Origin of the sequence: Faecalibacillus sp. (genome assembly GCF_047023275.1) — a bacterium.
GTDB lineage: Bacteria > Bacillota_I > Bacilli_A > Erysipelotrichales > Coprobacillaceae > Faecalibacillus.
This window is the reverse complement of the sequence record NZ_JBKYAR010000007.1, coordinates 1-57671: the sequence shown is the minus strand read 5'-3', so window position 1 is coordinate 57671 and position 57671 is coordinate 1. Positions and strand designations below refer to the sequence as shown.

Below are 57671 nucleotides of genomic sequence, written 5' to 3'. Positions count from 1 at the left end.
CATGGAAAATTTATCAAGGAACAGTTGCTAATTTAACAGATGGTGATAGTTCAACAGCATTAGATTTTAATACACAACCAGATAATACAACAAGAAAAGATGATTATATTGGTTGGGATTTAGGTAAAGAAACAGCTATTGGTAAAATTTATGCAGTTATCGGTGGAGATCGTAGTGCTGGTGATAAATGGGAAAAATATAGCTTACAATATTCTAATGATAATCAAAACTGGACAACTTATAAAACTTATCAAGGTTTAGCTAGTGGTAAAGATACAGTTGAAGAAAACTTCTATGGTTTAAAAGCTCGTTATGTACGTTTGGTTAATGAAGAAGATAAAGCTGTATGGGTTATTTTCTCTGAATTTTCTGTAAAAGCTTATAATCCAGATGAAGATTTCAATAATACTAATGTTTATACAAATACAGATTATAGATTAGCTTCACAAAGTGAAGAAGCACTTACAGAATTAATTTATAATCAAGAAATCACTTTAGAAAAAGGTCAATACGTAGGTGTTGATTTATCAAGAATTAAAGATTTAAGGGCATTAAATATTGATTATGAAAATGGTCAAGGATTAACTTTACAAGTTTCAAAAAATGCAGTTGAATGGACAACTGTAACTGGTCAAGAAAAAGAATTACCAGATGGAAGATATGTAAGATTAATCAATAAAACAGATAAAGCTATCAAATTAACAATTAATCATTTTGAAGTACATTCAAATGAAATTACAGCTCCATATTTATATGAAACAACAATGACTATTAACCCTTCATGGGGTGTTGGTGAAGATACTAGAAATAATGGTGCAGCATTTGATGGTAATATCGATACAACAACAGAATTTGGTGACTTACCTCAAAAAGGACAATATATTATTTATGATTTAGGACAAGAAAGAACAATTTCTAAAATTCAAATGTATTGTCAAGATAGTGCCGTTAACTATATTAGAGATGCTGATATTTTAGTATCTGATGATTTAGAAAATTGGACAAAAGTTGTTACTATTGGAGATGGTGTTGAAAATACTGATGATGCAGGGGTTAAATGTATTGATTCAGATGCCGGATATACAGCATCTAGCACATATCCAAATAAAGTATATGTAGAAGGAACTGCTAATAATGTTAAAGCACGTTATTTAAAAATCTTAATGACTGCAACAAATAATAATAGAGCAGTTGTCTTTAATGAAATTGTATTAAATGATGGAGAATATGTACCAGTTTCAAATGATCCAACATATACTTCTTCAACTGTAGAAGCAAATGGATTTATTCCTCAATATATGTTTGATGGAGATTTATCTACAGCATATAAACCAGGTTCTACAAAAGCTGGAAGCATTACTTATACATTATCAAGTGATTTAGATGTTAAGAAAATGCATATTATTCAAAAAGGTGAAATTTCAAATGCACGAGTTTCAGTTCTTGTAGATGATGTTAATGGAAAGAAATGGGTTCAAGTTGGAACTCTTAGAAAATCATTAAATGAATTCTATATGCCAGAAGGAAATGTTTATGAATTAAAAATTTCATGGGATGAAAATCAAATTCCAACAATTTCAGAAGTTATTATGTTAAATGAAGATGAATATGCTTCAACAGCAGCAAATGATTTACAAAGTTATATTGATTCTTTAGATGTTAAAGAAAATAAATATACAGCAGATTCTTATAAAGAATTTGAAACAGCATTAAAAAAAGCTCAAAAGGTTTTAGATAAACAATATGGTGAATTAGATGCTGTTACAAATGCAAAATCTGAATTAGGGGTTGCTTATGCAAATCTTGTTAAACGTGGAGATATTCAAAACGTTAAAGATGAACTTGATGCAATCAGTCAATTAAAAGAAAATGATTATACAAGTGAAACATGGACAGTTTTACAAAATCAAGTGAAACTTGCTCAAGATTTAATTAAAAAAGATGAAGCAACAATTACAGAAAAAGAAGTTATTGATATGGTAGAAGCTTTACAAAAAGCAAAAGCTCAATTAGTAACAAAAGCATCAGTAAGTAAGAAAGCTTTAAAAGATTATATTGAATCAAACGAATTAGATAAGTTAGATACTAATAAATATTTAACAACTACAGCTGATCCATTTAAAGAAGCATTAAAGAACGCACAAACATTAATTGAACAAGAAAATGCAACAAAAGAACAATTAGATGAAGCTTTAAAACAATTACAAGATGCAAGAGCACAATTAGTTTTAAAAGCAACAGATGATGAAGTAAATGCATTAAAAGCTTTAATGAAACAATATCAAGAAAAAGATTATACTGTTTCATCATGGAAAGAATTTGAAAAAGTTTATAATGATGTAAAAGCTGCTTTAGAAAATGAAAACACAAGTGATGATATTCAAGCATTAACTGTAACATTAAAAGAAGCTGCTCAAAAACTTGTTAAACGTGGTGATTTAGATGGTATTCATGCTTTATTAGATCAAATTAAACGATTAGATAGTAAAAAGTATACGGAAGAATCATATTCTAAATTAATAGATGTTGTTACTGAAGTATCTAAAAAATTAGAAAATACAGCTGAAATGACACAAGAAGAAGTAGATGCTCTTGTAAATGAATTACAAAATGCTATTGATGCATTAGAAAAAGCACCTACAGTATCTACAGATACTGAACCTGTAAAAAAACCACAAGTTATTACAAATAATAAGGTAAAAACTGGAGATCAAACATCTGCATGGACATTTGCAGTACTTGCTTTAATGGCAGCAATCGTTTATGTATCTTTAAGAAAAAAAGCAAAAGAAAATTAAGATAAAAGGATTCTATTTTCTTGAAACAAGAAAATAGACCTTTTTCTTTTAAAAAGTTATCTTCCCAGTTTAAATGAGGATAAACATATCACTATTTTTATATTTATTTATTGTAGGATGATCAATAAAATAGTACAAAACATAAGCCATTTTATATCAAATTTGGCTTTTTTTTGAAATTATATAGTGTTCAAACATCTATTAAATCAGATAAAGTACAAAAATATAGATAAAAAGGATTGATAAATACACATTATTTCCACATATATATAATAAAATAAATTAAAGAGGTGATACATATGAAGCTTATTTATTTAATTGTATTAATGATCATTGTTATAATTGCTATTAACCTTTATCTATTTATTCAAAATAAAAAAAATAAAGGGAAAAACAATTACTTAGAAACTAAAGAACTTCATGATTTATCCCGAGATGTTCATAGTGTAGACTATGAAATTTCAAGAGCACAAGCACATATGACTTACCGTAATCCAGGTGGAATGTGAATTTGTCCTCTAACTATTGAAAGGATACAATTTGTATGTATCCTTTTCATATGCAAAAAAATATGAATATTTATCCCTTGTTTAGGCATGTAGGGTATAAAAAGTAAAAAAGATAGCGTTTTCATAAGCGAAAACACTTTTTTTATGATATATTTAAAGAAGAGGTGAAAATCATGAAATTAAAAACACTTGATCAAAGACAAGCAGGTATTTTATTACCGTTATTTAGTTTACCAGGAAAACATGGAATTGGAGATTTAGGAAAAGAAGCTTATGAATTTGTTGATTTATCTGCTCAAGCAGGTTTTTCTATTTGGCAAATTTTGCCGTTAAATCCATCAAGCTCTGGTAATTCACCCTATACTCCTTATTCATCTTTTGCTGGTGATGAAATATATATTTCTTTAGAACTTTTAAAAGATTGGCATTTGTTAGATGAAGTTCCTAACTATTTACAAGATTTAAAAAGAGTTGATTATAAACGCGTACGTTTATTTAAAGATCGTTATTTAAGAAAAGCTTATCAAGCTTTCTTAAAAGATAAAGAATTAAAGAAAGAATATCGTACTTTTGTTAAAGGAACATTTTGGCTTAAAAAATATGCACGTTTTATGGCTTTAAATAAAGCAAATGAAGGTTTACCTTGGGTAGATTGGAATGATGAAGATCAAAATATTAAAGGAAGTAATGAAGGATTAGAAGCAGAAATTGATTATATTCAATTTCTTCAATATATTTTTGTAAAACAATTTAATTTATTAAAAATACATGCTCATCAAAAAGGAATTTCTATTATGGGAGATTTGCCTTTATATGTAGGTGATGATTCTGCAGATGTTTATGAGTATCGTAAATGTTTCCAATTAGATGATAAATTTTATCCTAAATTTGTATCTGGAGCATCACCAGATTACTTTTCAAAAGATGGCCAATTATGGGGACATCCATTATATGATTGGAATTATTTAAAGAAAACAAGATATAATTTTTGGATTAAAAGATTAAAATGGAATAATGAAGTTTTTGATATTTTAAGAGTTGATCACTTTAGAGCTTTTGATACATATTGGTCAGTTCCTTATGGAAGTGCTACAGCTAGAGAAGGAAAGTGGATAGAAGGACCAAGTTATCATTTTCTAGATTCAGTTTATAAACAATTACCAGAACTTAATATGATTGTTGAAGACTTGGGAGAATTACGTCCACAAGTACATGAACTAAGAGATCATTATGATCTATTGGGAATGAAAGTTATGCAATTTTCTTTTGGAGAAGATGAAAGAAAAGTTAAATATAAAATTCCTAAGCATTGTGTTGTTTATACAGGAACACATGATAATGCTACTCTTAAACAATGGTATGAAGAATTAGATGATAAAGAAAGAATGAAAGAAATTATGAAAGGTCTTGGATATACAGGAGAAAATCTTGTGGAAGATATGCTTGCATATACACTTGAATGTGATGCAGTGATTTCTATTATTCCTTTACAAGATTTACTTGGTTATGGCAAAGAAGCACGTATTAATTTACCAGGCACAGTTGGTCCACATAATTGGTCTTATAAACTTACTTCATTTGATGATTATCAAAATCAAATAGCAGTAATTCAAAAAATGTTGAAAAAAGCTAAAAGATAAATACCATACTTATTATTTATATATCCTAAAAAGTAGCGATAAAAGCTACTTTTTTTAAATTTACAAGGATGTAATCGCTTTTATTAATTAAATTACGATAATAAAATTGATTTTTAAAAAGAAAAAAATATAATAGGTTTTGCAACAAGTCATGAACAGGTTTTTCTTCCTTAAATATTTTTTTGACAACAACATTCTAAATTTGTACATGGACTTGAAGTTAAGACCGAATGGTCTTTTTCTTTTTATATAAATGTACAAAAAATAAAACATTATTTAATAATGTTGACTTTATTTTTAAAACCGATTTATAATACATACAACAAGTGAAACCGATGAAGTGGAGATAAAAATAGAACGTGCACTTATAGAGAGTTTGGATGGTGGAAGCAAACAGAACGCAGTCTATTAAATGGACCACTGAGGGCAAAAGGAAAGGCATTAGCTGAGTATTCTTTGACGTCAGGCTTACGTAAGTAGTCATAGATGTGATAGCATCTAGTAAAGTGCATGAGTGTATCATGAATCAAGGTGGCACCGCGGATATAACCGTCCTTGAAAGTTTAACTTTCAAGACGGTTTTTTTAATTATTAGGGGGAATTATATGTATTATCCAAGTTTAGAAATGTTAGAAAAATTAGATCTAAAATCTTATGATTTAGTTCCAATAAAAAAAGAAATCTATAGTGATATGATTACACCTATAGAATTAATGAGAAAATTAAAACAATATTCTAAACATGTTTATATGTTAGAAAGTCATGAAGATAAAAATAAATGGGGAAGATATACTTTTATAGGTTTTGATCCTAAAAGCGAAATTACTTGTTATAACAATATGATGAAAGTGGATGATAAGATTTTTAAAGTGACACATCCCAAAGAATATATTAGAAAAGTTTTAAATGAACATCGTAGTTTAAAGCTAGAGGGTTTTCCTACTTTTACAGGAGGTTTGGTTGGTTATTTTAGCTTTGATTATTTTAAATATAGTGAACCTTCGATTATTAAAAGTCAAAAAGATAATGGCTTTAATGATGTGGATTTGATGCTTTTTGATAAAGTTATTTGTTTTGATCATTTTAAACAAAAAATGATTTTAATTGTTAATATAGAAACAAATAATTTACAAAAGAATTATAAACAAGGAATCAAAGAATTAAATGAATTAGATTATATAATTAGAAAACATGTTAAAACACTTGTTCAACCATTAAAAATATTAGAAGAATTTAAACCAGTTCTTTCTAAAGAAGAATATTGTCAAATGGTAGAAAAAGGAATTGATTATATTAAAGAAGGTGATATTTTCCAAGTTGTTTTATCAAATAGACTTTATGCAAGAGCGACGGGGTCATTATTTGATAGTTATCGTGTTTTAAGAACAACAAATCCATCACCTTATATGTTCTATTTTGCAAGTGATAATATTGAAGTAGCTGGAGCCTCTCCGGAAACTTTAATTAAACTAGAGGGAACAAAGTTAACAACTTTCCCAATTGCTGGAACTAGAAAAAGAGGAAAAGATGATCAAGAAGATCAACAATTAATAGATGATTTATTAAAAGATGAAAAAGAGTTAGCAGAGCATAATATGCTCGTTGATTTAGGAAGAAATGATTTAGGAAGAATTTCTAAATTCAATAGTGTACATGTGGTATCTTATATGGATATCTTAAAGTTTTCAAAAGTTATCCATATAGCAAGTGTTGTCAGCAGTGAAATTAAGGAAGAATATAATGCTTTAGATGCAGTTGATGCTTTACTTCCTGCAGGTACTTTATCAGGAGCACCAAAGATTAGGGCATGTCAAATCATTAATCAATTAGAACAAAATAAAAGAGGGATTTATGGAGGAGCTATTGGTTATTTAGATTTTACAGGAAATATGGATTTATGTATTGGCATTCGTTTAGCTTATAAAAGAAACAATGAAATTTCTATTTGTAGTGGTGCAGGAATTGTTTATGATAGTGTTCCTGAAAATGAATATCAAGAATGTTTAAATAAAGCTGGTGCAGTTGTTGAAGCAATTAAAATGGCAGATGGGGGTATTGATTATGATTCTACTTATTGATAATTACGATAGTTTTGCTTATAACCTTTATCAATTGATAGGTTCAATTAATGCAAATATCAAGGTCATTAGAAATGATGAAATGACAGTTGAAGAAATAGACCAACTTCATCCATCATGTATTATTATTTCACCAGGTCCAGGGAAACCAAGTGAAGCAGGTGTTATAGAAGAAGTTGTTCAAAAATGTTATACAAAATATCCTATTTTAGGAGTTTGTTTAGGGCATCAAGCAATTGTTGAAGCTTTTGGTGGAACTGTAAGTTATGCTCAAAGCGTCATGCATGGGAAGTCTTCGACAATTAAAGTAGATACTACAAATCCAATTTTTAAGGGAATCGAGGAAAAGACAGCAGTTGCTAGATATCATAGTTTAGCTGCTAAAAAAGATAATTTACCAGAATGCTTGAAGATTATAGGGGAAAGCGATGATGGTGAAATCATGGCGATTAGTCATAAAAACTATCCTATTTATGGGTTACAGTTTCATCCGGAGTCGATTTTAACAAAAGAAGGTAAAAAAATAGTTGAAAATTTTTTAAAGGAGATACAAAATGATTAGGGAAGCAATTATTAAATTATCAAAAAAAGAAGATTTAACATATCAAGAAGCTTATGAATGTATGAATGAAATCATGGATGATCAAGCTTCTGATATTCAAAAGGCTGCTTATTTAACAGCACTTTCATTAAAAGGTGAAACAATTGATGAAATAACAGCAAGTGCTAAAGGAATGAGAGAACATTGTGTGAAGTTATTAAATGATCAAGATGTTCTTGAAATTGTAGGAACTGGAGGAGATGGATCAAACTCTTTCAATATTTCTACAACTTCATCTATTGTGATTGCTAGTGGTGGTGTTAAAGTTGCTAAGCATGGAAATCGTGCAGCAAGTTCAAAAAGTGGCGCAGCAGATTGTTTAGAAGCTCTTGGAGTAGATATTACAATCAATGAAAAAAGAAGTAAGGAATTATTAAACGATATTAATATTTGTTTCTTATTTGCTCAAAACTATCATTTAGCGATGAAGTATGTTGCACCAGTAAGAAAAGAACTAGGTATTCGTACAGTCTTTAATATTTTAGGACCACTTACGAATCCAGCAGGAGCGACTTATCAAGTAATGGGAGTTTATGATGAATCATTAGTTGAACCACTTGCTCAAGTTTTAAGTAATTTAGGGGTTAAAAGAGCTATGGTGGTTTATGGAAGAGATGGTTTAGATGAAATCTCAGCATCTAATGAAACTTTTGTTTGTGAAATTAATGATGGTCAATTTGAAACTTATACAATTTCACCTGAACAATTTGGTTTACAAAGATGTTTAAAAGATGAACTTGTTGGAGGAACTCCAAAAGAAAACGCTCAAATTACACGAGATGTTTTAAACGGTAAACAAGGTGGACCTAGAACAGCTGTCTTAATGAATGCGGGGGCAGGTTTATATATTGGTGGTAAAGTTGATTCTTTAAAAGCAGGAATTGATTTAGCAGCAGAGTTGATTGATAGTGGAAAGGCAAATGAAAAACTAGAAGAGTTTATAAAAGAATCAAACAAATAGGAGCGTATATTATGATTTTAGAAGATATTGTCGAAAGTACAAAAGAACGTGTTGAAACAAATAAGAAACGTCATTCAATTTATGAATTAAAAGAAAAAGCCTTTGCAATGCCTATTGATCAAAGCTTTCCTTTTAAAAAAGCTTTAGAAAAAGATGGAATGTCTTATATTTTAGAAGTTAAAAGACATTCACCATCAAAAGGACAAATTGTTTCTACTTTTGATTTTAAAGCAATTGCGAAAGAATATGAAATGATTGGAGCAGATGCTATTTCAGTAGTAACTGAACCTGATTATTTTAAAGGGGATGATGATTTTTTAAGAGAAATCAAACGTATTGTAAAGATTCCTGTTTTAAGAAAAGATTTTGTTGTAGATGAATACATGGTATATGAAGCTAAAATACTAGGAGCAGATGCTATCTTATTGATTGCTGGTGTTTTAGATGAAATTATATTAATGCGTTGTGTAAATTTAGCACATAATTTAGGAATGTCAGCCATTGTTGAAACACATAGTTCAATGCAAGTTAAAAAAGCATTACGTGTAGGTGCTAAAATTATTGGTGTTAATAATAGAGATTTAAGAGATTTTAGTGTTGATTTAAATACAACATTAAAATTAAGAGATATGGTTGATGAAGATGTTATCTTTGTCTCTGAAAGTGGTATTAAAACAAGAGAAGATATTGAATTACTAGAAAAACATCATGTAAATGCTGTCTTAATTGGTGAAACAATGATGAAAAGCCATGATAAAAGACATACATTAGAAGTTTTAAAAGGTATTGATGAAGAAGATTAAAATTTGTGGTTTAAAAAGAAGATATTGATTATGTAAATACATATCAACCTGATTATATTGGCTTTGTTTTTGCGGGAAAGAAAAGAAAGATTACTTATGATCAGGCAAAAGAATTAAAAAAAGATCTTTTATCTTCGATTCAAGTTGTAGGTGTTTTTGTAAATGAGGATATTTCTTTTGTTGAAAAATTAGTTAAAAATCATGTTATTGATCTTGTACAATTGCATGGTCAAGAAACAAATGAATATATAAAGACTTTAAAACAAAAAATAGATGTTCCAATTATTAAAGCAATTCAAATTAAAAATGATGATTCTTTCAATGTAGACTATGATGTTGATTATTATCTTTTCGATCATGGTTCTGGAGGAACTGGGGAAAGTTTTGATTGGTCTATGTTGAAAGAAGTCAATAAGCCTGTATTTTTAGCAGGAGGAATTAATCTTTCTAATATTGATGAAGCTTTAAAAATGAATGTTTATGGATTAGATGTTTCAAGTGGTGTTGAAACAGATGGTTTTAAAGATAGGGAAAAAATTAAGGAAATCGTAAGGAGAGTTAGAAATGAAAGGTAGATATGGAATACATGGGGGACAGTACATACCTGAAACTTTAATGAGTGAAATTCATAAAATTGAAGAGGCTTATGAATTTTATAAAAATGATCAAGCATTTAATGATGAACTTAATACATTATTAAAAGAATATGCTGGTAGACCATCTTTATTATATTATGCAAAAAAGATGACAGAAGATTTAGGTGGCGCTAAAATCTATTTAAAAAGAGAAGATTTAAACCATACAGGTTCTCATAAAATCAACAATGTATTAGGACAAGCTTTAATGGCTAAAAAAATGGGAAAAACAAGAATTATTGCTGAAACTGGTGCTGGACAACATGGTGTAGCTACAGCCACAGCAGCAGCCTTACTTGGACTTGAATGTGAAATTTTTATGGGAAAAGAAGATACAGATCGTCAAGCTTTAAATGTTTATCGTATGGAACTTTTAGGAGCTAAAGTACATCCTGTAACAACAGGGACAATGACTTTAAAAGATGCGGTCAATGAAGCAATGAGAGAATGGACAAAACGTGTGGATGATACGATGTATGTTTTAGGTTCTGTGATGGGGCCTCATCCATTTCCAATGATGGTGAGAGATTTCCAAAGTGTGATTTCTAAAGAAGCAAGAGAACAAATTCTTGAATATGAAGGGAAACTTCCTACAGCAGTGATGGCCTGTGTTGGTGGTGGAAGTAATGCGATGGGAATGTTCTATAATTTTATCAATGATAAAGATGTAAAACTTATTGGTTGTGAAGCCGCTGGTAAAGGGGTCGATACAGCTTTAACAGCAGCGACAATTGCAACAGGATCATTAGGTGTTTTCCATGGAATGAAATCTTACTTTTGTCAAGATAAATACGGTCAAATTGCACCTGTTTATTCTATTTCAGCAGGTTTAGATTACCCAGGTATTGGACCAGAGCATGCTTATTTACATGATACAAAACGTGCTCAATATGTACCAGTTACAGATGATGAAGCAGTGGATGCTTTTGAATACATTGCAAAAACTGAAGGAATTATTTGTGCCATTGAAAGTGCGCATGCGATTGCACATGCAATCAAAATAGCACCAACTATGAAAAAAGATGATATTTTAATTGTTTGTCTTTCAGGTAGAGGAGATAAGGATGTTGCAGCAATTGCAAGATATAGGGGGAAAGAAATCTATGAATAGAATATATAAAGCTTTTGAAAATAAAAAAGCCTTCATTGGTTTTTTAACAGCAGGAGATCCTGTAATAGATAAAACAGTAGACTATATTTTAGATATGGAACAAGCAGGGGCTAGTTTGATTGAAATTGGTATTCCCTTTTCTGATCCAATTGCTGAAGGACCAACCATTCAAGAAGCCAATGTACGTGCTTTAAAAAATAAAGTTACAACAGATGATGTGTTTGAAATGGTTAAAAAAGTAAGAGAAAAAAGTGATATTCCTTTATGCTTTATGACTTATTTAAATGTTGTTTTCCATTACGGTTATGATGAATTCTTTAAAAAATGTCAAGAAGTTGGTATTGATGGTATTATTCTTCCAGATTTACCTTATGAAGAAAGCCAAGAAGTCAAAGATGTTTGTTATAATTATGATGTTACTTTAATTTCAATGATTGCCCCAACAAGTAAAGATCGTGTAGAAATGATTGCAAAAGAAGCAAAAGGATTTATCTATCTTGTATCGTCAATGGGTGTTACAGGAACAAGAGATAATACTTCATTTGCTAATAATCTTGAAGAAATTATTAGACATATTCGTCAAGTAACAGATACACCAGTAGCTATTGGTTTTGGTATTAATAAACCAGAACAAGTGAAAGAATTTAAACAATATGCAGATGGTGTTATTGTTGGTAGTGCAATTGTTAATATTATTAAAGAACATGGTGCAAATGCGGATGAACCTTTAAAAGAATATATTCAATCACTTACAAATGAACTATAAATAAAGTGCAAGCAAAGGCTTGCCTTTTTATTTTATTATATATATCGAATATCGATAATTAAATTAAAATGTTTATATTCATCATTTTTGTCTATCCTAAAAATGTGGAGGTAAATCTATGAATATAAAAAAATATAATGAAATTGCAGATAAAAATAAACCACAAAAACAAGTATTAAAACATACAATCAGTGCTTTTTTAGTAGGTGGTGTGATTGGTATGATAGGAGAATTCTTTTTGAATCTTTATAAAGAATTATTTTCTTTTAGTGAAAAGGAAGCAACACCTATTATGTTGATTACTCTTATTTTAATTGCAGCTCTTTTAACAGGTTTAGGAATCTATGACCGTTTAGGTGATTTTGCAGGAGCAGGTTCCTTTATTCCCATTACAGGTTTTTCAAATGCGATGACTTCAAGTGCCTTAGAAGCAAGAAGTGAAGGTTTAGTGACGGGAATAGGTGCTAATATTTTTAAACTTGGTGGAGCGGTGATTACTTTTGGAATCGTTGCTTCGTTTGTATTAGGAGGACTACGTTATGTCATCACCTATTTCTGGTAGTAGTTTTGTTTTTAAAGATGTCTATATTCAAAGTGTTGGGACAACAGCAGGAGTTATTGAACATCAAGGACCGTTAGGACATTATTTTGATAAACATTATCCTAATCATTATCATCATCATGCAAGTTATGAACAAGCAGAAATTGAAATGCTGAAAGATGCTATCCTTATTTGTTTAAAAAAAGGAAAAGTAAAAAAAGAAGAAATTGATTTATATTTTGGAGGAGACTTAAATAATCAAATTACAGCGTGTTATTATTATGCTAATCATTTACATCGACCTTTTATTGGCTTATATAGTGCATGTAGTACGATTGGACTAGCTCTAGCAAATGCTGCGATTATGATTGAAAATCATAATATTCATAATGCTATTGCCTGTACGGTTTCTCATAATGCAACAGCTGAAAGACAATTTAGATATCCTTTAGAATATGGTATTCAAAGAAAAGAAACGATGACTTTTACAGCAACAGGAAGCGTCGCTGTTTTTCTAACAAACAAACCAAGTCAAGTAAGGATTGAATCAATTACTTTAGGAAAAGTAATTGATTATGATCAATATGATGCTAATGATATGGGGCGTGCTATGGCCCCTGCAGCTTTAGATACTTATTTACAACATATGAAAGATTTAAACAGAGATGGTACTTATTATGATTTGATTTTAACAGGTGATCTTTCTCATTATGGAAAAACGATTATGAAAGAACTTTTAAAAGAAGAAAATCAAAAGTATAACGATTATGATGATTGTGGTTGTTTACTTTATGATGTTAGACAAAATGTCTATCAAGGAGGAAGTGGTCCTGTATGTAATGGACTTGTCAGCTTTGGTTATGTTTATCAAATGATGTTAAAAGGCAAATATAATCGTGTTTTAATTCTTGCTACGGGAGCTCTTTTAAATCCTGTCATGACAAATCAAAAATTATCGATTCCTTGTGTTTGTCATGGTTATGTATTGGAGGTTGTCAAATGAACTATGTATTATCTTTTTTATTCTGTGGCTTTGTCTGTGTTATTGCCCAGTTAATTTATGAGTATACTAAATTAACGCCAGGACATATTACGTGTAGCTTTGTTGTATTAGGAGCACTTTTAGATTTATTTCATATTTATGATCGTCTAATTAAAATCTTTCATGCAGGAGCCATGCTTCCTATTACAAGTTTTGGTCATTCTTTAATGCATGGAGCAATGGCTATGACAAAAGAATATGGTGTTTTTGGATTAGCTATGGGAATGTTTGATTTAACAGCAGCAGGAATTTCATCGGCCATTTTATTTGCGTTTATCATTGCACTTTTCTTTAAACCAAAATCATGAAAAATCCTTCTTTTGATTTAAATGTAAGATATTTAGATTTTGATGGTCGAAAAATTGAAATTAATTATGTTTCTAGTTTATGTTCTGATGAATTGATTGCTTATTTAGTAGAAGGAATTACTAATGCAAAAGGAAAGACATTGAAGGATTGTTTGAATAATGGGGATGTCAAAGAAGAACTCAATAAAGAAAACTATGAATATGCGATGCTTACAGGATGTGCTATTGTTAAAGATATAACTGAAAGTAAAGTTTATGTTTTAGATACAAGACATTTTCCTACTCGTTCAATTGAAGAACCTGATACAGAAAAGTCAGTTAGAGGAAGTAAAGATGGTTTTAATGAAAATCTTTTAAATTGTGCTGGCTTGATTAGAAGACGTATTCGTACGTTAGACTTAGTAATGGAAAAAGTTACAGTTGGTAAAAAAAATAAATTAGATATTTGTTTATGTTATTTAAAAAGTGAAATAGATCAAACGATGTTAAAAAGTATTAAAGAAAGACTTGATGAAATAAAAAATGAAGATTTAATTATGACAGATCGTGCTCTAGAAGAATTAATTTTTGACCAAGGTTATAATCCTTTTCCACTTGTAAGATACAGCGAAAGACCAGATGTGGTATCAACACATATTCATCATGGTTATCTTGCAATTATTTGTGATACTTCAAGTTCAGTTATGATGTTACCAACAACTTTGTTTGAAATATTAGAACATGTTGAAGAACATCGTCAAACACCGATTATTGGTACTTTTATTCGTTTGATTCGTTTTAGTGCTGTTTTTCTTTCAATTTATTTAGTTCCTTTATGGATGTTGATTGTAAATCAAGGAAATGTCAGTTTAAAAAAATTATTTTCAATTATTTTAGTAGAACTTGCTGTTGAATTATTAAGAATTGCAACTATTCATACTCCTGATTCTATTTCCAATACAATGGGGATGATTGCTGCTATTTTATTAGGTGAATTTGCAATCGAGCTTGGTTTTTTTTCAGGAGAAATTCTTTTGTTTGTATCCATTGGAAATGTTTGTGGTTTTGCCACACCTAATTATGAGTTATCTTTAACGAATAAATATGTAAAGATATTTATGATTTTATGTTCAGGATTATTTGGTTGGTTAGGTTTTATTGCTTATCAAGTTATTTTATATATGTATTTAATATCATTAAAACCTTTTGGCTTTTCTTATCTTTATCCATTGATTCCATTTAATGGAAAAGATTTACTTCAATTCATTATTAGAGAACCTAAGAAATAAAAATTTATAATAATTTTTATTTCAAATATGTATAAATCGTACATATATATGGTAAAATATATGTACGATTTATACGGAGGTGGAATTATGTCATTTGATCAAGAATTTGACGAGTTAGTAAAAAAGAATAATGGTCTGATTAGATATTGTGAGCTTACAAATATTGGATATAACCAAAGACAAATAAAAAAACTAGAGATTGAAATGGTTATTGAAAGAATTGAAAAAGGAATTTATTGTCATAAAGATTATTATCCAGATATGTTAAAGGTGTATCAATTAAATAATAATAATATAATTTATAGTCATGAAACTGCTGCTTTTTTGCTTGATTTGACAGATCGATTTCCAAGAGAATTTACAGTAACTACTGAATCTGGATATCATTTAAGAAAAAGAAATGAATTGAATGTTCATTATATAAAAAAAGACTTATTTACTTTAGGAGTAGTAGAAGTAAAAGATATGTCTGGAAATATTGTACGTACCTTTGATAAAGAACGTACGATTTGTGATTTTATTAAAAATAAAGAACAAATTGAAATGCAAGTTTATGTAGAAGTTATTCAAAATTATTTCAATGGAAAAGTAAAATTAAATAAATTATCGCGTTATGCAAGGAAATTAGGTGTTAATGATAAAGTAGAACAAGTTGTTACATTGATGATGAAACCATAGAGGTATGAAAATGAAATATAGAAATGTAGAAAACTGGAAAACAGAAATGAAAAAACTTGCTAAATTAAAAAAATTAGATATTCAAGATGTTCAACAAAGATATGTATTAGAAGAATTCGCAGAAAAGATTAGTTTGTCAAAATATAATAAAATGCTTGTTTTAAAAGGTGGTTTTGTGGTTTCAACATTATTAGGATTAGATACTAGAATGACAAGAGACATAGATGTAACTTGTAAAAGTACAATTTATTCTTTGGAAGAAATGGAAAACATTTTACAGACAATTGTTGAAACGAAGTCGGAAAGCTTTTTTGATTATTCAATAGATCGTGTTATTGAAGCTCAAATAGATGATTATTACTCAGGCTTTATTGCACAAATAATTGCAAAACATGCAAATACTTTAATTAAGATAAAATTAGACATATCTAACAATACTTTAATCTTTCCAAACGCATTAAAGTATAATTTTAATAGCTTATTTTCTACCAAAAAGATTGAATTAATGACATATCCAATTGAAAATATTATTGCTGAAAAATATGAGACAACTTTGGATAGGGGAGAATATAATACAAGAATGAGAGACTTATTTGATGTTTATCTTTTGATGAATGCAAACACTTATTTAATAGATCAAGAATTATTAGTGAAAACAATTATAGAAGTTTCTAAAGATAGAGACACTTTAGATAATTTAAAAGAATTTGATGATATTGTAGAAATATTAGAGACATCATATATATTTAATAAACATTTTCAAAGCTATAAAGAAAAGCAATATCCTTATATGAATGTTACATTGAAAGAAATATTTGAAAAATTTAAATTAATTAATCAAATGATTATAGTTTATCAAAAAACAGAGGTTCCTATTTAACCTCTGTTTTAAAATAAAGTAAAAATAATTAAACTACATGTGGCAATAGCAACAGCTGGTGGATCGATGTGTGTACCACAATCTGTATTGAGTACCATACCAAAAATCAATCCAATAAAATGAGCAATGATACCAAAAATAACAGCAATCATCATATTTCCTGTTTGTGCCATTGCATAACCTACAACAAGAGTTGTATGGTGTGTAGCAGGGAAAGCAGGATCAGTTAAAGCAAAGATAAGTGTTAAAGCACTAATTGAAAAACCAATTGTATAAAGACCTGTTTCTTTCGCAAAATAAGCCATGACTGTTGATACAGCTAAGCCAATTAAAAATTGAAATAACCAAAAAGATAGTGATGCAGTTTTTAAGAAATCTAAATTCTTTTTGTTATATGTACTTTCTTGATTAAATAAAACTCTCCCTAAAATTCCTACAAGAATAACAGAAACTGCTCCAGTATCTACTGGAAATGAAAAATAATTTTCAAAAGCAAAAATCAAATAACCTAAAACACCACCTAAAGCTCCTACAAGTAAAACATAAGGATCATTTGTAAATGCAAGTGATCTAGATGTTTCAACGCCTCTTATATTATGTTTTGTTCCTGCATAAGCAGTTGCAAGTCCTGCAGCGTTAAAGATAATACATGGTAAAAATAAATTATTTGATAAAGCTTCATTTAAAAATGTTGTATCAACACCACAATGATTTAAAAGAAAAATCAATAAACCTACAAATCCAGTACAAATAAAAGTTTGTGTTCCACCTATCAGTGTTCCTAAAATTCCAGCAAAAAAAGCTAATATAATCGATGATAATGAAAACATTTTATAACCCCTTTCAGGCGTATTATATAGGAAATAATCAACATAATAAATAAAAAATATAAATTTATGCTATAATACCCTAGAGGTGAAACAATGGAATATCAAGTTATATTAGATGATTTTCAAGGTCCTTTAGATTTATTATTACATTTAATTAAAGAAAAAGAAATGGATCTAGAAAAACTGGAATTATCAGTAATTATAGATCAATATTTACAATATATACATATGATGGAATCATCACAACTTGAAGTGATGTCTGAATATTTAGTAATGGCAGCGCAACTTATTGAAATGAAAAGTAAAATGCTTTTACCTAAAGAAAAAATTCAAATTGAAGATGAATATCAAGAAGATCCAAGAGAAGCTTTAATAAGAAGATTAATTGAATATAAGAGATATAAAGATGTTTTAGATGAGATACAAGAAAAGTATGAACAAAGACAATCTATGTTGATTAAACCATCTCATAATATGGAAAAATATATAGATGATGCATCTACTATGATTCCAGATGGATTAGAGGTTTATGATTTAATGAAAGCAATGCAAAAAATGTATCAAAGGAAACTATTATCTAAGCCATTAGATACACATATTTCTAAAAAAGATATTTCCATTGAACAAAGAAGTAATCAAATTAGAAATTATTTTAAAGTAAGAGTTAATAAAAGAGTAAAATTAGATGAATTGTTTGATAGAGGAGATCGTTATTATTTTATTGTCACTTTTTTATCTATTTTAGTTCTTGCAAATGATAAAGAAGTTGAAATTATTCAAGAGGGATTGTTTGATGATATTTATGTAGAGGGGAAAGAGTAATGGAAGATTATAATAGTATTATAGAAGGTATTCTTTATTTAAAAGGAGACGACGGTATAAATCTTAAAGAGTTATCGTTAATTTTAGAAATTTCTAAAAAAGAGGCTGTAGAAGCTATGGATCGTTTTATAGAAGACTATTCAAAAAGAGGATTTGATGGCTTACAAGTTGTTGATTTTGGTGGCAAATACAAACTTGCAACCAATCCTCAATATTTTCCATATTATCAAAAAATGGTGGAACAATCAAAAGCCACTCTTTCTCAAGCTGCTTTAGAAACGTTAGCGATTATTGCCTATAATCAACCTATTACCCGTGCTAAAGTAGAAGATATTAGAGGGGTTGGTTGTGATGCAATGATTAGAAAATTAGTTGCTAAAGCACTTATTAAAGAAGTAGGAAGGGAAGATTCACCAGGGCTTCCTATTTTATATGGGGTAACAGATGAATTTATGGATGCTTTTTCTTTAGCCTCTTTAGATGAACTTCCAGAACTTGGAGAAGTTGTAGAAACAGAAAGTGATGAAGATATATTTAAAACAAAATATCAAGAAAGAGGGCTTTAAAGTGAAACTCATTAATCATTTAAAAACAATTAATAAACATAAATATTATGTAACAATGCTTTGCTTTAAATGTGGTTTATATAAACAAGGATTGCTTCATGATTTATCAAAGTATTCGCCAACTGAACTAAAAACAGGTGCTAAATATTGGGTAGGGACACGTTCACCTAATTCAATTGAAAGAGAAACGATTGGTTATTCTACTGCTTGGTTACATCATAAAGGAAGAAATAAGCATCATTGGGAATATTGGGTCGATTTTTCCAGAGAAGGTGTTGTTCCTGCTAAGATGCCTACAAAATATGTTGTGGAAATGTTTTGTGATCGAGTAGCAGCAACAATGGTTTATCGTGGAGAAAATTTTGATGTATCGGCTCCTTTAGATTATTACAATAAGACACATGGTTATTATGTCATTCATCAAGAAACGGATGCGATGATTAAAGATATGTTAGTTCATTTATCTAAAAGTAATTTAGAAGAAACGATTGATTATATTAAAGAAACTTATTTATAAATTCTATGTTTTGCATAGAATTTTTTTATAGAAATGATATAATATATATATTATATTTTAAGGAGCTTGAAGATGAATTTTTTACATTTGAAGTATTTAATAGAAGTTGAAAAATACGAATCTATTTCTAAAGCAGCACAGCATTTATATATTAATCAACCTCATTTATCTAAAATTATTAAAGAAATAGAAGAAGAGGCTAATATAAAGATATTTGAAAGGCATAATAAAGGAGTTGTTCCAACAACTAAAGGAAGAGAATTTTTATCACAGGCTAAAAAGATTGTTCAAGAAGTAGATTATTTAAAAAATATGTATCAAGATGATCCTCACAAATTAAATTTAGATATTTGTGTTCCTCGTTCAAGTTACATCTCAGAAGCTTTTATTGAATATTTAAAAATGGATAATAATATGAAAAAGGAATTGAATCTAAATTATCGAGAAACGAATTCAATCGATACGATTCAAAATGTTTATGATGGAGAAAATAATTTAGGAATTGTACGTTTTCCTTTAAGAGATCAAGACTATTATTTCAATATTTTAAATTTAAAAGAATTAACTTATGAAAAACTTTTTATGTTTGATTATCAAATACTTATTTCAAAAGATAATCCTCTTAAAAATCAAGATATTTATATGAAAGATTTAAAGAAACAAATTGAATTAAAGCATGGAGATATTCATATTCAAGAAGATCATCATAATCATAAACATATGAACATTTATGAAAGAGGAATACAATTTGAGCTTTTAAGTGAAATTCCTGAAACTTATATGTGGGTAGCCCCAATGCCTAAAAAGCTTTTAAAGCAAAATCATTTTGTTTTAAAAGAATGTAAAGATAAGAAAATACCTTACGTTGATTATTTGATTTATCGAAAAGGATATATTTTATCTAAAGAAGATCAAAATTTTATAGAATGTTTGAAAAAAGTAATCGAACAAGTAAAGTGAAAAAATGCACATGCAATGTGAAAAAAATAACTTGATATATAAAAAAAGGCATATCCCTATGCCTTTTTAGTATCTAACCAAAAATGAATGTAAGTGCTATCATTATAGATAGGAAAAGAGGAGAATAAGTTATGCAAAGATTTACATTACCTAGAGATTTATATCATGGAAAAGGTGCTTTAGAAGCCCTTAAAACATTAGAAGGAAAAAAAGCTATTGTATGTGTTGGTGGAGGATCAATGAAACGTAATGGTTTCTTAGATCGTGCTGTTAACTATTTACAAGAAGCTGGAATGGAAGTTAAATTATTTGAAGGTATTGAACCAGATCCATCAGTTGAAACTGTTATGAAAGGTGCAGCTGTTATGGAAGAATTTAATCCAGATTGGATCGTTGCCATGGGTGGAGGTTCACCAATTGATGCAGCAAAAGCTATGTGGATTAAATATGAATATCCAGATATCACATTTGAAGATATGTGCAAAGTATTTGGTATTCCAAAATTACGTAAAAAAGCTCATTTCTGCGCTATCCCATCTACTAGTGGTACAGCAACAGAAGTTACTGCTTTCTCAATTATTACTGATTATAATAAAGGAATTAAATATCCAATCGCTGACTTTGAAATTACACCAGATGTAGCTATCGTTGATCCAGATTTAGCTGAAACAATGCCAGTTAAATTAGTTGCTCATACAGGTATGGATGCAATGACTCATGCTATTGAAGCATATGTTTCTACAGCAAACTGTAACTATACAGATCCACTTGCTATTCATGCAATTGAATTAATTCAAGCTAACTTAGTAAAATCATATAATGGAGATATGGCAGCAAGAGATACAATGCATGATGCTCAATGTTTAGCTGGTCAATCATTCTCTAACGCTTTATTAGGTATCGTTCACTCCATGGCACATAAAACAGGTGCTGCTTTCGTTGATCAAGGTGGACATATTATCCATGGTGCAGCTAATGCTATGTATTTACCAAAAGTTATTGCTTTCAATGCAAAAGATCCAACAGCTAAAAAACGTTATGGTGTCATTGCTGATTACATGCATTTAGGTGGTGCAGATGATGATGAAAAAGTTGCTTTATTAATTAAATATTTAAGAGGAATGAATGATGAATTAAATATTCCTCATGGAATCAATAAATATGGTGCAGATGGTATGCCAGCTGAAACTGGATTTGTTCCAGAAGATATCTTCTTAGCACGTGTTGATGAAATTGCTGATAATGCAATTGCTGATGCATGTACAGGATCAAACCCACGTATTCCAAATCATGATGAAATGGTTGCTTTATTAAAAGCTTGCTACTACGACACAGAAGTAGATTTCTAATATATAATAGATAAGGTCCTAGAGATAGGACCTTTTTTATGTATATGTATTATAAATACGTTTTTTAGGTGTTTAAATAATGCTGATAAAAACAATATCTTTTTTATTTATCTATAATAAAGATAGATAAAGGGGGTAGCTATTATGAAGTATGCAATATTAGATGGAAAATTAACTCATATTTCTAAAGTAAAAAAAGGAACGATTGCCAGAGTTTTTGGATACAGTGATGATTTAGTAATAGCTGTAGGTGGTAGGGAAAGAAAATATTGGAAATATTTAGATGTAAAACGTACAAGAATGTATCAAGGATTATAGGAATAACATTGTTTATTCCTTTTTTTGTTTGTATAATAGTGTTATTGGAGGTTATAGGATGAAATATGGAAATGAGATAAAAAATATATGTCATCTTGCATGGCCTGCTATTATTCAAGAAGCAATGAATACAGTCGTGACTTATGTAGATACAGCGATGGTTGGTGCCATGGGGGCAACAGCTTCTGCAGCAGTAGGTTTAACATCTACTGTTACTTGGTTACTTGGAAGTATTTCAGTTGCTTTTGGTGTAGGTGTTTTAGCTGTATGTGCCAAGTCGGATGGTGCTAAAGATCATAAAAAAGTGCAAATTGCTGGTCAACAAGCCTTATTTATTTCTTTTGTTATAGGATTACTTACAACGATTATTAGTATTGTGATTGCACCATTTTTACCTAGTTGGCTCAATGGGGCTAAAGAAATAAGACATGATGCTTTTTTATATTTTTTAATTGTATCAACACCATTTATATTTAGAACATTTATTATCATTTTATCTTCAACTTTAAGAGCAGTCAAAGATATGAAAACACCAATGATGATCAATGTTTATATGAATATAATTAATATAGTTTTAAATTTCTTTTTAATTTATCCGACAAGGAAAGTGTTTGGTATAACGGTTTATGGAGCTGGTTTATCTGTTGCTGGAGCGGCAATAGCTTCAGCTATTTCATATATTGTTGGAGGAATTTTGATTTTTAGACATTATTATCAAAATAAAATCTTTGATTTTAAACATACAGGATTCCATTTTCATAAACCTGTATGTTTAGAATGTTTAACAATTTCTGTTCCTGTTGTTATGGAAAGAAGTGTTATTTGTTTAGGGCATGTTACTTTTGCTTCATTGATTGCTAAATTAGGAGTTGTTTCTCTGGCAACACATTCTATAGCGATTCAAGCAGAGCAAGCATTTTATGCACCAGGGTATGGTTTTCAATCAGCAGCGAGTACACTTGTAGGAAATGCTGTTGGTGAAAAAGATGAATCTAAAGTTAAAAGAATGACGTATCTTACATGTGCAATTACTTTAAGTATTATGGTCATTGCTGGTGTTTTATTATTCATAAATGCTCAAAATATTATGTCGATTTTTACTCCTGATCAAAAAGTTATAGCTTTGGGAACAAGGGTGTTAAGAATTGTTTCTGTTAGTGAGCCAATCTATGGTATTTTGATTATTCTAGAAGGTACTTTTAATGGAATGGGGGATACCAAAGCACCATTTGTTTTTTCTTTGATTACTATGTGGGGAATAAGAATTTTTGGTTCAATGCTTATGATCAATGTCTTTTCTTTTGGACTTGAAAGTGTTTGGATCATGATGGTTTTAGATAATATTTCAAGATGTTTATTATTAGCGACACGCTTTTTAAAAGGAAAATGGAAATATCGTATTTATCAATAGGAGGAAAGAAAATGAAATATAAAAAATTTGATAATACAATTATCGCAAGAATTGATAAGGGAGAAGATATTGTTGAACAAGTCAAAAATATTGCTTTAAAAGAAAATATCAAACTTGCAAGCATACAAGCACTTGGGGCTATTAATGATTTTACAGTTGGTGTTTTTAAGACAAGTGAAAAGAAATATTATGCCAATGAATTTAAAGGGGATTATGAAATTGTATCTCTTACAGGAACTATTAATACAATGAATGGTGAGTATTATAGTCATATGCATTTATCTGCTGGAAATGATCAAGGGGAAGTTTTTGGTGGTCATTTAAATAAAGCAATTGTTTCAGCAACATGTGAAATGGTTATTCAAATTATTGATGGACAAGTGGATCGTTATTTTGATGAAGAAATTGGTTTGAATTTATTGAAATTATAAGGAGAAAATTATGGAATATTTAACATTACCACAAACAGATTTAAAAGTATCAAAGATTGCTTTAGGATGCATGAGAATTGCTGATAAAAGCATTGAAGAAGTTGAAGAACTTGTCAAAACAGCTTTAGAATCAGGAATTAATTTTTTTGATCATGCAGATATTTATGGTGGAGGAAAATCAGAAGAATTATTTGGTGAAGTCTTAAAAAGACATCCTGAATATAGAAAACAAATGATTATTCAAACAAAATGTGGTATTGTTCCTGGAAAAAGATATGATTTTTCAAAGGAACATATCTTAAAATGTGTCAATGAATCATTAGAAAGATTACATACAGATTATGTAGATATTCTTTTGCTTCATAGACCAGATGCTTTATGTGATCCTCAAGAAGTTGCTGAAACTTTTAATGAGTTATATGAAGCAGGAAAAGTTCACTATTTTGGTGTTTCTAATCATACACCTTTGCAAATAGAATTATTAAAGAAATATTTAAAATACCCAATTATTATTAATCAATTACAATTATCAATCGTTCATTCAGTAATGATTGATTCAGGATTAAATATGAATATGAAAGAAGCATTTGCTCAAGATAAAGATGGTGGTGTTTTAGATTATTGTCGTTTAAATGATATTACAATCCAACCATGGAGTTCAATCCAAGCTTCTTGGGCGGAAGGAACTTTTATTGATCATCCAAATTATCAAAAATTAAATGATGTTATGCAACAATTAGCTCATAAATATCATGTAACAAAACCAGCAATAGCGATTGCTTGGTTACTTCGTCATCCTGCACATATGCAACCAATTGTAGGAACAACATCTCCTCAACATTTAAAAGAAACAATTAAAGCATGTGATTTTACGCTTACAAGACAAGAATGGTATGATCTCTATCTTGCAAGTGAAAAACCACTCCCATAGAAAGTTGCTTAGGCAACTTTTTTATATATTATAATAAAAATAATATTTATTGAATAAATATAATATATTGATATAATAAAGATAGGTGATGTTTATGAAATATAAAAGAATATCTACAAAAGATTATTTAGTAAATGAAGATCAATTTATTGAATTATTAGAAAATAAAGCTTTAGAAGGTTGGTTTTTAAAAAATATAAGTTTAAATTTTTCTTAATTAACCATCTGACACATCTTTTGATTTAACTCCGTTATTCTCACTTTAAACCGAGGAGTATAATCTATCACTTCTTTAAAATATTATATACTTTTCTTAAAGAGGTGGATACTATGGCTAAAAATCAAAAACCAAAAAAGGATTCTTTAATTACTTTAACTAGAAAATATGCAAATAATCATGATGAATGTGTAAAATTCTTTTTTAAAATGAAATGGCCTGTTGGCTTTTACTGTGAAAAATGTGGATGTACACATTACTATTCCATTAAAAGAGGTGATGTCTTTCAATGTAAAGAATGTGGTCATCAACATTACTTACTTTCTAATACTATATTTCAAGATAATAAGCTAGATCTTTATAAATTGATTTTAGGAATGTATCTCTTTTTTACGGCAAATAAAGGTTTGTCTGCGATTGAATTAGCTAATGAATTAGAAATAAATTATAAAACAGCGCTATTACTTTGTAGAAAATGTAGGATTCTTATGTCCCAAAGTAACAGTGAAAAAATTCTGGACAGCTTTTTTTATGAAGCAGACGTTGCTTATATAGGCTCAAAAAGTAAAGAAGAACACAAACAAGGAGTTGCTACTGAACAGCAACCCTTTTTAGTAATGTTATCAACAGATAAAGAAAATAAATATCCAAAATTTTTAAAATTAATGCCAGTAGCTGTAGATAGTACAAATAATATTGTTAGATTCATCTCAAAAAAAGCAATACTTTCAAAAGAAAGAATACTAAACACTGATGGAAAAACAACTTTTTTAGGATTAACTGATAAAATAACATTAAAATCAGAAAAAATACTCTATGATGAAGAAAATCATAGATTGTATTGGCTTAATGTATTAATTGGTGATATAAAGAATAATATTACTGGTATATATCATGGAGTAACTAAACGTGACTTACCTTTGTTTTTGAATGAACAAGAATGGCGTTTCAACCATAGATATACTGGAAAGAACTTCATGAACAAAATACAGAAATATGTTTTGAAATCACATCCATGTCCTAAAAAAGCAATTATTACTGTACTCAATTTATCCGAACCATACTATGCACATGTGTCAGATGGTTAATTAAGAAATTTTTTAACATTTGAAAAAAGAACACCACAAAGAAAACATTATAAAATATATTATAAACAAATAAATAAAGATATAAAAGAAGCTGGATGTCGAATTATTGTTAATTATTTTGGCTTACAAGTAGTAGAAGTTGAAGATCCTTTTGCGCAATCTTTACAACAAGATTTAGATGATAAAAAAGAAATCTTATCAACTATTTATAATTTTACAACTCATTATTTTTTAATGATCATGGCCATTGTTTTATTAGCTGCTTATCAACCATTTAAAATACATGGTTTACCAAGTTTACCTTATTTGACTTTTTATTTTGGGACTTATCTATTTTATACTGCTGTAAGTTTTATAGGCTTTTCTTTGCTCTTTTTTGGATTATGTAATCTGTCGCATTTAAAAAAAGTAATGAAAAATAAATCTTTTTATTTAGAAAATCTTTTCACTGATTTATTTAAAATAAATTTTTATGTTGGAATTACTTTGATTTTATTAGATTTATTAAAACAAAATGGTTTAAAATCATTTTTGATTTTACTTGTTTCTTGGTTGATTGGCTGTCTTGGACATCTTTATAAAGAAAAAAATCAAAAATCTAATGCTATTGTCTATCTTTGTGTTATTGCTACAATTGCTTTAAGCTTGTATGACCGTCCAACAAATAGTGATCCTTATAGTACTATTGAACCTGTCCAAAGCTTGCAACAATCTTATAGTTATGAAGATGGTGGAATGTTATATCAAGGCTATTCTATTGAAGGATCTCATGGAATAATGGAAGGATATTATAAAGGCTATACGACAGCTATTTCAAAAGAAATATTTAAATATCAAGTAGAAAATATTTTTAAAAATAAGTTGTCTTATAAAAACATTATTCAACAATATCCTCTTATAACTCAAAAAGATAGTAATCTATGCTTTAAATATAAACAAAAATATGTTGTATTAAAGAATAAAGAAGTTTTTTATATCAATAATAAGGAAGATTTACCACTTTCTAAATATATTAAATATTATCAACATTTAAAAGTCTAAGAATTTCTTAGATTTTTTTGCATTAAAATAATAAAAATAATATTGATATATAAATAATATGATAATATAATATAAATAAAGAAAGAGGTAATAATTAATCAAGTATTTTGTATAAATTATGTATTATTTTTATTATTTATATTCATGAATATGTTTTTAAAAATATATAAGGTTATTCAAAAGGTGGTGCTTATTTATGAAAAAAGTTTTTAAAATGTTTTTATACACGAATTACAAAAAAGAAGAAGAGTGGCTTAATTTGATGTCACAAAAAGGGTGGAATCTTAGTAAGAAAAAATTTTTTATATATTATTTTGAAAATGACAATACTTCGTATATTTATAAAAAATGTTTTTTATCTATAAGAAAAGAAAAAGAAATATTAAAAAGCTTAATAATGGATCAAGAAATTAAGATTGAGTTATTGTGCAAAGATGGTCATTGGTATTATTTTAGAAGAAAGAGAGAATTGGGTAACTATGAACTATTTACTGATTATAATTTAGAAATATCTTTCTTAACTGCTTTGAGTAATTATATGATATTGATACTTACTTTATTAATGTTATTTTTTGAATTTACCTTTGGAATATTTCAAAATGGGTTAAGAAATATGATATATTTAGGAATTTATATTGGAATTTCTTTGATAATATGTGTTCATTTTATACCTGCTCTTAAAAGACTGATTTATTTAAAGAAGAGTAAACAATAAATGAGAGGATTAATAATCTGAATGTGGTTGTAATTTTCTAATTCTAGATATGAAACAAAAATAATTGTTATTACATTTCAGTAAGAACAATGAAGAGTATTTTATGATTAAAAAAAGAGGTGAGTATAGAATATGAAGATAATAGATAAAGTATGGATTTTTGATTATTTAATGGAAGTTTTTATGATCATGACAATGGTTTGCGGTCAAATCTTACTTACAAATTCCTTAAATCCTTTAGGATATATTAGTATTCATATTAGTTTTATTATTTATTGTTTATTTTATTTTTTACCTATTTTATATTTTATTGCTTTATGGAATAGTGATTCGATAAATTATCGAAAAAATACAACCTTACTTATTCTTTTATTTATTGTTAATGAAGTTGTACATGGTAATCAAGTTCAGCTTTCTTTTCCGTTACCAGCTATTGATTTTTATGTAGTTTCATGCCTTATAATGAATATTATATTTTTTATAAAGAGAAAAGCTGAGAATTAGTAATATCAATAATCATTGCAAGAAGGGAAAATTTCCCTTCTTTTTCATTTAATAAATAAATCTTAATAGAATGAAAACAGGAGGGATAAAATGATTTATTCGCTTATTGTACTTATAGCAGGATTTTTTGTTTTAGTGAAAGGAGCAGATTGGTTTGTAGATGGTGCTTCTTCACTAGCAAGTATTTTTCATGTTTCTCAATTAGTTATCGGATTGACGATTTGTGCGATGGGAACCAGTTTACCAGAAGCAGCTGTTTCATTAGTGGCCGGGTTAAAAGGAAATGCAGGTATTACCATTGGGAATGTTGTAGGAAGTAATATTTTAAATATTTTGATTGTTTTAGGGATGAGTGCTTTGATTACAAAAATAAAGATTGAAAAATCAACATTATTGATTGAGATTCCTTATATGTTGCTTTCCAGTATTGTTTTACTAATTTTTGGAAGAAGTCAACAAGTTGTATCAATTCAAGAAGGATTTATTTTAATATTTATGTTTATCCTTTATTTACTTTACTTATTTTGGTTATCTCAAAAAGAAAGCGAAGAGGAAGTATCTCCACAATACTCTTTTTTAGGGTGTGTGTTTTTGATTGTTTTAGGAATCTTTTTTGTCATTATTGGTAGTCAATTGGCTGTTAAAGCAGCTATTCAAATAGCTTATAAATTACATTTATCTCAAAGATTCATCGGTTTAACAATCGTTGCTTTTGGAACATCTTTACCTGAATTGGTAACTTCTTTACAGGCTGCTAGAAAAGATCATGCGGGCATTGCGATTGGAAATATTGTAGGAAGCAATATTTTTAATATTTTATTTATTGCTGGAGGTGTTTCTTTAATTTGTCCAGTACCTTTTGAAAGTAAATTTATTGTAGATACATTTGTAGCTATAGGAAGTGGATGTTTATTATGGCTTTTAACGATTCATCGTCATGAGTTAAATAGAATAGGTGGTATTTTAATGTTATTTGTTTATGTGATGTATTTCATCTATTTGTGTTAAATGAAAAGAAGAAACATAGAATGATAATGGTGATAGAATGAAATTATTAATCAGTTTTTTGATGATGTTTCAAGTGCTTTATACAAATGTTGAATTTTATGGTAAAAGTTATATTGTTTATGATAGTTTAAATCAGTATGTTGTAGAAGGTAGAAATATAGATTATTTACAAAGTGTAGCCTCTATTTCTAAAATTATGACAGCTATTTTAGTTATTGAAAATAGTCGATTAGATAAAAAGGTTACGGTTGATGAAACAATCAATAAAGCTTATGGGAGTTGTGTTTATATACATATAAAAGATCAAATTACGATACAAGATCTTTTATATGGTTTAATGCTTAGAAGTGGGAATGATTGTGCTTTAATGTTGGCTAAAAGTGTTGGAAGCAGTGTTGATCATTTTGTTGAAATGATGAATAAAAAAGCTAAAGATTTAGGAATGAAATACTCACACTTTTCTAATCCATCAGGTTTAGATGAAGAAGATGAAGGAAATTTATCAACAGTTAAGGAGATGGCGATACTTTATCGATATTGTTGTCAAAATCCTCTTTTTAATCAAATCGTAAAAACAAAGGAGTATAAAAGATTAGATGGTAAAGGTTATTGGCATAATAAAAACCGTCTTTTAAAAGAATATCCTTATTGTGTTGGTGGAAAAACAGGATATACCAAAAAAGCTAAAAGAACATTGATTACAAGGGCGGTTAAAAATCATATTGATTTAATTATTGTGACTTTTAATTGTGGAAATGATTTTGAATTTCATCAAAAGAAATATGAAGATTGTTTTAAAGATTATGAAAAAATGATTTTATTTGATAAAGGTGTTAGAAATATTGATGGCAAGTGGTATTTATTTTTAGATGATTTATGGATTTCAAAGGAAAAAGATGAACAGGTAAGTTATTTGATTAAAGATGATCAAATTTTTATTTATTGTAATCAAACATATATTAAAAAAGAAAAATTGAAGTATTATCATTTTAAAGATTTCTATTTATTGATTTTAAAGGATATGTTATATGAATAAGATATTTCATTATGGAATTATTCTTTTTATTATCATTGGTTTAATTTTCAATAAACAAGATGAAATGCTGAAAGCTATCTTACAAACACCATTTGATGTTTTTGAGCTTTGTAAGACACTTATTTTAAGTATTTGCTTATGGAATGGGCTATTAAAAATTATTCAAGTTTCAGGAATGATGAATCATTTAAATTTTTTATTTAAACCATTATTACGTTGGATTTATGGAAAATGTATAGAGGATGAAAAAATTTATCAAGCATTATCTTCTAATTTAATTGCTAACTTATTGGGACTAGGAACACTTGCAACAATGAGTGGTTTACAAGCTATTTCTAAGTTAAAAGAAAACCATTATCCTTTGCAAATAAAAATACTTGTGGTTATTAATACGGCAGGTTTTTCTATTTTACCAACAACAATGATGACAATTAGGCAAAATTATCGTAGTCAAAATATTTTAGCTTTTTATCCTTATAGTTTATTTATTGGTTTTTTTATTACCCTAATAGGAATTATCATTATTAAGGTGATAGAACATGTCTAATTTGATTCTTATAATTATTTTATGGAGTTTTTTAGAATGTGCTTATAAAAAAATACCTATTTATGAAGAATTTATAGCTGGTGTTAAAGAAGGTATGCAGTATTTACTGGTTCTTTTCCCTTCTTTAATGTTACTTACTTTGTGGGTCAATCTTTTTATTAGTAGTAGTTTTGTTACTTTTATAAGTTCATTATTTATTCATTTTTTTTCTCTTCCTCTTGATTTATTATTAATGGCTTTTACAAGACCAATCAGTAGTCAAACTTCACTTATTATTTTAAAAAGAATTTATGAACATTATGGTGTTGATCATTTATATAGTTTAATGGGATCTATTTTACAGACAGGGAGTGATACAACACTTTATGTAGTTTCTTTATATTATGGAAGTATTCGTACAAAGAAGTATAGTTATACTTTATGGTTAGGTTTTTTCTTGGATTTTTTAGCGTTTGTATTGATGCTTTGTTTTTATTATTTAGGAATGATTTCTTAAGTTTTTAATATATTGGAATAAAAGGAGTTATGATAATGGAAACGAAACAAATTCTTAAAGATATTGGAAAGAGATGTCAAGGTGATATTTATTTAGGAATCGTTGGCCCTGTAAGAAGTGGGAAATCAACTTTTATTAAAAGATTTATGGAAATGGCGGTTATTCCTTATATTCAAGATCCTGATGTAAAAATAAGAACAATTGATGAGCTACCACAATCAGGAAAAGGTAAAATGATTATGACGGTAGAACCTAAATTTATTCCTAATCAAGCAGTTAAAATAGATTTACAAGAAGATTTTAAAATTAATGTACGTTTAGTAGATTGTGTAGGATATGTTATAGAAGGAGCTAGTGGCTATCAAGATGACAGTGGAATACGTCTTGTTAAAACACCTTGGTATAATGAAAGTATTCCTTTTGATCAAGCAGCTAAAATTGGGACAAAAAAGGTTATTCAAGATCATTCAACGATTGGAATTGTTGTTACCAGTGATGGTAGTTTTTTAGATATTGATGAACAAAGTTATCACAGTGCAACAAAAGAAATTATTCAAGAACTTCAAGATATAGGTAAACCTTTTATTGTGATTGTTAATAGTAAAGATCCTTCAAGTACACATTGTCAAAATGTTGTTGAAAGTTATCAAAAAGAATATGATGTTCCAATTATAGCGATTGATACAACAAATATGTTAGAAACACAAATTGTGCATCTTTTACAAGAAGCACTTAATGAATTTGGAATTCATGAAGTTAAAATAGAAGTTCCTCGTTATATTGCAATGTTAAATCAAAAACATTGGTTAAAACAAACATTAGATGAAGCTTTAAAAAATTCATTAGTAGAAATAAAAAAAATAAAAGATATTCAACATATTACAGAAGGAATAGAGTCTTATGATTTTGTTAAAAGAGCTTATTTAAAGAGTGTCGATACATCACATTCTTCAGCAACTATTCGTATTGAAGAAAGAAATGGTTTATATGATGAATTACTTACAAATATTGTTGGATATGAAGTGGATCGTTCTTCTATTCTTGCTTTGTTGCAAGAATTAATGACAATTAAAGATGAATATGATGGTATTTCTAATGCTCTTACAATGGTTAGACAAACTGGTTATGGTTATGCTATTCCTCGTTTAGAAGAAATAGAATTATCTAAACCAGAGATTATTAAACAAGGATCAAGATATGGTATGAAATTGAAGAGTAAAGCTGCTACAACGTATATGATTAAGATTGATATTGAAAGTACTTTTGAACCAATTATTGGTTCAAAACAACAAGCTGAAAGTTTTATAGATTATTTGAATCATAATGGAAATGATAAAGAAGCCATCTTTTCATGTGATGTTTTTGGTAGAAAATTAGGGGACTTAATTGAAGAGGGAATGTATTATAAATTAAATATGATTCCTGAAAACGCCAGTTTAAAAATACACGATATATTGTCCAAAATTGTAAATAAAGGCAAATCAAATGTGATAGCAATTGTTTTATAATTTTTTTAAAAAAGTTCTTTAAAAATCTCTTGAAACAACGTTTTTTAGATGCTATACTAACCTAGTATTTTTATTATTGCGGGGTGTGAAAATGAATAAGAAAGAATTAGTTGAATCAGTTTCAATAGAACGTAATTTAACAAAAAAAGAGGCAGAACTACTTGTAGATACTGTGTTTAATACGATTACTAGAAGTGTTGTTGAAGGAGATAAGGTTCTTATTTCTGGATTTGGTACTTTTAAAGTCAATGATCGTAAAGCAAGAAAAGGAATTTCTCCTAAAACTCAAGAAGAAATGATTATTCCTGCTAGTAAAACAGTGACATTTAAACCTAGTAACAGATTAAAAGATGCTATGAATTAAGCATCTTTTTCATTTTCTGTTCATAATAAAGATGTAAACTATAAAAGAGGTGAAGAAAATGTTTAATTATTACTATTATAGCAATGTTTATTATATGTTAGGAAATATTCTTGTTTTAGTGGGTGTCGCATTAATGGCATTAGCACAATGGAAAGTATCAAGTGCTTATCGTAAATATTCTAGAGTTCAAAATAGAAGACATTTAACAGGGTTTGAAGTTGCACGAGAAATACTTGATCAAAATGGATTATCAAATATTCAAATATTTGAGGTACAAGGACGTTTAAGTGACCATTATAATCCAAGTAATCATACCTTACATTTATCTCATGATATTTATCATGGAACAAGTATTGCATCTCTTGCAGTAGCAGCTCATGAATGTGGTCATGCACTTCAACATCAAGAAGGTTACAAACCTTTGACATTTAGAAATGCGATTATTCCTGTTTGTAATTTTTCCTATAATTTAGGATGGGTTGCTATTATGATAGGTCTTTTTATGGGAAGATCATCTATTGCTTGGATTGGAGTATTACTTACAAGTTTAATGTTATTATTTCAAATTGTAACACTTCCAGTAGAATTTGATGCTTCATCAAGAGCTTTAAGTATTTTAAATGATCGTTATTTGGCTCAAGATGAGTATTCAAAAGCTAAAAGTATGTTAACGGCAGCAGCCTTGACTTATGTTGCAGGGATGTTATCAGCATTACTTTCTTTACTTAGAATTGTCTTAATTGTTCTAGGAAATGATCAACGTAGAGACTAAGCCAAAAGGCTTTTTCTTTTTTGATAAAAAGGGTATAATAAGGTGCATGGAGGAGAGTGTATGAAGGCTTTTTTTAGAAAACATCGTTTTAAGATTGTATTAACGTTTTTAGTTATTATTTTTGTATATATTTGTTTTTATATGCTTTGGGTACATGTCCCATATACAAAGCAAAAAAATGATTTAGTAAGTGTACAAGAGGAAATTTGTAATCAATATCATTATGATTATGATGATTATTTTAATGCTTATCAAAATAAGCATATTAATTATATTGTGAAAGTTAAAAATAAAAAGAAAACAATGTATGTTGTATGTAATAAAAAATTAAAAAAAGTAGATACTTTTGAAGGAAAAGCTTTTTCTAAAAAAGCAGTAAAAGATGCTTTTTTTCAAAAGTATCAAGTAAATGCAACAAAAGTAGAAATAGCTTATGAAAATGATCAATTTGTTTATTGTTTAACTTATAAAGGAAAGGATACTTTATTATATGCTTTTTATTCTTTAGATGATGGAGAATTTTTAAAAGCATATAAATTATAAAAGATTATGATTAAATATTTAAAAGATATTGGCTGTATTAATTTGGAAAGATTGTTACTTTTAAGAAGTAAAGAACTTTCTTTATCTGATGTAGAATGTCATGTATTGTTATTGATATATACTTTTGTTGATTTGCATAAAAGAATGATTACACCTACATTGTTATTGCAATATTCGTCTTTTACACCTCATGAAATGGATCGAATTTTAGAATCTCTTTTAAAGAAAAAATGGATTTTTAATAAAAATGGAGCTATTTGTTTAAATCATTTTGAAGAAAAGCTTTTAGAAAACAAACAAGCTCCAGTAGAAGAAAAAACAAATTTAATTGATGTTTTTGAAGAACAATTTGGAAGACCTTTAACACCTATGGAATTTGATAGTATTAAAGAATGGGTTCAAAGTGGATATAGTGAAGAAATGATTTTAAAAGCTTTAAAAGAAGCTGTTAAGAGTCAAGTGTTAACTTTAAGATATATAGAAGGTATTTTAATTAATTGGGCACAAAATGGTATTAAAGAAAGATATATTGATGAAAAGCCACAAGAAAGAAAAATAAAAGAAAGTCATTATCATTGGTGGGAAGATGAATAAAGAAAAAACAAATAGAGTATTAGATTATTTTGAGGAATTATTTCCTGATGCTCATTGTGAACTTAATCATCAAAATGTCTTTGAACTTTTAGTAGCTGTAATGCTTTCAGCTCAAACAACAGATAAAAAAGTAAATCAAGTAACAGCTTCACTTTTTAAAAAATATCCTACTGTTGAATCATTTGCGAATGCTTCGTTGGAAGATTTACAAAATGATATTAAAATTATTGGATTATATAGAAATAAAGCTAAGAATTTAAAGAAAATGGCTCAAGTACTTCTTGATCAATATCAAGGTGAAGTTCCAAAAACAAGAAAAGAATTAGAAAGTTTACCAGGAGTAGGAAGAAAAACAACAAATGTTGTTTTATCAGTTGGTTTTAATGAACCGGCTTTTGCTGTAGATACACATGTTGAACGTATTTCTAAAAGGTTAGGCTTTGCTAAAAAAGAGGATACTGTAAGTGATGTTGAAAGAAAAGTATGTCGTTCTATTCCTAGAAATAAGTGGAATAAAGCACATCATCAATTCATATTCTTTGGTAGATATTTTTGTAAAGCACAAAATCCAAACTGTTTAGAATGTCATTTATATGATATGTGTAAAGATAAAATAAAAGAATCGAGAAGATAATGATGGATCAAAATGTAGAAAAGATATTAGAAATTAAAAATAGAAAAATGCAAAAAGCATTTAATCAAAATCATATTGAATTACTTTTTTTAAATAATCAAGAAGAATTATTGAAGTATCTAGATAATTTAATTGAAGAAAATCAAACAGTAGGTGTTGGTGGTTCAATGACTTTATTTGAAACAGGGGTCATTGATTATTTAAGAAAAAAGCCTATTCGTTTTTTAGATCGTTATCAAGAAGGTCTTTCAACAGATCAAATAGAAAATATATTTCATCAATCATTACTTGCTGATGTTTATTTAACAAGTTCAAATGCAATTGATAGAAATGGTAATCTTTATAATATAGATGGTCGTGGAAATCGTGTGGCTGCAATGATTTATGGCCCTAAAAAAGTGGTTGTGATTGTTGGCATGAATAAGATTTTTGATGATGAACTTTCAGCAATTCAACATATAAAAAATATGTCATGTCCAGCCAATGCATTACGTTTACATAAGAACACACCATGTGTTCAAGTTGGAAAGTGTGTTGATTGCCAAAGTGATGATCGTATATGTAGTGCTTATGTGAAGATTGCAAGGCAACCGTTAGGAAGAATGACGGTGCTTGTTATAAATGAAGAATTAGGATATTAGGGGGTATATTATGTTTGAAAAAGTAAATATTCAAGATTTAAAGTTTAATCCTTTTGATGAAATTAGTAATCATTGGGTACTTATTTCAGCAAAAAAAGATGGAGTTGTTAATACAATGACTGCTAGTTGGGGGCAACTTGGTCATTTATGGGGTAAAAATGTAATGACTGTTTATATTAGACCTCAAAGATATACAAAGGAATTTGTAGATGCAGGTGATTATTTTACTGTTACTTTATTTGATGGTTATAAAAAGAAGTTAGGAGTCTTAGGTTCTAAATCAGGTAGAGATGGTAATAAGATTGCTGAAGTTTCTTTTGATGTGGAAGAAGTTGATGATCAACCTACTTTTAAACAAGGTAAAATGGTTTTTGTTTGTAAGAAAATTTATAGTGATATGATTGATCCTAAACAATTTATTGATCAGTCTTTAGATGAAAAATGGTATCCACAAAAGGATTATCATCAAAGATATATTGGTGAAATTGTTGCGGTATATCAAAATAAATAACGAGATGTACAAAATGTACACCTCGTTTTTTTTAGGCATCAGAACGTTCAAATTTATTTTTCATTGAAAGACTTAATTCATTTAAAACCAGAGAAATTGTTTTATCAGTTTCTTCTTTTAACATTTTTGCAACTTCTTGATTAGCTTGATGTTTTAAATTAAGTTGTTTATCAAGATCATCTTCTTTTTCTAAAAGATCATCATAAACATTCAATAAATGATGTCCTTTAGCCATCACGTTTTTTTGATAACGTTCAATATGAATAGCTGACTTTCTATAAGAAGCATCTGCCATTGCTGCAATTAAACGACTTGACCAATAGAAATTATCTGTAGAAACAGTTGCAGTTGTATTCGCTAGATAAGCTGGTGTTTCAGTAATATTACCATAAAATGGAACTAATGCATTAAAGACATTAGAAGCGTAAGCAATCCATTCTATTGCCTGAAAAGCTTTTGGAACATCATTTCTTAATTGAATAACGGATAAGAAATCATTACGATTAATACCTATAGGACGATACATTCCTTTTTGCGATAAATCTCCATAAGCTTTATAAGGATCATAATCTGTTCCTTGGAAATGTAAAGAAAGAGCATATTTAACATCTTCGACAGTAATTTTCTTTTCTGGAACTTGAGACCATGGAATATCATCATCACTTGGTTGATGATTAAATGTATGTGGATTAAAATATCTTTCAATATCAAATGCACGAGGTGTATTATAAATGTGATCAGAATCATCATGACTTCCGAAAGCATCACGGGCATTAAATTTTGAATTAAATGAAAGATCAAGATGATATTTTTCTATAAATTCTTTCATATCAGCAGAACACATATGATTTTCTTTTGAAGTTAAGGCATCTTCTAAATCAAAATCATCAATTCCAAATTGATTAGGCATAGCAACATAATGATCATCGGGTACTTTTTTAGCAATCCAATGATGACCACCAATCGTTTCTAACCACCAAATCTCATCATGATCTTGAAAAGCAATACCATTCATTTCGTAAGTTCCATATTTTTCTAATAAACTTCCTAATCTTTCAACACCTTCACGAGCACTATGAATATAAGGTAAAACGATATAAACAATATCTTCTTCCCCGATTCCTCCAGCAATATGATTGATCTCATCATATTCTACAAGAGGATCAGCTCCTAAAACACGTGGATTTGATGTAATTGTTTCAGTTGCTGTCATCGCAATATTTTCTTCATTGATTCCACTTGCAGCCCAAATTCCTTTTCCTTCAACTGCATTTGGCATAGCTGTATAAGACATAGGATTTTCAGGTAAATCTATTTCTAAATGAGAAATGACAGTTTTATATTTTCTTTTTTGTTCTTTTGAAGAAATAACAACGAATTTTTTAGCTGTAAATCCATCAGCACCAGAATCATCATTTCTAGCAATCATTGTCGATCCGTCAAAAGAAGCTTTTTTTCCTACTAATAATGTTGTACAAGACATATATTTTCCCCCTTTTTGTATCTTATTATAATATAAAAGAATAAAAAATAATATTTATTAGATAAAGAAAAAACATTCATATACATGAATGCTTTTTAAGAAATAGAAAAATGAATTGTTTTTTCTGCAGAACTTGAACCATTAGATTCCATAAATTTAACAAAGTATTGATGTCCACGACTTAAATTTGAAAAAGTTGCATTGTTATGATTAACAGAAGAAAGTAAATTACCACTTCTATCATATAAAGCAATCGTAAGTGCATGGCCTTGACCTTGTTTTGAAATGACAGCACGAATTGCAGTAGATGAAATAACAGCACCATCATTGATTTGTCCACTATCACAAGAAAGCGAAGCATTAATAGATGTTAATTGTAAAGCAATTGTTTTTTCTATTTTATTAGATGTACGATCAGGAGCCTTTTCATAACTATAAAAACCAGTAACCTTTACATTTGATGTAACTGTAAAATTAAGCGTTCCAGAGGCCGTTGAGAAGCTTTCTCGATGCAATTCTTGACCACTTTCATCACTTACAACTACTGTATAAACAACTTTACCAAATGTCTTTGTTCCCTCAGTAGCATTTTCATCTGTTGTTGCATTTTCAGGATTATAAGGAGCAAAATTAAATGAAATACTTTGTCCATTAAGACTAACATCAAATGAAGTAAGTTCACTTAAATTAAAGACATCACTATCAATACTTTGTGTAGGCGCTGTTCCTTTTTTAAACCAAGCTTGAATAATCATATCTTCACTCATACCTTCACCAGGTGAAACATATGGATAAATTCCTTTAACCATTGCTGCCTGTTCAACATCATCGGGTTGTTCTGGATACGATTTTTGACTGCCTTTACTTTGTAAATGATTTAAAAGCATTTGAACAACTTTACCAGGATAAGCTTTATATTGACTCGTTGTCTTTCCTTTACTAATTCCCTCTTTAGCAAATCCCATCCAAACTGAACAAACATAATCTGGAGTATAGGCAGACATCCATAAATCACGGCTCTTTCCAGCCATACCATTTTTAGCAGTACTTGACCAGTTAGATGTTCCTGTTTTAGCTCCTATATTGTTTATACCAGATACATAAGCATAGTTACCACTACCATTTTTTGTATAATCTAGCATGACTTGTCTTACCATGAAGGCACTTGCTTTTGAATAAGCACTTTGTTTAGCATTATTTTGAATTTCTTCATCAATATTAAAAGTTTCTCCTGTTTGAACGACTTCTACATAGTTAATGGTATGACTTTCAGTATATAAACCATTATTGGAAATTGTCGCGTAAGCACTGACCATTTCAAGTGGAGAAATACCATAAGACCAACCACCAATGGCACTTGCAAGTCCAATGTTTTCTTTTGACATATCGATTCCAAGAGATTCCATTGCTTCTTTGATTTTATCATTACCGATTTTTTGTTCAACTTCATCAAATGTTTTAATAGCAGGAATATTCCAAGAATTTTCAAGTGCATTTTCAACAGTGACTAATCCATGGAATTGTCTATCCCAGTTTTTAAACTTACCATTATAATAGTCATCATCATTAATAGAATGACCAGTAGACCAATCTAAATTTTCAAAAGCTAAACCATAATCTAAAAACGGTTTAACAGATGAACCAGGTTGTTGTTTTTGAGTGGCAAAATTATAATTTCCATAAGAATAATTACGACCACCAATCACAGCTACGATACGACCATCTTGGCTTGATTGAACGGCACCACCCATACGCATATCTTCATCACCATAAGCATATTTTTCACCATTACCAATAGCACTTGCAAGTGTTTGTGTATCCACATCACAATAAGTATAGATATTTAATTGTGTTTTTAAAGGATCTAAACTAGTTCTTTTTTTCACTTCTGCTGTTACGATATCTACATAAGCAGCAAGAGTATTGTTATTTGTAGTTGGTGAAACACATAATGTATTTTCTATTTTTGTAGCTTTTGCTTCTTCATATTCTTCTTGTGTAATATAACCATGATTCATCATAAGTTTTAAAATTGTATTACGTCTTGCTGTTGCTTTATCAAGGCAATAGTAAGGATCATAGTTATAAGGTGAATTCAAGCTTCCTGCAAGCATGGCTGCTTCTGGAAGAGTTAATTCGCTGACATCTTTATTAAAGTAATACTTACTTGCTGCCGCAATTCCAATTGAACTTGTACTTCTACCAAAATAGATTTTATTTAAATAAAGAGTTAAAATTTCTTCTTTACTCAAAGCTTTATCTGCTTGGATTGCTAGAATAATTTCACTGAATTTTCTTGTGTAGGTTTTTTCGGCATTAGGAAAATAGGTTTTTTTAATCAATTGTTGAGTGATTGTAGAACCACCACCTCTAATACCACCAGCAATCAAGTTAGACATAGCAGCTTTAGCGATACGTGGTAAGTCAAAACCATCATGTTCAAAAAAACGAGAATCTTCAGCTGCAATAACAGCATCAACAAGTACTTGAGGCAAATCTTCATAGGTAATATTTTCTCTTGTACCGTTTTCTTGACTGCCATATGTATAAAGAACTTTACCTTGATCATCATACATAACACTAGCTCCAGATGATAAAAGTTTTTTAGCATCAAAAGCATCTGTATCTTTGTAGACACCATAAGCTAAAACACTTACACCAGCAAAAATTGTAACTATTAATAAAATAGCTATAGCGATAAAAAGCTTTTTTTTATTTGCTTTTTTCTTTTGAAAGTTATTTGTTTTCGAAGACATAAGATACCTCCATCTTTTCTTTATACAAGTATACCTTATTTTGTATGATAAAAGCAAATTTTGAGGAAAAATAAAAAGCCAACTTAAAGTTGACTTTATTGATTGTTTCCTTGATTTTGAGAAGATTGGTCTCCACCACCGGTATTACCACCTGTATTATCTCCAGTATTGTCACCAGTATTACCGCCGGTATTACCACCTGTATTATCTCCAGAATGATCACCGCTAGTTGTATTACCATTGTTTGTGTTATTACTATCGCTATTTTGACCATTTTGATTATTTTGAGATGATTGATTATCATTTGATGTTTGATCATCAGTATTTTCAGTTGTTTCTTCTGTTGTTTCTTCAGTTAAAGAAGCATGTGATTCATGTTTTGAACCTTTTTTATAATAATCATCACCATCATGAGTCACTGTTGATGGTTGATCAGGATATGATTTTTTACTATTTTTACTTTGTAAATGTTTTAATAACATTTGAACCACTTTACCAGGATATGCTTTATAACGACTTGTTGTTTTACCTTTTTCGATACCTTCTTTACCAAATCCCATCCAAACTGAACAAATGTAATTAGGAGTATAAGCAGACATCCATAAATCACGGCTCTTTCCTGCCATACCATTTTTAGCAGTACTTCCCCAGTTAGAAGTTCCAGTTTTAGCTCCTACATTAGAAAGACCAGATAAATAAGCATAGTTACCACTACCATTTTTTGTATAATCAAGCATCACATGTCTTATCATAAAAGCACTTGCTTTTGAATAAGCACTTTGTTTAGCGTTATTTTGAATTTCTTCATCAATGTTATATTTTTCGCCTGTTTGGACAACTTCTACATAGTTAATAGTATGACTTTCAGTATATAAACCATTATTGGAAATTGTCGCATAAGCACTTGCCATTTCAAGAGGAGAGATTCCTCTATCCCATCCACCAATAGCGTAAGATAAGTTTGTTGGATTAGTTTCTTTTGACATATCAATTCCAAGTGATTCCATTGCTGAAACAACACCAGATTTACCAATTTCTTTTGTTACTTCTTCATAAGTTTTAATAGCAGGAATATTCCAAGAATTTTCAAGTGCACTTGTAAGTGTCACTGTTCCATGGAATTGTCCATCCCAGTTTTTAGGAGTAAACTTTCCTTTAGAATAAGGAGTATCTTCCAAAGTTTTTCCTGTACACCAATCTAAATTTTCAAAAGCTAAACCATAATCTAAAAACGGTTTAACAGATGAACCAGGTTGTTGTTTTTGAGTGGCAAAATTATAATTTCCATAAGAATAATTACGACCACCAATCACAGCTACGATACGACCATCTTGGCTTGATTGAACGGCACCACCCATACGCATATCTTCATCACCATAAGCATATTTTTCACCATTACCAATAGCACTTGCAAGTGTTTGTGTATCCACATCACAATAAGTATAGATATTTAATTGTGTTTTTAAAGGATCTAAACTAGTTCTTTTTTTCACTTCTGCTGTTACGATATCTACATAAGCAGCAAGAGTATTGTTATTTGTAGTTGGTGAAACACATAATGTATTTTCTATTTTTGTAGCTTTTGCTTCTTCATATTCTTCTTGTGTAATATAACCATGATTCATCATAAGTTTTAAAATTGTATTACGTCTTGCTGTTGCTTTATCAAGGCAATAGTAAGGATCATAGTTATAAGGTGAATTCAAGCTTCCTGCAAGCATGGCTGCTTCTGGAAGAGTTAATTCGCTGACATCTTTATTAAAGTAATACTTACTTGCTGCCGCAATTCCAATTGAACTTGTACTTCTACCAAAATAGATTTTATTTAAATAAAGAGTTAAAATTTCTTCTTTACTTAAAGCTTTATCTGCTTGGATTGCTAGAATAATTTCACTTAATTTACGAGAGTACGTTTTTTGAGCATCAGGGAAATAGGTTTTTTTAATCAATTGTTGAGTGATTGTAGAACCACCACCTGTAATACCTCCCGCTTTTAAATTAGAAAGCGCAGCTTTAACAATACGAGGTAAGTCAAAACCATTATGTTCAAAGAAACGAGAGTCTTCAGCAGCTACAATAGCATCTACTAAAACTTGTGGTAGATCATCATAGGTAATATTTTCTCTTGTTCCATTTTCTTGGCTACCATACGTATACATAACATTTCCGTTACTGTCATACATGACACTAGCTCCAGATGATAATAATTTTTCAGAATCAAAGGCAGCTGTATCCTTATATATACTGTAACCAAAAATGCATGAAAAAACTAAGATCAAGCAAAGAATAAGCATTGTTACAACTGTAATGATTTTTTTTGAATTTAATTTTTTTGTTTTTTGTCTTTTCATTTAAATACCTCACAATAATATTGATCAATAATTTCTAAATAATGGAGACGAGGAAGAAATCCTTGTCTTATTAAATGACCATTTTCTTTTATTGTTTCATAACGAAGGGATTTACGATCGTTTTTTCTATATGCTTTTACCATAAAAGCAGCATCTAGTAAATAAACTTCATTCACTTTAGTAAAAGCAATAATTAAAAAAGCAATACCTCCATGATGAATAACTTTATCAAGATGGTTAATTTGATGTAAAGAAATATTTGTAAAAGGAAAAGATAGAGTCTTTGTTTCTTTAGCTTCAAAATCAATATATCTTCCTTTATAAATACCATTATAATCAGTTGTTGAAGGTGTTCTAAAATAAGCTTCAACTATTTTTGCAGCGCTTCTTTCTGGATAAGAAACTTTTACAATTTGAATAGGTGTTGGCTTTTTATGAATCACAGCAATATCATGAGATAAATAATATTCATTTGTTAAGTTAATATCTTCTTCTAAGTTCATCCCACGGTGTGCTGTATTATGCTTACCCTCAATCATAGATGTATAATGATTATTTTTTTTCTTATTTGGATAATTAACCATAGAAACTCCTTTTTGTTTGCATATATATGGGTATTATAACACATATTTTTTTTGTGATAACAACTCTTTGATAAGAAATCATATTTTATCTTGAAAAAAGGAAATAAATTGGTACAATGGGGTAAAGGAGTTGAAAAGCATGGAATATAAAGTCGTATTAAGTCCAAAAAAAATTGTCAGTAAAGAATTTAAAGTTGATTTTAAAGGGTATAATGCTGATGAGGTTGATCACTTCTTAGATCAAGTTGTCAAAGATTATGAAGCTTTTGCTGGACTATTGAACAATTCTTATGATAGAATAGAACAGCTTGAAAGACGTCTTGCTGATCAAAAAGCAATGATTGCTAGATTAGAAAGAGAAAAAGCTTTACAAGATGATAATTTAAGAGCATTGGAAGATAATGTCTCTTCAAATGTAGATATCTTAAAAAGATTATCATTATTAGAAAAAGCAGTATTTAAAAATAAATAACAAATGACAGATAATCGCTGCTTCATTGAAGTAGAGGAAAGTCCAGGCTGCCACAATCTGCGATGATTGTAGTGTTTGTGCCTCACGAATCAATAAGTGAGGGTAGTGTAAACTAACGACAGAAGGGAAACCTAAGGGTAACTATGGTAGAACTTCATAAATGGCTCCACAGAGACAATTCCATAGGAAACTATGGCTGAAAAGAGGAAAGCTCCGCAAGGCAGAAACCCAAATTTGGTAGGGGAATCTTTAAATCGGAATTGAACGAGATAAAGGACGCGTAAGCGTAGATAAATGATTATTTAATACAGAACTTGGCTTATTATCATTTGTTTTTAAATTGGCATGGAAACATGTCTTTTTTTAATAGAACTGAGGGAGAAATATGCAAAGAAAAATACTTCGTAAACAATATAAAAAACTAGATATATCAGCAGTTAGAAGAATTGGCTTTAGCTTTTTTGCGGTTATTTTAATAGGATCGATTTTATTAAGTTTACCAATGAGTCATAGTGTTCATTCAACAAGTAGTTATTTAGATCATCTATTTGTTGCAACATCGGCTACCTGTGTAACAGGCTTAGTGACTCATGTAACAGCTAGTGAATATACGCTTTTTGGACAAATAGTCATTATTTTATTGATTCAAATAGGGGGGTTAGGATTTTTAACGCTGATGTCGATGTTCTTTGTTCTTTTAAAAAGAAAACTAACCTACGCTAATAAGATTGTCATGCAGGAAGCTTTAAATAGAAATTCATTAAATGAAACAGGTATTTATATTAAAAGAGTTATCAAATATACAGCTTTTTTTGAATTATTAGGAGCGATTTGTTTATCTTTTGTTTTTATTCCTCAATTTGGAATTATTAAAGGAATCTATTATAGTTTGTTTCATGCAATTTCAGCATTTTGTAATGCTGGATTTGATATTTTAGGAAATAATTCATTAGTTCCTTATGTAGGCAATGTTTGGATCAATTTAGTTATTTGTGGTTTGATTATTGCGGGTGGTTTAGGTTTTGTTGTGTGGATCGATTTACGTTTATCTTTGATTCATTATAGAGAACATTTTAAATATTTTAAAATGAAAAGGTATTTAGAATCTTTATCTTTGCATACAAAGATTGTATTGATTTCTTCATTTGTTTTAATTTTTGGAGGAATGATCGTTATCTTTTTATTAGAGTTTCAAAATCCTCTAACATTAAAGCCTTTACCATTTTCGCAAAAAATATTAGCTAGTTTTTTCCAATCCATGACACTTCGAACAGCAGGTTTTGCTACAGTGGATATGGCTTCATTAAATCAAGCAACTAAATTTTTTATGTCAATTGTTATGTTTATTGGAGGATCTCCTGCTGGGACAGCAGGTGGGGTTAAAACTGTAACTTTTGTTATTGGATTATTATATGTGAGATCTTTAATACGTGGTGATGAAAATATTCATGTTTTTAAAAGAACAATAGATGATCAAATTGTGAAAAGAGCATTGACAATCATGTTAATTAGTTTTTCAATTGCATTAACAGGATTGTTTGTTTTATCAATAAGTGAAAGTGCAGATTTTATTGATTTACTTTTTGAAGTTTTTTCTGCATTTGCGACAGTTGGATTAACAGCAGGTCTTACACCAACACTGACATTTGTTGGAAAAATTGTTATAATTATTTTGATGTATATAGGACGTATAGGGCCTATTACAATGGTTTTGATTTTTGTTAGAAAATATAATGCTAAGAAAGGAAAAGATGTGAACTATATCACGGAACATATCTTAATAGGATAAAGCAGATGGAAAAACAATTTGTTGTATTGGGGCTTGGAATTTTTGGTTCTACACTTGTTAAAACACTTTCTCAATATGGAAGAGAAGTGATTGCTATTGATAAAGATCCAGAAAATGTTCAAAGAGTTGCAAATTTTGCAACTAAAGCAGTTATTGGAGATGTTACAGATATTCAATTTTTAACAGATTTAGGATTAGATGATATTGATGTTGGAATTGTTGCGATTGGAGATCGATTAGAAGATAGTATCTTAGCAACAATGAATTTAAAAGAATTAGGTGTACCCTATGTCATTGTTAAAGCTAAAAATAAACGTTTTAAAGTTGTTTTAGAAAGAATAGGGGCCGACTATGTTGTTCGTCCTGAAAAAGAAATGGGAGAAAAGGTTGCAAGAACATTACTTAGAAAAAATATTAAGGATTTAATCGAATTAGATGAAGAAAATTGTATTGTTGAAATGAAAGTTCCTCAAGCATGGGTAGGAAAAACATTATCACAATTAGATTTAAGAAAACTTTATAGTATCAATGTTTTAGGCAAACGTAATCCACATACTCATAAGTTAGAAGTTCCTGTTGATCCTAATTTAGAAATAGAATTAAATGATACTTTTCTTGTTTTAGCACAAACAGATAAAATAGAAAAATATGATTATTTATTATAGAGGTCTATTATGAAAAATGAAGATACTGTATTTTTGTTTGCAAAGGCAATCAAAACATTAATAAAAAAACAACCTTTAGATAAGATTACTGTAACAGATATTGTATCAACAGCAGGAAAGACAAGACAAACATTCTATCGACATTTTCAAGATAAATATGATTTAGTGAATTGGTATTTTGAAAAACTTGTTTTAAAATCTTTTGAAGAAATGAATCAAGGTGGAACCTTACAAGAAGCTCTTAATTTAAAATTTGCTTTTATTGAACAAGAACATGCTTTTTTTAAAGAAGCTTTTAAATCAAATGATTATAATAATTTAATTCATTATGATTTCTGTTGTATTTATGATTTTTATAAAGAATATATTCGTAAAAATACAGGTAAAACAATTCCTTCTGATATAGATTTTTTATTAAAAATGTATTGTCGAGGTTCTGTGGATATGACTGTGGAATGGGTTTTAAATGATATGCCTATTTTAAAAGAAGAAATTGTAAATTATTTAATAGATGCTATTCCAGATAAATTAAAAGAGTATATGAAATAATTGATCAACAGCACAAATGTGCTGTTTTTTATGTTTTTTTAAAAAAAGGAATTGTATTTAAAAAAAAATCATGTATAATATTGGCAATTTGGGAAAAATTAGGAGGACGATTATGAAACAAAGCAGTGGAAAGCAATTAGCTAAGAAAATGCTGATCGCATTGATTTGTGGTTTAATTGCTGGATTTGGTTGTATTTTACTTAGAGAGCATTTGAATTCGAGTGGACAAGGAGATTTATGGAAAACGATCAATAATATCTTTTTCCAAGATATTACAGCAGAGGGTGCTACAAGTGCTATCGGTATTTTCTATATTATCGGTCAATTATTTGTTAATTCGTTGCAGTTAATTATTGTACCAATGGTGTTTGTTTCTATTACACTTGCTATTTGTACAATTACTGATACTAAAAAATTAGGAAGAATTTCTTCTAAAACAATTTTAACTTTTTTTACAACAACAATATGTGCTTTAATTTTTGCAGGGATTGTAAGTACAATTATCTATCATTTAGGATTGTTTAATTCAGTGGATGCAGGAAAGATTACTGTTCAACAAGGAGCTACAGGATCTAATCCATTAAATATTATTGTATCAATTATTCCAAACAATTTTATAAGTGCCTTTACAACAAATGGAAATGTATTAGCAATTGTATTTTTAGCAGTTGTTACTGGACTTGCAATGAATACAATTGAAGAACAAACAAAAACATTAAAAAAAGTATTTGAAGAAGTTTCAAAAATTATTAGTTTATTCTTAACATTTGTGATTAATAAATTTGCTCCATATGCTATCTTTTGTTTACTTACAAGAACATTTGCAATCTATGGAATTGATTCATTAAAACCAGCATTAGCATATGTTGTAACAGTCATTATTGCTTTATTTGCTTATTTATTTATCGCTTATCCAATCTATTTAATAACAATGGCTAGAGTTAATCCAAAACCATTTGTGAAAAAAGCTGCAAAAGTTGCTTTATTTGGTTTTTCAACTTCATCATCTGCAGCAACATTACCATTAAATAGAAAAACAACAGTAGAAGAATTAGGAGTACATGATCAAATTGCATCATTTGTTTTACCATTAGGAATGACAGTTAATATGGATGGAACAGCAATCATGCAAGTTATTGCAGCAATGTTTGTTGCTGTAAGTTCAGGTTATAAAGTAACATTTATGTCAATGGCTATTATTGCTATTCTTGCTTTAATTGCTTCTATTGGGACACCAGCAGCACCAGGTGCAGGAGCAGTCATCTTATTTACTATTTTAACAGGTATGGGATATACAAATGATGCAGCATTACTTGCTTATTCATTGATTTTAGCAATTAATAGACCGATTGAAATGTTAGTCACTTCCTTAAATGTTACAGGAGATGCTGCAACTTCGGTAATTGTTGCTAAAAAAGAAAAAATGTTAGATGAAGAAATTTATCATAGCTAAAAGGTAATTTATTGAATAAATAAAAACGAGATTATGCAAAATAATCTCGTTTATTTTCTTTAGAATGGAAAGGAATTGTTATTTCTAAAGATTTTCTTTTTTTCTTTTATAAACAAGTACCATCATACCTGCTAAACCAATAAATAATGTCATGATATAAGTAGTAATAGATGTTTGATCACCAGTTTTTACTTTATCACTAGTGTTATCTTTTTTATCTGATGTGCTTGTATTAACTTTATCTTCAGTATCTTGACCAGGTGTATTATCTTTTTTATCATCTACATTATCATCTTTTGCTTCAACATCCCATAAGTAGTCTTTAGCAAATGTTGTAAATAAATCTCTCCATACATACCAGTCATGAGCACCGTTTTTATATTCAATAGATGCATCTACACCAGCGTTAGTTAATGTATCATATAATAATTTTTCTTGGTTTTGTCTTAATGATATATCTAATTTACCAACACCAATATAATAAACATTATTTTTATATTCATTTAATGCATCTTTTCCAATTGTTCCATCTTCTACTAAAGGTGCTACTACTGTATTTCTTGGTGACCATACACCAAAATATCCAAATTCTTTATAAGCATTTACTAAGGTATTTGCTGTAAAAGTACCACCTGCTGATAAACCACAAACTGCACGGTCTTTAGAATTTTTTGAAACGCTATATGTTTTTTCAACATATGGAATAATATTCTTAGTTAAATTGTCAACGGTTTTAGTTGCATCAAAGTTATAATATGTATTATCCATTGTAACTACGATTGCTTCAGCTACTTCTTGGTCAGCAATCAAATTATCCATGATATTTGGTAATGCACCGATTGTCATCCAATCTGTTTCATTACCTCCACCACCATGAGATACGTAAATTGTTTTGTAAACTTTTGAACTATCATAACCAGCAGGCAAATAAATTCCTAAAGGTTGTTGAGTACCATCAAGACTTGCATATGTGTCATATTTTAATGTTCCATTTTTATCGTTACGAGCATATACATATTCTTGACCTGAAGCAGTATTATTTTTATCTCCAACATAAAGTAAACTGTGACCTGCATCATGACCGTTAAAGCTATTATTAGGAGATTTATTAGATGGATCTTGAATTGTTACAGTTGTTCCATCATCATAAGTTACTTCATAATCATAATAGTATAGGTTACCTGGAAGAGGAAGAGAAATTTCAAATGTTTCATCTTTTACTTCAGTCATATCATATTTCATTAATGTTCCATCAACTACATAACCTGTAGGGAACATACCTTTTTCATATTGATATGCGCTGTATACTGGAGTACGAGGATCATCAGGTTCTTCATAACCACCAATTTCATCTTCTTTATAGAATTGGAAACCACCTAGAACATTTACAGAAACAGCATTTCTTTCATCTGTATCTTCATAAACAAATGTTGCTTGATAGTCTGCATCTTTTACATCTTTAAATTCAGTGTTCTTTTCAACAGTTACTCCTGCTGGTTTTAATGTATCATTTTCATCCCATAAGTAATCTTTAACAAATGTTGTGAATGCTGATCTCCATACACCCCAATCATGAGCACCATCTTTGATGTCCATTTCATATTTAACACCTAAATCGTCTAATATTTTTGCTAAACCAACAGTTTTTCCTGGATTTCCAACATCACCTTCAGGTGTTGTTGCTTTAGTAGCCATATCAACGTTTCCACCAGTTAAATAAATTTTGACATTTTTTAATTCTTCTACATCTTTAATTGTAGCTTGTGTATTTGCTCCTGAGAAGCAACCATAAGCACCAAATAATTCAGTATTTTGTTGTAAAATTGTAGATGTAGTCATAGAACCCATAGATAAACCACATAATGCTCTATCTTTAACGTTCATTGATACACTGTAATTTTTTTCAATAAATGGAATAATATTTTCTTTAAAATTTTGAGCGATTGTATCATAATTCCATTTAAAATATGTATTATCCATTGTGACAACAACAGCATCTGCAACTTCACCTTCAGCGATTAAGTTATCCATGATGTTTGGAACAGCACCAATGCCCATCCATTCAGCTTCATTTCCACCGCCACCATGTGAAACATAAATTGTTTTATATACTTTTGATGAATCATATCCTTTTGGTAAGTATACTCCTAAAGGTTGTTTAGTTCCATCTACTGCTTGATATTCCACAAAACTATAACTTCCTGTTTTTCCATCAGTTCTAGCATAGATTTTTTCTTGACCTTGAGCTGTATTATTTGCATCACCAACATAAACTAAGCTATGTCCCGAATCATGTCCAGAAGTTGGATTTATTTCACTTTTGTTTGCTGGATCTTGAATCGTTACTTTACTTCCATCTGCATAAGTGACAGTATAATCATAATAATATAAGTTACCTGGAAGAGGTAATGTGATTTCGAATCTTTCATCTTCTACTTCAGTTAAATCATAGGATTGACTATCTCCGTTCAATCCATATCCGGTATTAAACATACCTTTTTCATAATGATAAGCATCGTATACCTTTGCTCCTGCTGCTGTTCCAGTTTTAATGAAACCATCTGTAATATCGTCATGTTTATAGAATTGTAAACTTCCTGCTACAGATACTGAAACAGCATCTCTTTCATCAGTGTCTTCGTAGACAAATGTTGCTTGATAGTCTGCATCAGATTTACCAGTACTGTTTTTTTCAACTGTTACGCCTGGTTGATATTGTGTTAAGGCATTAACAATGAATTGATGAGGAGTACTTGTAAAAACTAAAGCAGAAGCCATCATTAAAGAAAGTGCTTTTTTTGAATTTTTCATATTGTAGTTTTTCCTCCTTTTCCTTCCCTAAAATAATTATATTTCTATAAAAAAGCACTTACAATCATCTAAAAAGAAAGCGCTTTACAAAATGTGTAAAGCGATGTCAAATAATGTGATAAAATAGTTCAGATAATAACCTACTTAGGTAAGGTAAGGAATAATAACCATCATTTACACTGTTTTCTATCCCATAAATGTAAAGAATATCGGCATAGTCTTCTAGATGTTTTTTTTCTTGAGCAAAACAAATAGTAAAAATATCTTTATCTTTAATTTGTTTTAAAATATTTTCTCTTTGTCCAGGAAACCAATCATGATACAAATCAATATATAATACGGTGTCATCTTTATTTAAAAAATGAATAAAAGAATTATTTTTATCACCAATATTGACTAACTGGGTAGGAATATCATTTACAAGTAAATCTAACTGAAGTGTATAGAAGTCAGCTAATTCATGACTATCACCTAAAATAATAACATGTTGACTATGTTTTAATTGTTGGATGATTTGTTTTAATAAATCAATATTTAAATTGATTTTTGTTTGTTGAAGATTATTAATAGCATCATCATATAATTGATCTGATAAAGTTTGATTTGTTTTTCTCATAAAGCGTTGAGTATGAGAAATCAAACGATGCATTTTAACGTTATTATTAAATGCCATCATACAATTTTTATATTCTTGAAAAGATTTAAAACCACATTTATTAATAAAACGACTCACAGAGGCTGTTGAAATATTAGCTTCTAAAGATACTTTTTCAAGGGTGACATTTTGTATGTTTTCAATATTATTCATTAAAACACGCGCTATATTATATTCATTATTATTAAGTAATTTTTCATTACATATTTTAATAAAACTAAAACATTTATTGATATCCATTCTTTTCCCTCCTTTAAACTATCATAACAGTTTATTGATGCTAATATAAATGGCTATATATTAAATTTAGTTTCATAAAATGAAACTAAATATGGTATATATGAATAATTTGTTTTTAAACTAGGACATTTATAATACTATGCAATTGGCATATCTAAGACTTTTATTTAAATTTAAGGTATAAAATAGTTAAAAGAAATAAAATTTTCAAGAATATATAATAAAACAAAAAAATTGACTTTTATTTACTATATGTTTGGAAATAAAATTTTGATTAAGAAAATTATTACATCATTATTTTTAAATGTAAACTCTTTCAAAATCAATAAATGTATTTTTATCTAAAACTTACCTTAACAAAGAAAAAGTAAATGTGTATAATGACACAGGGTTAAAAAGGGGGATTTTATGTTTAAAGATTATATAAGTGACTTGAAAAATGAGTTTAGAGGCTATAATATGCAAACTCTTTTACAAGATATCTTAGCAGGATTAACAGTAGCGGCTGTTGCTTTACCACTTGCTTTAGCGTTTGGTGTAAGTAGTGGAGCAGATGCAGGTGCTGGGTTAATTACAGCGATTATTGCTGGTTTAGTGATTGGTGTTTTATCGGGAGCAAGTTACCAAATCTCTGGACCAACAGGTGCTATGTCAGCTATTTTAATTGGACTTTCAACAACATATGGTTTACAAGGTGTCTTCATCGCAAGCTTTTTATCTGGATGTATGTTGATTATTGCTTCATTATTTAAGTTTGGAAAAATTGTTTCTTTTATTCCAACTAGTGTTATTACTGGTTTTACAAGTGGAATTGCAATCATTATTGCATTAGGACAAATTGATAATTTCTTTGGGACAACATCTGTTGGTTCAAGTGCTTTAGAAAAACTGTTTTCATATTTAAAATTAGGTTTTCCAGTATCATTACCAACTGTTTTCTTTGGGATTTTAGTTGTTGTGATTATGCTTATTTGGCCTAAAAAATGGGGAGAATATTGTCCTTCATCATTAGCAGGGATTATTATTGCTTTAATTTGTCAATTATGTTTAAATTTACCGGTTCATGAAGTAGGGACTATTCCAAGTACTTTGTTTCCAGAAGCAAGATTATCCTTTTCTTCATTACATTTAAGTACAATTACACAATTGATGCTACCTGCTTTAAGTATTGCTGCACTTGGAATGATTGAATCACTTTTATGTGGAGCAAGTGCTGGTAAAATGAAAAATGAAAAATTAAATGCTGATCGTGAATTAATGGCACAGGGTATTGGAAATATGTTGATTCCATTATTTGGTGGCGTTCCTGCAACAGCTGCGATTGCTAGAACATCTGTAGCTATTAAAGCAGGTGGAAAAACAAGATTAGTCAGTGTTTTCCATTCAATTGTTATTTTGATTTCGATGTTTTTACTTGGTTCACTTATGTCACGCATTCCTTTATCCGCACTTGCTGGTGTTTTAATGGTTACTGCTTGGCGTATGAACGATTGGCAAGAAATTAAAACATTATTTCATAATAGAGTTAAAACAAATATTTCACAATATTTAATTACAATGTGTGCGACTGTTGTTTTTGATTTAACGGTTGCGATTGTTATTGGAGTCATGGTTTCAATTATCTTATTTGTTTTAAATAATTCTCATTTACATATAGAAGTACGTGATATTGATAAAGATCGCGTAGGAAAAGATTTAAAACATCATCATCAAAAAACAAGAATTATGTATTTAAGTGGACCTATTTTCTTTGGAACACAAGAACAAATGACACATGTTTTAGATGAATTAGATAATTCATTAGAAGCTATTGTTTTTTCAATGAGAGGTGTTCCTTCTATTGATGATTCAGGTATTCATGAATTCTTTGATATCGTTGATCGTTTAAAAGCACAAAACTGTATCATTAAATTCAGCGGTGTTCAAGAAGAAGTGATGATTCAATTTAAACGTAATCATTTTGATGAATATGTTGGTAAAGATAGCTTCTGTTGGGATGCTATTATGGCTTTAGAATCTTTGGATCAAGAATTAATTTCTGCTTAAAACAATTGACAAAGATAAAAATATTTATTAATATAGACAAGCAAATTGAATATTGCTTAGGTAAGCTATAGATTTCTCTATTTCTGATCATAAATAGACATCTATAGCTTTTTTTATGGAAAGGAGACCTATATGGAAAATAGAAACCCAATGGAATACAAGCCTGTATTTCCTTTATTAATGTCAATGGCGATTCCGCCAATGATTTCAATGTTGATTCAATCATTATACAATATTATAGATAGTATCTTTGTTTCTCAACTTGGAGAAGAAGCTTTAACAGCAGTATCACTGATCTTCCCTTTACAAAATTTATCATTAGCCATTTCTTGTGGAATAGGAATTGCGATGAATGCTTTTATTGCTAGACATTTAGGTGCTAAAGATGATAAAAAAGCATCTTATTATGCAACTCAAGGAATTGTAATGTCACTAGCACATTCTTTATTATTTTTAATTATTGGATTATTTTTTATTCGTCCATTTTTAAATATGTTTACAACAAATCAAAATGTAATTGATTATGGAATGCAATATGGAATGATTGTTGTTTCATTAGTTATTGGACAATTTATTCATTTAGCTATTGAAAAAATGTTTCAAGCAACAGGAAACATGATGATGCCCATGATCATGCAAATCTTTGGAGCGGTTGTTAATATTGTGTTAGATCCAATCTTGATCTTTGGTTATTTTGGATTACCTGCTTTTGGTGTTGCTGGAGCAGCCATTGCGACAGTTATTGGACAATTTTCATCAGCTTCTTTAGCGTTTATCTTATTTAGAAAGTACAATACACATCTTCATATTTCATTTAAAAAATTTAGAGTAGATTTTCATGTTATTTCGCAACTTTATAGTATAGCTATTCCTTCAAGTGTGATGATGTGTTTACCATCGGTTCTTGTTTCTTTATTAAATGGAATATTAGCATCCATTTCACAAAGTGCAGTCGCTTTCTTTGGGGTTTATTACAAGTTACAAACATTTATTTATATGCCAACATCAGGAATTGTACAAGGAATGAGACCTTTAATGAGTTATAATTATGGAGCTAAGTTAAAAGAAAGAATGCATCAAATTTTAAAAGTATCTGGTTTGGTTATTGCTGCTATTTTAGGAGCAGGGACATTATTATTCTTTATCGTTCCAAATGTTTTACTTTCTTTATTTAATGCAAGTAGTGGCATGTTAAAAATAGGAGAAACAGGGCTTAGAATTTTATCTTTAAGTTTTATTGTTTCATCTTTTGGAGTTTTAATGTCAGGTGTTTTTGAAGCTCTAGGTTTAGGAAAATATTCTTTAATAGTTTCTTTACTTAGACAATTATTGATTACAGTACCATTAGCATACATTTTATTAAATATCATGGGGATTGAAGGTATTTGGATGTCATTTGTTATTGCTGAAGCAATAGCAAGTATTGTTGCTTATATCTTATATCGTAAAAAGTTCAAAACAATATAACTAAGAGTTTAACGATATCGTTAAACTCTTTTTAAATGTATAAAATAGGAGTTTTATTTAAAAAATAGAAAATAAAAAAATGAAAATATGATATACTTGTACTCCAAGGAGGGACTATAATGAAAAAAATCTATTTATTATTACTTTCATTATTGATGACATTTACTTTAACAGGATGCAATCAACAAGTAGAAAAAACATCTTCTAAACAAAGTGTGACACTTTCTTTAGAACAAACAAGTAGTCAAGATGTAGATGTTTATGTTGATCAAGATCAAATTGATACTTTAAAAAGTCAAGGTGTAGGAACTTATGAATTAAAGTTAACTAAAGGAAATCATGAATTAAAAGTTGTACAAAATGGTGAAGAAATTCAAAAATCATTTTATGTAGATTCTAAAGAAACCTTACATTATCAAATTACTTCTGTTGATCATCAACTTAAAATAGAAGTAGAAAAAATAACTTTTGATGAAAATAATGTTCAAGCTATTTTAAATCAAGTAGAAGAATATAGTGGACAACCATACATTGAAATCAATAGTAATAATCCAACTTTTAAAGAAGATGAATATACAACAAAAACATATATTCAATTAAATGATTTAGATGAATATGGACGTACTCAAAAAGATCAAGCATGTTTAGGTCCTGAAACACTTCCAACAAGTAAAAGAGAATCTATTGGAATGGTTAAACCATCAGGATGGAAAACACAAAGATATGATGATTTGATTTCTACAAAATACTTATATAATCGTTGTCATCAAATTGGTTTTGCTTTAAGTGGTTTAAATGCTGAAGAAAGAAATTTAATGACTGGAACACGTTATTTTAATGTTACAGGTATGTTGCCATTTGAAGAAGAGGTTAGAGATTATATTAAAAATACGAGACATCATGTTTTATATGAAGCGATTCCTGTATATAAAGATGATGATTTAGTAGCAAGAGGTTTAATCTTACAAGCGGCTTCTGTTGAAGATGAAAATATTCGTTTCTGTGTTTATATTTATAACGTTCAACCGGGTGTTACTATTAATTATCAAGATGGAACTTCAAGAAAAGCCAAAGAAGGGGAACCTACGTATGGTATTAAAGAAGCCAAAGATCCATTTGATTATCATAATAAGTCAAGTAATAAAAGTAAAAAGTATGTTATTAATATAAAAAATAAAAAATATCATGATCCAAATTGTTCAAGTGTTTCAAAAATGAGCGAACAAAATAAAGAAGTAGTTACTTCAACTTCAAAAAAATTACAACAACAAGGATACAGTCCTTGTGGCATCTGTCAAAAATAAAAAAGTGTTGTGATAATCGCAATGTCATTAAGTTAAGGTGGCATTGTACAAAAGACAGTTCTATTTATGTTAA

The 57671-nt window shown here is 29.0% G+C and carries 57 protein-coding genes and 1 other RNA gene (1 of these 58 running past the window's edge); 51 read left to right on the top strand and 7 right to left on the bottom strand.

The annotated features are described in order from the left end of the window. The 16 genes from ACLVEP_RS03765 to ACLVEP_RS03690 form a co-directional block, all read left to right on the top strand. On the top strand, positions 1 to 2798 hold the final stretch of the coding sequence (locus ACLVEP_RS03765; protein ID WP_412582932.1) for a beta-N-acetylglucosaminidase domain-containing protein. The gene continues 2830 nt to the left of window position 1, outside the view; the window shows 2798 of its 5628 coding nt (coding positions 2831–5628); its start codon lies beyond the left edge, outside the window; it ends in the stop codon at positions 2796 to 2798. A 299-nt stretch (positions 2799 to 3097) separates the two neighbouring features. After that, positions 3098 to 3307, top strand: a complete 210-nt coding sequence (locus ACLVEP_RS03760) for a hypothetical protein (RefSeq protein WP_412582255.1) — start codon at positions 3098 to 3100, stop codon at positions 3305 to 3307. 173 nt (positions 3308 to 3480) lie between these two features. After that, entirely contained in the window at positions 3481 to 4947 is a 1467-nt protein-coding gene (malQ, locus tag ACLVEP_RS03755; RefSeq protein ID WP_412582930.1) for a 4-alpha-glucanotransferase, read from the top strand. A 605-nt stretch (positions 4948 to 5552) separates the two neighbouring features. Further along, positions 5553 to 7025: an anthranilate synthase component I family protein gene (locus tag ACLVEP_RS03750; RefSeq protein ID WP_412582928.1), complete on the top strand. Its 1473-nt coding sequence runs from the start codon at positions 5553 to 5555 to the stop codon at positions 7023 to 7025. After that, positions 7009 to 7587 (top strand): anthranilate synthase component II, encoded by a 579-nt coding sequence (locus tag ACLVEP_RS03745; protein ID WP_412582926.1) that lies wholly within the window; start codon positions 7009 to 7011, stop codon positions 7585 to 7587. The genes ACLVEP_RS03750 and ACLVEP_RS03745 overlap by 17 nt, the downstream gene beginning before the upstream one ends. Continuing rightward, on the top strand, positions 7580 to 8587 hold the full coding sequence (gene trpD, locus ACLVEP_RS03740) for an anthranilate phosphoribosyltransferase (RefSeq protein WP_412582924.1): 1008 nt from the start codon (positions 7580 to 7582) through the stop codon (positions 8585 to 8587). Before ACLVEP_RS03745 ends, trpD begins: the two co-directional genes overlap by 8 nt. An 11-nt stretch (positions 8588 to 8598) precedes the next feature. After that, the gene (gene trpC / locus ACLVEP_RS03735) at positions 8599 to 9390 is read left to right on the top strand and encodes an indole-3-glycerol phosphate synthase TrpC (protein WP_412582922.1); all 792 of its coding nucleotides are present in this window, start codon (positions 8599 to 8601) and stop codon (positions 9388 to 9390) included. 23 nt (positions 9391 to 9413) lie between these two features. Continuing rightward, the gene (locus ACLVEP_RS03730) at positions 9414 to 9965 is read left to right on the top strand and encodes a phosphoribosylanthranilate isomerase (RefSeq protein ID WP_412582955.1); all 552 of its coding nucleotides are present in this window, start codon (positions 9414 to 9416) and stop codon (positions 9963 to 9965) included. After that, positions 9955 to 11136 (top strand): tryptophan synthase subunit beta, encoded by a 1182-nt coding sequence (gene trpB, locus ACLVEP_RS03725; protein ID WP_032090617.1) that lies wholly within the window; start codon positions 9955 to 9957, stop codon positions 11134 to 11136. The genes ACLVEP_RS03730 and trpB overlap by 11 nt, the downstream gene beginning before the upstream one ends. After that, the gene (gene trpA / locus ACLVEP_RS03720) at positions 11129 to 11902 is read left to right on the top strand and encodes a tryptophan synthase subunit alpha (RefSeq protein ID WP_412582920.1); all 774 of its coding nucleotides are present in this window, start codon (positions 11129 to 11131) and stop codon (positions 11900 to 11902) included. Before trpB ends, trpA begins: the two co-directional genes overlap by 8 nt. Positions 11903 to 12020: 118 nt before the next feature. After that, complete coding sequence (gene spoVAC, locus ACLVEP_RS03715) at positions 12021 to 12464, top strand: stage V sporulation protein AC (RefSeq protein WP_412582918.1); 444 nt, start codon at positions 12021 to 12023, stop codon at positions 12462 to 12464. Further along, the gene (locus ACLVEP_RS03710; protein ID WP_412582916.1) at positions 12442 to 13446 is read left to right on the top strand and encodes a stage V sporulation protein AD; all 1005 of its coding nucleotides are present in this window, start codon (positions 12442 to 12444) and stop codon (positions 13444 to 13446) included. Before spoVAC ends, ACLVEP_RS03710 begins: the two co-directional genes overlap by 23 nt. Further along, positions 13443 to 13793 (top strand): stage V sporulation protein AE, encoded by a 351-nt coding sequence (gene spoVAE, locus ACLVEP_RS03705; RefSeq protein ID WP_412582915.1) that lies wholly within the window; start codon positions 13443 to 13445, stop codon positions 13791 to 13793. The genes ACLVEP_RS03710 and spoVAE overlap by 4 nt, the downstream gene beginning before the upstream one ends. Further along, complete coding sequence (locus tag ACLVEP_RS03700) at positions 13790 to 15061, top strand: spore germination protein (protein WP_412582913.1); 1272 nt, start codon at positions 13790 to 13792, stop codon at positions 15059 to 15061. The genes spoVAE and ACLVEP_RS03700 overlap by 4 nt, the downstream gene beginning before the upstream one ends. 87 nt (positions 15062 to 15148) lie before the next feature. Further along, entirely contained in the window at positions 15149 to 15739 is a 591-nt protein-coding gene (locus ACLVEP_RS03695; protein ID WP_412582911.1) for a type IV toxin-antitoxin system AbiEi family antitoxin domain-containing protein, read from the top strand. 10 nt (positions 15740 to 15749) lie between these two features. Next, positions 15750 to 16619, top strand: a complete 870-nt coding sequence (locus ACLVEP_RS03690; RefSeq protein ID WP_412582909.1) for a nucleotidyl transferase AbiEii/AbiGii toxin family protein — start codon at positions 15750 to 15752, stop codon at positions 16617 to 16619. 8 nt (positions 16620 to 16627) lie between these two features. On the opposite strand, the gene ACLVEP_RS03685 is transcribed toward ACLVEP_RS03690, so the two are convergent. Continuing rightward, positions 16628 to 17449, bottom strand: coding sequence for a hypothetical protein (locus ACLVEP_RS03685; RefSeq protein WP_412582907.1), 822 nt, complete (start codon positions 17447 to 17449; stop codon positions 16628 to 16630). A gap of 93 nt (positions 17450 to 17542) precedes the next feature. Between ACLVEP_RS03685 and ACLVEP_RS03680 the strand changes: the two genes are divergently transcribed. The 26 genes from ACLVEP_RS03680 to ACLVEP_RS03555 all read left to right on the top strand — a co-directional run bounded on the left by ACLVEP_RS03680 (position 17543) and on the right by ACLVEP_RS03555 (position 36973). Then, the gene (locus ACLVEP_RS03680) at positions 17543 to 18271 is read left to right on the top strand and encodes a segregation and condensation protein A (protein WP_412582905.1); all 729 of its coding nucleotides are present in this window, start codon (positions 17543 to 17545) and stop codon (positions 18269 to 18271) included. Beyond that, positions 18271 to 18837 carry an SMC-Scp complex subunit ScpB gene (scpB, locus tag ACLVEP_RS03675; RefSeq protein ID WP_412582903.1) on the top strand — a complete coding sequence of 189 codons (567 nt, stop codon included), beginning with the start codon at positions 18271 to 18273 and terminating at the stop codon, positions 18835 to 18837. Before ACLVEP_RS03680 ends, scpB begins: the two co-directional genes overlap by 1 nt. A 1-nt stretch (position 18838) precedes the next feature. Next, complete coding sequence (locus ACLVEP_RS03670) at positions 18839 to 19354, top strand: DUF5662 family protein (protein ID WP_412582901.1); 516 nt, start codon at positions 18839 to 18841, stop codon at positions 19352 to 19354. 72 nt (positions 19355 to 19426) lie between these two features. Further along, positions 19427 to 20314, top strand: a complete 888-nt coding sequence (locus ACLVEP_RS03665) for a LysR family transcriptional regulator (protein WP_412582900.1) — start codon at positions 19427 to 19429, stop codon at positions 20312 to 20314. Between the two features lie 131 nt (positions 20315 to 20445). Beyond that, the gene (locus ACLVEP_RS03660; protein WP_022001846.1) at positions 20446 to 21663 is read left to right on the top strand and encodes an iron-containing alcohol dehydrogenase; all 1218 of its coding nucleotides are present in this window, start codon (positions 20446 to 20448) and stop codon (positions 21661 to 21663) included. A gap of 144 nt (positions 21664 to 21807) precedes the next feature. Next, complete coding sequence (locus tag ACLVEP_RS03655; RefSeq protein WP_167389338.1) at positions 21808 to 21981, top strand: hypothetical protein; 174 nt, start codon at positions 21808 to 21810, stop codon at positions 21979 to 21981. Between the two features lie 58 nt (positions 21982 to 22039). Continuing rightward, entirely contained in the window at positions 22040 to 23392 is a 1353-nt protein-coding gene (locus ACLVEP_RS03650) for an MATE family efflux transporter (RefSeq protein ID WP_412582899.1), read from the top strand. An 11-nt stretch (positions 23393 to 23403) separates the two neighbouring features. After that, complete coding sequence (locus ACLVEP_RS03645) at positions 23404 to 23823, top strand: PPC domain-containing DNA-binding protein (protein WP_412582898.1); 420 nt, start codon at positions 23404 to 23406, stop codon at positions 23821 to 23823. 10 nt (positions 23824 to 23833) lie between these two features. After that, positions 23834 to 24754 carry an aldo/keto reductase gene (locus tag ACLVEP_RS03640; RefSeq protein WP_412582896.1) on the top strand — a complete coding sequence of 307 codons (921 nt, stop codon included), beginning with the start codon at positions 23834 to 23836 and terminating at the stop codon, positions 24752 to 24754. A gap of 94 nt (positions 24755 to 24848) precedes the next feature. Beyond that, complete coding sequence (locus ACLVEP_RS03635) at positions 24849 to 24971, top strand: hypothetical protein (RefSeq protein WP_412582894.1); 123 nt, start codon at positions 24849 to 24851, stop codon at positions 24969 to 24971. Between the two features lie 113 nt (positions 24972 to 25084). Beyond that, entirely contained in the window at positions 25085 to 26059 is a 975-nt protein-coding gene (locus tag ACLVEP_RS03630) for an IS1595 family transposase (protein WP_257360652.1), read from the top strand. 240 nt (positions 26060 to 26299) lie between these two features. Next, entirely contained in the window at positions 26300 to 27100 is an 801-nt protein-coding gene (locus ACLVEP_RS03625) for a hypothetical protein (RefSeq protein ID WP_412582892.1), read from the top strand. 196 nt (positions 27101 to 27296) lie between these two features. Further along, positions 27297 to 27815: a DUF2812 domain-containing protein gene (locus tag ACLVEP_RS03620; RefSeq protein WP_412582891.1), complete on the top strand. Its 519-nt coding sequence runs from the start codon at positions 27297 to 27299 to the stop codon at positions 27813 to 27815. Between the two features lie 132 nt (positions 27816 to 27947). Then, complete coding sequence (locus ACLVEP_RS03615) at positions 27948 to 28319, top strand: hypothetical protein (protein WP_412582890.1); 372 nt, start codon at positions 27948 to 27950, stop codon at positions 28317 to 28319. Between the two features lie 90 nt (positions 28320 to 28409). Continuing rightward, on the top strand, positions 28410 to 29327 hold the full coding sequence (locus tag ACLVEP_RS03610) for a calcium/sodium antiporter (protein WP_412582887.1): 918 nt from the start codon (positions 28410 to 28412) through the stop codon (positions 29325 to 29327). A 37-nt stretch (positions 29328 to 29364) separates the two neighbouring features. Further along, entirely contained in the window at positions 29365 to 30363 is a 999-nt protein-coding gene (locus ACLVEP_RS03605) for a D-alanyl-D-alanine carboxypeptidase family protein (protein WP_412582886.1), read from the top strand. Continuing rightward, positions 30356 to 30910: a hypothetical protein gene (locus tag ACLVEP_RS03600; RefSeq protein WP_317999354.1), complete on the top strand. Its 555-nt coding sequence runs from the start codon at positions 30356 to 30358 to the stop codon at positions 30908 to 30910. The genes ACLVEP_RS03605 and ACLVEP_RS03600 overlap by 8 nt, the downstream gene beginning before the upstream one ends. Then, a complete protein-coding gene (locus ACLVEP_RS03595; protein WP_317999355.1) occupies positions 30903 to 31406 on the top strand; it encodes a spore maturation protein B in 504 nt (167 codons plus the stop codon). The genes ACLVEP_RS03600 and ACLVEP_RS03595 overlap by 8 nt, the downstream gene beginning before the upstream one ends. A gap of 35 nt (positions 31407 to 31441) precedes the next feature. Beyond that, positions 31442 to 32914, top strand: coding sequence for a stage IV sporulation protein A (gene spoIVA, locus ACLVEP_RS03590; protein ID WP_412582883.1), 1473 nt, complete (start codon positions 31442 to 31444; stop codon positions 32912 to 32914). A gap of 91 nt (positions 32915 to 33005) precedes the next feature. After that, positions 33006 to 33278, top strand: a complete 273-nt coding sequence (locus tag ACLVEP_RS03585; RefSeq protein ID WP_022001833.1) for an HU family DNA-binding protein — start codon at positions 33006 to 33008, stop codon at positions 33276 to 33278. 58 nt (positions 33279 to 33336) lie between these two features. Beyond that, complete coding sequence (locus tag ACLVEP_RS03580; protein ID WP_412582882.1) at positions 33337 to 34050, top strand: zinc metallopeptidase; 714 nt, start codon at positions 33337 to 33339, stop codon at positions 34048 to 34050. Positions 34051 to 34110: 60 nt separating this feature from the next. Then, positions 34111 to 34593 (top strand): hypothetical protein, encoded by a 483-nt coding sequence (locus ACLVEP_RS03575; protein WP_317999358.1) that lies wholly within the window; start codon positions 34111 to 34113, stop codon positions 34591 to 34593. A 6-nt stretch (positions 34594 to 34599) separates the two neighbouring features. Beyond that, positions 34600 to 35187 (top strand): DnaD domain-containing protein, encoded by a 588-nt coding sequence (locus ACLVEP_RS03570; protein WP_412582880.1) that lies wholly within the window; start codon positions 34600 to 34602, stop codon positions 35185 to 35187. Further along, positions 35180 to 35821, top strand: coding sequence for an endonuclease III (gene nth / locus ACLVEP_RS03565; protein WP_412582879.1), 642 nt, complete (start codon positions 35180 to 35182; stop codon positions 35819 to 35821). Before ACLVEP_RS03570 ends, nth begins: the two co-directional genes overlap by 8 nt. 2 nt (positions 35822 to 35823) lie before the next feature. Then, positions 35824 to 36462, top strand: coding sequence for a lactate utilization protein (locus ACLVEP_RS03560; RefSeq protein WP_412582877.1), 639 nt, complete (start codon positions 35824 to 35826; stop codon positions 36460 to 36462). Between the two features lie 10 nt (positions 36463 to 36472). Beyond that, the gene (locus ACLVEP_RS03555; RefSeq protein ID WP_412582876.1) at positions 36473 to 36973 is read left to right on the top strand and encodes a flavin reductase family protein; all 501 of its coding nucleotides are present in this window, start codon (positions 36473 to 36475) and stop codon (positions 36971 to 36973) included. 31 nt (positions 36974 to 37004) lie between these two features. Here the strand turns inward: ACLVEP_RS03555 and ACLVEP_RS03550 are convergent, their stop codons facing one another. From ACLVEP_RS03550 to recU, 4 genes are all read right to left on the bottom strand, one after another. After that, positions 37005 to 38456, bottom strand: a complete 1452-nt coding sequence (locus ACLVEP_RS03550) for a C69 family dipeptidase (protein WP_412582874.1) — start codon at positions 38454 to 38456, stop codon at positions 37005 to 37007. Between the two features lie 95 nt (positions 38457 to 38551). Then, the gene (locus tag ACLVEP_RS03545) at positions 38552 to 41212 is read right to left on the bottom strand and encodes a transglycosylase domain-containing protein (protein ID WP_412582873.1); all 2661 of its coding nucleotides are present in this window, start codon (positions 41210 to 41212) and stop codon (positions 38552 to 38554) included. A gap of 95 nt (positions 41213 to 41307) precedes the next feature. Then, positions 41308 to 43563: a transglycosylase domain-containing protein gene (locus ACLVEP_RS03540; RefSeq protein WP_412582871.1), complete on the bottom strand. Its 2256-nt coding sequence runs from the start codon at positions 43561 to 43563 to the stop codon at positions 41308 to 41310. Continuing rightward, entirely contained in the window at positions 43560 to 44147 is a 588-nt protein-coding gene (recU, locus tag ACLVEP_RS03535; RefSeq protein WP_318000025.1) for a Holliday junction resolvase RecU, read from the bottom strand. Before recU ends, ACLVEP_RS03540 begins: the two co-directional genes overlap by 4 nt. Positions 44148 to 44286: 139 nt before the next feature. Between recU and ACLVEP_RS03530 the strand changes: the two genes are divergently transcribed. The 6 genes from ACLVEP_RS03530 to ACLVEP_RS03505 all read left to right on the top strand — a co-directional run bounded on the left by ACLVEP_RS03530 (position 44287) and on the right by ACLVEP_RS03505 (position 49075). Next, entirely contained in the window at positions 44287 to 44619 is a 333-nt protein-coding gene (locus ACLVEP_RS03530; RefSeq protein WP_318000024.1) for a DivIVA domain-containing protein, read from the top strand. A gap of 2 nt (positions 44620 to 44621) precedes the next feature. Continuing rightward, positions 44622 to 44946, top strand: an RNA gene (gene rnpB, locus ACLVEP_RS03525) — RNase P RNA component class B. Positions 44947 to 45004: 58 nt separating this feature from the next. Beyond that, the gene (locus tag ACLVEP_RS03520) at positions 45005 to 46408 is read left to right on the top strand and encodes a TrkH family potassium uptake protein (protein WP_412582869.1); all 1404 of its coding nucleotides are present in this window, start codon (positions 45005 to 45007) and stop codon (positions 46406 to 46408) included. Between the two features lie 5 nt (positions 46409 to 46413). After that, positions 46414 to 47073, top strand: a complete 660-nt coding sequence (locus tag ACLVEP_RS03515) for a potassium channel family protein (protein ID WP_412582868.1) — start codon at positions 46414 to 46416, stop codon at positions 47071 to 47073. Between the two features lie 9 nt (positions 47074 to 47082). Then, positions 47083 to 47622, top strand: a complete 540-nt coding sequence (locus ACLVEP_RS03510) for a TetR/AcrR family transcriptional regulator C-terminal domain-containing protein (protein WP_412582867.1) — start codon at positions 47083 to 47085, stop codon at positions 47620 to 47622. Between the two features lie 112 nt (positions 47623 to 47734). Next, positions 47735 to 49075, top strand: a complete 1341-nt coding sequence (locus ACLVEP_RS03505; RefSeq protein ID WP_412582865.1) for a dicarboxylate/amino acid:cation symporter — start codon at positions 47735 to 47737, stop codon at positions 49073 to 49075. A gap of 84 nt (positions 49076 to 49159) precedes the next feature. Here ACLVEP_RS03505 and ACLVEP_RS03500 read toward each other — a convergent pair whose 3' ends face one another. Beyond that, the gene (locus ACLVEP_RS03500; protein ID WP_412582863.1) at positions 49160 to 51886 is read right to left on the bottom strand and encodes an alpha/beta hydrolase; all 2727 of its coding nucleotides are present in this window, start codon (positions 51884 to 51886) and stop codon (positions 49160 to 49162) included. 106 nt (positions 51887 to 51992) lie between these two features. Beyond that, entirely contained in the window at positions 51993 to 52781 is a 789-nt protein-coding gene (locus ACLVEP_RS03495; RefSeq protein ID WP_412582861.1) for a MurR/RpiR family transcriptional regulator, read from the bottom strand. A 408-nt stretch (positions 52782 to 53189) separates the two neighbouring features. Here ACLVEP_RS03495 and ACLVEP_RS03490 point away from each other — a divergent pair, with 408 nt between their 5' ends. The 3 genes from ACLVEP_RS03490 to ACLVEP_RS03480 all read left to right on the top strand — a co-directional run bounded on the left by ACLVEP_RS03490 (position 53190) and on the right by ACLVEP_RS03480 (position 57598). Beyond that, on the top strand, positions 53190 to 54827 hold the full coding sequence (locus tag ACLVEP_RS03490) for a SulP family inorganic anion transporter (protein WP_412582859.1): 1638 nt from the start codon (positions 53190 to 53192) through the stop codon (positions 54825 to 54827). Between the two features lie 132 nt (positions 54828 to 54959). Further along, the gene (locus ACLVEP_RS03485) at positions 54960 to 56294 is read left to right on the top strand and encodes an MATE family efflux transporter (protein ID WP_412582858.1); all 1335 of its coding nucleotides are present in this window, start codon (positions 54960 to 54962) and stop codon (positions 56292 to 56294) included. Between the two features lie 119 nt (positions 56295 to 56413). After that, on the top strand, positions 56414 to 57598 hold the full coding sequence (locus ACLVEP_RS03480; protein WP_412582856.1) for a DNA/RNA non-specific endonuclease: 1185 nt from the start codon (positions 56414 to 56416) through the stop codon (positions 57596 to 57598). The last annotated feature ends 73 nt before the right edge of the window (positions 57599 to 57671 follow it).

Excerpts from the sequence above, each read along its gene's own strand:
- trpB (WP_032090617.1), top strand. The coding sequence starts at position 9,955 with ATGAAAGGTAGATATGGAATACATGGGGGACAGTACATACCTGAAACT.
- malQ (WP_412582930.1), top strand. The coding sequence starts at position 3,481 with ATGAAATTAAAAACACTTGATCAAAGACAAGCAGGTATTTTATTACCG.
- ACLVEP_RS03600 (WP_317999354.1), top strand. The coding sequence starts at position 30,356 with ATGAATAAGATATTTCATTATGGAATTATTCTTTTTATTATCATTGGT.
- ACLVEP_RS03610 (WP_412582887.1), top strand. The coding sequence starts at position 28,410 with ATGATTTATTCGCTTATTGTACTTATAGCAGGATTTTTTGTTTTAGTG.
- ACLVEP_RS03620 (WP_412582891.1), top strand. The coding sequence starts at position 27,297 with ATGAAAAAAGTTTTTAAAATGTTTTTATACACGAATTACAAAAAAGAA.
- ACLVEP_RS03700 (WP_412582913.1), top strand. The coding sequence starts at position 13,790 with ATGAAAAATCCTTCTTTTGATTTAAATGTAAGATATTTAGATTTTGAT.
- spoIVA (WP_412582883.1), top strand. The coding sequence starts at position 31,442 with ATGGAAACGAAACAAATTCTTAAAGATATTGGAAAGAGATGTCAAGGT.
- ACLVEP_RS03685 (WP_412582907.1), bottom strand. The coding sequence starts at position 17,449 with ATGTTTTCATTATCATCGATTATATTAGCTTTTTTTGCTGGAATTTTA.
- ACLVEP_RS03710 (WP_412582916.1), top strand. The coding sequence starts at position 12,442 with ATGTCATCACCTATTTCTGGTAGTAGTTTTGTTTTTAAAGATGTCTAT.
- trpA (WP_412582920.1), top strand. The coding sequence starts at position 11,129 with ATGAATAGAATATATAAAGCTTTTGAAAATAAAAAAGCCTTCATTGGT.
- ACLVEP_RS03560 (WP_412582877.1), top strand. The coding sequence starts at position 35,824 with ATGGATCAAAATGTAGAAAAGATATTAGAAATTAAAAATAGAAAAATG.
- ACLVEP_RS03545 (WP_412582873.1), bottom strand. The coding sequence starts at position 41,212 with ATGTCTTCGAAAACAAATAACTTTCAAAAGAAAAAAGCAAATAAAAAA.
- ACLVEP_RS03595 (WP_317999355.1), top strand. The coding sequence starts at position 30,903 with ATGTCTAATTTGATTCTTATAATTATTTTATGGAGTTTTTTAGAATGT.
- ACLVEP_RS03630 (WP_257360652.1), top strand. The coding sequence starts at position 25,085 with ATGGCTAAAAATCAAAAACCAAAAAAGGATTCTTTAATTACTTTAACT.
- ACLVEP_RS03495 (WP_412582861.1), bottom strand. The coding sequence starts at position 52,781 with ATGGATATCAATAAATGTTTTAGTTTTATTAAAATATGTAATGAAAAA.
- nth (WP_412582879.1), top strand. The coding sequence starts at position 35,180 with ATGAATAAAGAAAAAACAAATAGAGTATTAGATTATTTTGAGGAATTA.
- recU (WP_318000025.1), bottom strand. The coding sequence starts at position 44,147 with ATGGTTAATTATCCAAATAAGAAAAAAAATAATCATTATACATCTATG.
- ACLVEP_RS03485 (WP_412582858.1), top strand. The coding sequence starts at position 54,960 with ATGGAAAATAGAAACCCAATGGAATACAAGCCTGTATTTCCTTTATTA.
- spoVAC (WP_412582918.1), top strand. The coding sequence starts at position 12,021 with ATGAATATAAAAAAATATAATGAAATTGCAGATAAAAATAAACCACAA.
- ACLVEP_RS03690 (WP_412582909.1), top strand. The coding sequence starts at position 15,750 with ATGAAATATAGAAATGTAGAAAACTGGAAAACAGAAATGAAAAAACTT.
- ACLVEP_RS03605 (WP_412582886.1), top strand. The coding sequence starts at position 29,365 with ATGAAATTATTAATCAGTTTTTTGATGATGTTTCAAGTGCTTTATACA.
- ACLVEP_RS03510 (WP_412582867.1), top strand. The coding sequence starts at position 47,083 with ATGAAAAATGAAGATACTGTATTTTTGTTTGCAAAGGCAATCAAAACA.
- trpC (WP_412582922.1), top strand. The coding sequence starts at position 8,599 with ATGATTTTAGAAGATATTGTCGAAAGTACAAAAGAACGTGTTGAAACA.
- ACLVEP_RS03520 (WP_412582869.1), top strand. The coding sequence starts at position 45,005 with ATGCAAAGAAAAATACTTCGTAAACAATATAAAAAACTAGATATATCA.
- ACLVEP_RS03695 (WP_412582911.1), top strand. The coding sequence starts at position 15,149 with ATGTCATTTGATCAAGAATTTGACGAGTTAGTAAAAAAGAATAATGGT.
- ACLVEP_RS03515 (WP_412582868.1), top strand. The coding sequence starts at position 46,414 with ATGGAAAAACAATTTGTTGTATTGGGGCTTGGAATTTTTGGTTCTACA.
- ACLVEP_RS03530 (WP_318000024.1), top strand. The coding sequence starts at position 44,287 with ATGGAATATAAAGTCGTATTAAGTCCAAAAAAAATTGTCAGTAAAGAA.
- ACLVEP_RS03635 (WP_412582894.1), top strand. The coding sequence starts at position 24,849 with ATGAAATATAAAAGAATATCTACAAAAGATTATTTAGTAAATGAAGAT.
- ACLVEP_RS03500 (WP_412582863.1), bottom strand. The coding sequence starts at position 51,886 with ATGAAAAATTCAAAAAAAGCACTTTCTTTAATGATGGCTTCTGCTTTA.
- ACLVEP_RS03490 (WP_412582859.1), top strand. The coding sequence starts at position 53,190 with ATGTTTAAAGATTATATAAGTGACTTGAAAAATGAGTTTAGAGGCTAT.
- ACLVEP_RS03650 (WP_412582899.1), top strand. The coding sequence starts at position 22,040 with ATGAAATATGGAAATGAGATAAAAAATATATGTCATCTTGCATGGCCT.
- ACLVEP_RS03745 (WP_412582926.1), top strand. The coding sequence starts at position 7,009 with ATGATTCTACTTATTGATAATTACGATAGTTTTGCTTATAACCTTTAT.
- spoVAE (WP_412582915.1), top strand. The coding sequence starts at position 13,443 with ATGAACTATGTATTATCTTTTTTATTCTGTGGCTTTGTCTGTGTTATT.
- ACLVEP_RS03575 (WP_317999358.1), top strand. The coding sequence starts at position 34,111 with ATGAAGGCTTTTTTTAGAAAACATCGTTTTAAGATTGTATTAACGTTT.
- ACLVEP_RS03615 (WP_412582890.1), top strand. The coding sequence starts at position 27,948 with ATGAAGATAATAGATAAAGTATGGATTTTTGATTATTTAATGGAAGTT.
- scpB (WP_412582903.1), top strand. The coding sequence starts at position 18,271 with ATGGAAGATTATAATAGTATTATAGAAGGTATTCTTTATTTAAAAGGA.
- ACLVEP_RS03550 (WP_412582874.1), bottom strand. The coding sequence starts at position 38,456 with ATGTCTTGTACAACATTATTAGTAGGAAAAAAAGCTTCTTTTGACGGA.
- ACLVEP_RS03640 (WP_412582896.1), top strand. The coding sequence starts at position 23,834 with ATGGAATATTTAACATTACCACAAACAGATTTAAAAGTATCAAAGATT.
- trpD (WP_412582924.1), top strand. The coding sequence starts at position 7,580 with ATGATTAGGGAAGCAATTATTAAATTATCAAAAAAAGAAGATTTAACA.
- ACLVEP_RS03760 (WP_412582255.1), top strand. The coding sequence starts at position 3,098 with ATGAAGCTTATTTATTTAATTGTATTAATGATCATTGTTATAATTGCT.
- ACLVEP_RS03655 (WP_167389338.1), top strand. The coding sequence starts at position 21,808 with ATGAAGTATGCAATATTAGATGGAAAATTAACTCATATTTCTAAAGTA.
- ACLVEP_RS03505 (WP_412582865.1), top strand. The coding sequence starts at position 47,735 with ATGAAACAAAGCAGTGGAAAGCAATTAGCTAAGAAAATGCTGATCGCA.
- ACLVEP_RS03665 (WP_412582900.1), top strand. The coding sequence starts at position 19,427 with ATGAATTTTTTACATTTGAAGTATTTAATAGAAGTTGAAAAATACGAA.
- ACLVEP_RS03555 (WP_412582876.1), top strand. The coding sequence starts at position 36,473 with ATGTTTGAAAAAGTAAATATTCAAGATTTAAAGTTTAATCCTTTTGAT.
- ACLVEP_RS03680 (WP_412582905.1), top strand. The coding sequence starts at position 17,543 with ATGGAATATCAAGTTATATTAGATGATTTTCAAGGTCCTTTAGATTTA.
- ACLVEP_RS03660 (WP_022001846.1), top strand. The coding sequence starts at position 20,446 with ATGCAAAGATTTACATTACCTAGAGATTTATATCATGGAAAAGGTGCT.
- ACLVEP_RS03585 (WP_022001833.1), top strand. The coding sequence starts at position 33,006 with ATGAATAAGAAAGAATTAGTTGAATCAGTTTCAATAGAACGTAATTTA.
- ACLVEP_RS03540 (WP_412582871.1), bottom strand. The coding sequence starts at position 43,563 with ATGAAAAGACAAAAAACAAAAAAATTAAATTCAAAAAAAATCATTACA.
- ACLVEP_RS03580 (WP_412582882.1), top strand. The coding sequence starts at position 33,337 with ATGTTTAATTATTACTATTATAGCAATGTTTATTATATGTTAGGAAAT.
- ACLVEP_RS03645 (WP_412582898.1), top strand. The coding sequence starts at position 23,404 with ATGAAATATAAAAAATTTGATAATACAATTATCGCAAGAATTGATAAG.
- ACLVEP_RS03480 (WP_412582856.1), top strand. The coding sequence starts at position 56,414 with ATGAAAAAAATCTATTTATTATTACTTTCATTATTGATGACATTTACT.
- ACLVEP_RS03625 (WP_412582892.1), top strand. The coding sequence starts at position 26,300 with ATGGCCATTGTTTTATTAGCTGCTTATCAACCATTTAAAATACATGGT.
- ACLVEP_RS03570 (WP_412582880.1), top strand. The coding sequence starts at position 34,600 with ATGATTAAATATTTAAAAGATATTGGCTGTATTAATTTGGAAAGATTG.
- ACLVEP_RS03750 (WP_412582928.1), top strand. The coding sequence starts at position 5,553 with ATGTATTATCCAAGTTTAGAAATGTTAGAAAAATTAGATCTAAAATCT.